This window comes from Rhizorhabdus sp. GW822-FHT03C02 (genome assembly GCF_058801765.1).
This window is the reverse complement of the sequence record NZ_JBXANN010000001.1, coordinates 281451-337971: the sequence shown is the minus strand read 5'-3', so window position 1 is coordinate 337971 and position 56521 is coordinate 281451. Positions and strand designations below refer to the sequence as shown.

Here is a 56521-nt window from a genome sequence, read left to right as displayed (position 1 = left end):
GGGGTTCATGGAGCGGCTGGGCGCCGGCGAGAGCAGGGAACTGCCGGCCAAGGAGGCGTTGCTCAAGGAGGTACCGACATGTCCGACCGTGCGCTGAAGATCGCCTCGGCGGCGACGATCCTCCTGCTTGCCGGCGTGGCGGCGGTGGCCGCGGCGCGGCTGCCGGCGGGGACGAGGCTGCCGGTCCACTGGAATGCCGGCGGTCAGGCCGACGGCTTCGCCGGCGCGCCGGTCGCGCTGTTCGCGCCGGTGATGCTGTGCGCCGGACTGTCGGGGCTGATGGTGATCCTGCCGCGGATCGAGGCGGCCCGCGATCGCATCGAACGCAGCGCGGGCCTGCTGCGCGCGGTCTGGGGCGGGCTGCTGGCGATGATGGTGCTGGTCGAGGCGATGGCGGCGGCCCCGGCGTTCGGCATCGCCCTGCCCGGCCATCTGCTGATCGCCGGCATGGGGATGCTGCTGATCATGATCGGCAATGCGCTGCCCAAATCGCGGCCCGGCCATTTCGTCGGCATCCGCACCCCGTGGACGATGGCCGACGAGGCGAACTGGATCGCGACCCACCGGTTCGGGGCGAAGACGATGATCGCCGCGGGCGCGGCGATCCTGCTCGCGGCGCTGCTGCCGATCGATCCGACGACGCGCAGCCTGTCGGTGCGGATCGCGATCGGCTGCGCGGTCGTGCCGCCGATCCTCTATTCCTGGCTGTTCCAGCGGCAGCGTCGCGCCGGCGGCTAACCCCCTCCCCCGATCCCGTCGAAACCCCCATGCATGAGAGGCTATGCCATGATCGCGCTTGCCTATGCCCTTGCCCTGACCGCGGCGATACCCGCCGCCCCTGCCCCCGCGCCGCTCGCCGCATCCTTCGAGACCGCACAGACGGTCGCCGGCGACTGGCATGGGACATTGTCCTCGAAAAGCGGACAGGCGATCCCGATCGTCCTGCATGTCGCCGGTGAGCCCGGCCACAGGACCGCGACCTGCGACAGCCCGAGCCAGAACGCGTTCGGCGTGCCGATCACCGCGGTCGCCGAGGACGGCGCGCATTACCGATTCGCGATCGCGCTGATCGACGCGAGCTTCGACGCGACCCTCGCCGCCGATGGCCGCAGCCTCGGCGGGACCTGGTCGCATGGCGAGGGCACGCAAGCGCTGAACCTCGCCCGATCGCAGCCCGGCGAGGCCGGGGTCCTGCCCCGGCCGCAGACGCCGCGGCCGCCCTTCCCCTATCGCGCCGAGGAGGTCGGCTATGACAATGTCGCGGGCAAGGCGCATCTCGCGGGGACGCTGACCCTGCCGATCGGCCACAGCCCCTTTCCCGCGGTGCTGCTGATCACCGGTTCGGGGCAGGAGGATCGCGACGAGACGATCTTCGGGCACAGGCCGTTCGCGATATGGGCCGATGTCCTGACCCGGCGCGGGATCGCGGTGCTGCGGGTCGACGACCGGCGGATGGGCGGATCGACCGGCGAGATCCGCAGCGCGACCAGCGCCGACTTTGCCGGCGACGTCGCGGCGGGCGTGGCGTTCCTGCGATCGCGCGGCGACATCGATCCGCGCCGGATCGGGCTGATGGGGCATAGCGAAGGCGGGCTGATCGCGCCCTTGGTCGCCAGCCGCGATCGGGCGATCGCCTTCGTCGTGCTGCTCGCCGGGCCGGGGCTGCCGGGCGAGGAGGTGATGCTCGACCAGAAAAGGCTGATGGAGCGCGCCGCCGGGGTGCCGGCGGCGACGGTCGAGCGCGCCAATGCGACGATGCGCGGGCTCTACGACGCGGTGAAGGATGCGCCCGACCAGGCCGCGGCCGACGGCGCGCTCGACACGGCCTGGCGGCGGATCGCGCCGACGCCCGACGCGCCGCTGCCCGATGGCCTGCAGGTGATCGCCAGCCCGTGGATGCGCTGGTTCGCGCGGACCGATCCGCGGCCGATCCTGGCGCAGGTCGATTGTCCGGTGCTGGCGGTCGGCGGATCGCTCGACCTCCAGGTGCCGGCGGCGAAAAATCTCGCGGCGATCAAGGCGGCGCTCCATGCCAATCGCGACGCGACCGTTGTCGAGTTGCCCGGGCTCAACCATCTGTTCCAGACCGCTAGGACCGGGCAGGTCGCCGAATATGCCCGGATCGAGGAGAGCATCGCGCCGTCGGCGATCGGAATCGTGCGCGACTGGATCGTCGCCCATGCGAAGCCCTAATCGGAGCTACGCCAGCCGGCCACCGCCGGATCGTTCGCAAGCGGCGCGAAGACCGGATCGTCGAGTTCGCGCCGCGCCCAGCCGGGGTTGAGGTGCATGAACGCGGCGAGTGCCTGGACTGCGGCATCGCGGGCGCCGAGCGCCATCTGCAGCCGGGCGGCGCGGCGCCAGATGCGGTCCCAGCCGAAGCCGAGTCGGACCGCCTCGGCCAGCGCCGCCTGTGCCTCGGCCGGCTTGCCGCGGCGCTGGGCGCGCTCGGCGCGGACGATCGCGTCATTGGCCTCATGCCACGACAGCAGTCGGCGCAGTTCGGGCAAAGGCTGGTCGGCGGCATCGACGCGCAGGTCGATGTCCTGGAAACCGCCATCGGGGGTGCGCACCAGCAGCGCCGCCGAGAGCCGGCCGCTGGTCTGGCCGCCCGCCGCCTGCCCCGCTTCGACCGCGGCGAGCAGCCGATCGGCGAGCGCACCTTTGGCGGCGAGGAAGGCCGCGCGCATCGCCGCGACCACCGCCTCGCCGGCGAGACCATTGCCCTGGATCGCGAAGCCGGGGCCGGCGACCGATCCCGCCCAGGGCGATGCCAGCGCCTCCCTGCCGGTGTAGCTGGCGCCATCGCCGGCGCGGCCGACGACGCCGACCTGGCGCCACGACGCGTCCTGCCCTTCGAAGCCGTCATCGGTGCGGACGAGCTGGTCGACCGTGGCGCGCGCGGTCGCGCCGCTCTGAAGCAGCGCGAGCCCCTTGGGGCCGTAGGACGGGTTGGTTTCGAACTGGGTGGCGACCGCGCCGACCCGGGCCTGCGCATAGATCACGGTCGCGCCGACCGCGAGATTGTTGGTCGCGACCGCAGCCCCGCACGCGCCGCCGGGATCGCAGGCGACGATCGAGAAGGTGGCGCAGGCGGGCGCCGCGAGCGACAAGGTCAGCGCGAAGAGGAGCGGTTTCAGTGACGTTCGCATGGTTGGCAGAGACCCCGATCGATGACCGGCGCGGCATAGCATCGGATGCCACATCGATCCCCGGTGAAAATGATCGATGCCGAGATGTGCGGCGGCAAATCATCCGATATGGAGCGATTTCCGTCGGTTATGCTTGCCTGCGCGACAAAAGTCTTCCCTTCTGCGGCCGCCGTCGCTTCCCTTCGGGAGTCGTTGCCGTCGATGCACTTGCCCAGCGCCCTTTACGGCCTTGCCTCGCGCGCGCTGATCCTGTGCGCGATGAGCCTCATGCTGTCTCCGACCGATCCCGCCCGCGCCCAGGATGAGAGAAACGGCGCGGCCGCGAGCGGCCGGAACGACATCGTCGTCGAGGGACGGATCGAAGCGAAGAAGAGCGCCTGGAAGCGCGCCGAGGCCGACCATGTCATCGTCGACAGCACCGGAAGCGAGGACATGCTGAAGCGGGTCGTCACCGACCTGGAAAGCCTCCACCGACTGATGTCCCGCCTCTATCTGCGCGGCAACGAACCCGACGATCCCCGCAAGATCCATATCACGCTGCTCGACGACGAGGCGCAGCTGCGTGCGATGGACCTGCACGATGTGCGGTCGCAGGAGGGGCCTTTCTCCAAGCCGTTTTCGACGCCGCGCTATTTCGATTTCGGGATCGAAGGCGATATATTGGCAATCGCCCGCACGAACCAGAACATCAAGCTCGACACCAGCCGCCGCTTCGCGCTCGACTGCGACGATTACCAGGCCGGCGGGGGAGCCGAGCTGTGCGGGGCCTCCCCCGCCCCGGGGCTGGCGGCCAGCGGCGGCGCGCATATCGGCGGCACCAATGCCGGCTATGTGGCCCCGGCGGTGCGATCGTGGGAATCCCGGCTCTATGCGAGCTATGCGCAGCATTTCATGCTGACCTACCTGCCGGCGGCCTATCCGCGCTGGTATCTCGACGCCATCGGCGCATTTTATTCGACCATCGCGATCGCGCCCGGCGGCGCGATCGATTATGGCCGGCCGCCGCCCAATTACCAGAGCGTGTTCCGTTCCTATGGATATCCCGACGTCGGCGACATCATGACCGGGCGTTATCTCGATGCCGGTGCCAGGGATGCGTCCTGGTCGCCCTATGCCGCCTGGCTGCTGGGCCATTATTTCATTTACGCCAATCTGAAGCCCGACCGGAAAGCGCAGTTCGAGCACTATATGGCGTCGATCCGGCAAGGCGTACCGATGGCCGATGCCGCCGCGCTGTTCGGGAATATGCGCCAATTGCAGCGCGAGATCCTTGCCTATGCCCGCCGTCCGATTGCCTTCGCCCATGCCGAGCCGCCACCGGTACCGATCGATACACCCCGCATTACCACGCTTTCCGCGGCGCAAGGCGCCCTTGTCGAGGCCAAGCTCGAAGTCGCGTCCCAGCTCGGAGCGGCGCCTGTCGCACCCGATCCCGGGGCGACGACGACGCCATCGATCGCGTGGGCCGGGCAACTGAGCGACAGGGTCGCCGCGCTCGCTCATGATCGCGATGCGCTGCTGCTCTTAGCCGAGGCCGCATGTCGCGGCGGCATGGCCGACGACTGCCTGGCCTCGGCCGAACGCATGCTGTCGCGGTCGGCCGACGACGCCGAAGCCCTGACCTGGAAAGGCGTCGCCCTGACCGCGCAGGCGATCGGCGGCCCGGTCGAGAGCCGGTCGCCGCGCCTCGCCGACGCGCGGGCATCGATCGCGCGGGCGATCCAGATCGATGGAGAAGCGCCCCTGCCCCGGATCGCCTATTTCCTGAGCTTCGCCCGGGCCGGCGAGCCGGTGCCGCAGGATGCGATGCGCGGGATCGCCCAGGTGATCCGCAGCGTCCCGGCCGCGCCGGCGCCGCGCCTGTACCTGGGACAGGAACTGATCCGCGAAGGCCAGGTCGACCTCGCCCGGCGGCTGCTCGCGCCCCTGCTCTACGGCGCCTATCAATCCCCCGAGAGACTGGCGGCGGAAAGCCTGTTTTCACCGCCTATCGCTGGACTTCCGAACTGAGCGGCGGCGTCACTTCGGATCGAATTCGAGGTGGAGGCTCTTGAGCGCGCGCAGGATGTAGGTCGGCTCATAATCGAAGCGACGGGCGCCTTCGGGGCCGTGATGCGCCTCCGACAGGCGGATATTGCCCATGCGGGCGAGCAGCCGTTCGATGCTGACCGCGACCTCCTTGCGGGCGAGCGGGGCGCCGATGCAGGTGTGGGCGCCGCGGCCGAAGGCGAGATGTTCCTTGGCCTTGGGGCGGTCCATGTCGAACGCGCCGGGATTGTCGAAGCGGCGCGGGTCGCGGTTGGCGGCCATGTGCGACATCAGGATGGTGGTGCCGGCCTTGATCTCGACCCCGCCCAGGGTCGTCGTCTTCTGGCACATGCGGCCGCCGCTCTTCACCGAACCGTCGAAGCGCAGCACCTCTTCGAGGAAATCGGGGATGCGTTTCGGGGTGTCGCGCAGTTGCTGCTGGATGTCGGGCCGGGTCGCGATCACGCGAAAGGCGTTGGCGAGCAGCCGGTTGGTGGTATCCTGCCCCGCCCCGAACAGGAAGGCGCCGAGCCCGGTGAGGTCGACCAGGGTCGGGGTCGAGCCGTCGGCGAATTTGGCGAGCGCGAGTTCGGTGAGGATGTCCCCGCTGCCGGCCTTCGCGCCGCCGAACAGCCGGCGAACCGCCTTGATCGCGGGCTGGTTGATCAGCCGGCGCTTGGCGATGTAACCGAACATCGTCTTGCCGAGATCGACCAGCGGGTTCTTCATCATGTCCTCGGGAGTCGCACCGATCTCGGCGGGAACCGCATCCTTGAGCAGTTCGCGGAACCGGCGCCGGCCGGCGGGCGGGATGTCGAGCAGGTCGGCGATCACCAGGGTCGCATAGGGCCCGCCATATTGGCGGACGAGGTCGCATTTGCCGTCGGCGACGAACTCGTCGATCAGCCCGTCGGCGGTCGCGGCGAGCCCGGCTTCGAGCTTCTTGAGCCGGCTGGGCGTGAACAGCCGCGCGAGCAGCGAGCGCAGCTTGAGATGGCGTTCGCCGCTTTCGGTGACGATCTGGTCGGCGAACGGCATCTTGGTGCGTGCCGCCTCGAGCTCGGCGGTGATGTCGTCGCCATGCACGGCAAAGGGGAGCCCCGGGATCGGGCCGGTGACCGCATTGATGCTCGAGAAATGCTCGGTGTCGAGCATCACCTGGATCGTTTCCTCATAGCCGGTGACCGCAACGACATTGTGCCTGGGCAGCCGCGTCACCGGCCCCTTGGCGCGGAGATGGTCGAAATAGGCGTGCGGATCGTCGACCAGCCAGCGGTCATTGTAGAAATCGGCGGTCTCATAATCGGCCACGCACAGCCTCCATCGGCTTTATGACATATAGTGTATCATAAAGCCGATGGCGTATGGGATTGTCAATCGCCGACCACGATGCCGAGCGCCCGCGCGCGTTCGACGAGATCGGCGACCTCGTCGGGCATCGCTCCCTCCCATTCGAGGCTGAGGGTCGCCCGGAACGAGGGCGGGCGCGGCAGCACCTGGACCGACTGGCCGAAGGCGTTTTCGAGCTTGTAGCCTGGAGTGCCGTCGCCGGTCCGGCGCAGTTGGAATTCGACGAGGCGCGCGGTGTCGGCCATTCAGCGCACCGGCGCGGGCGGGCCGGCCGGGGCGATCGCCGCCCGCAGGTCGCGGCGAAGACCGAGCGCGACGAGGATTTCGGCGACGACGAACAGCGGGCCGATCAGCAGGCCGACGATATCGTCGACAAAGGCGGGCTTGCGGCCCTCATAGACATGGCCGACGAGCTGGATGATCCAGCCGATCACGAAGCCGCCAAGCCCGGCAGCGAGCCACGCACCGGTCGGCAGACCCGCGATGGCCAACCCCGCCCAGGCGCCAAGGCCGAGCAGTAGCGCCATCAGCGCGCCGATCGCCAGGTCGAGGCGCAGATAGAAGGCGGCGGTCGCCACCGACAGCAGCATCGCCGGGGTGAGTGCGACCGGGCCGACGACGATGTGCGGGCGCGAGAGCAATATCTCGACCGCGACGACGATCAGCGGCACGCCGATCATATGGGTGGCGATGTTGCGGCGATCGCGATGATAGGCGGCGTAGCGCGCGAGCTGGTCGACCAGGGTCATATGCCGATCCTCCTGATGCAAGGATGATAGGCCGGGTCGACGGGTTAGGCCAGTTGCTTCGCGACCTCGCGCCGATCGGGCTGCGGCGGCGTCAGTGCGGCGTCGAAATCGGCGAGCAGGGTCGCGATCCGCGCCTCATAGGCGGCGACGCCGGCATGCTTGACCGGGCCATAGCCCGCAACCAGCGCTGCTGCGGCGGCGATCTCGGTGGCGATCGGCAGGGTCGCATCGGTGACCCGGTCGGTGAGCGACACCATCAACGCGCGGTACTCGCCGGCGAGGCGACGCTCCATGCGGCGTTCGGCGGTGTGGCCGAACGGATCGAGGAGCGTGCCGCGCAGCCGCTTCATCCGCGCCATCACCGCGAGCACCGGGAAGATCCAGGGGCCGAAGGCGATCTTGCGCGGCCGGCCGGTCTTGGCATCGCGGCGGAAGGCGAGCAGCGGCGGTGCGAGGTTGAGCGAGATCTTGAGATCGCCGTCGAACTGTTCGGCGAGCGAGGCGCGGAACCCCGGCAGGCTGTAGAGCCGCGCGACCTCATATTCGTCCTTATAGGCGATCAGCCGCGCGAGCTGGTCGGCGAAGACCATGAGCAGCGGATCGGGATCGACGATGCCCCGCGCGCGCAGCCGGCCGCCGAGATCGGCGACGGCGTCGCGATAGCCCTGGGCCAGCGCAGCGTCCTGCCACCCCGCCAGATGGCGCGAGCGGCTGTCGAGCATCGCACCGAGCGTCTTCGGCGCGGGCGACGCATCGCCGAGGTCGGCGAAATCGAGCAGTTGGGCGGGAAAGGCGGCGGCGAGCCGGCCGAGCGCGAAGGCCTGGAGATTGGCCTTCACCGCGGTGCCGTTGAGCCGGACCGCTTCCTCGATCGCCGGAATACCGACCGGAAGCAGCCCCTGTTGCGCGGCGAAGCCGACCATCATCAAATTGGCGAAGATGGTGTCGCCGAGCAATTTGGCGGCGAGTTCGTTGGCGCGCAGCAGCGCGATATTGTCCGTGTCCACCCGCCGTTCGATTGCGTCGAGGAAGCGCGCCGGGCGCAGATCGAGGTCGGCGCGGGTCTGGAACTCGCCGGTCGGCACGACATCTTCATTGGCGATCACCCGGCTATCGGCACGGATCGTGCGGACGACGTCGGGCCCCGAGGCGACGACCAGGTCGCAGGCGATCAGCAGATCGGCCTGGCCGGCACCGAGCCGGGCGCTGGGGATCGCATCGACATCGGCCGCGAAGCGGACATGACTCATCACCCCGCCGCCCTTCTGCGCCATGCCGGTCATGTCGAGGATCTTGGCGGCCTTGCCTTCGATATGCGCGGCCATGCCGAGGATCGCGCCGACGGTGAGCACCCCGGTGCCGCCGATCCCGGTCACCAGCATCGAATAGCTGCCCGCGACGTCGACGACCGCCGGGTGGCCGAGCAGCGCGATCAGCCCGTCGAGCGCAGCGAGATCGACCGCGCGCTTCGCCGGGGTGCCGCCGCGGATGCTGACGAAGGACGGGCAGAAGCCCTTGATGCAGCTATAATCCTTGTTGCAGTTCGACTGGTCGATCCGGCGCTTTCGGCCATATTCGGTCTCGAGCGGCTGGACGCTGACGCAGTTCGACTCGCGCGAGCAGTCGCCGCAGCCCTCGCAGACCGCCGGGTTGATCAGCAACCGCAGGTCGGGATCGGCATGGGTGCCGCGCTTGCGGCGGCGGCGCTTCTCGTTGGCGCAGGTCTGTTCATAGACGAGCGCCGAGGTGCCACGGACGTCGCGCAGCCGGCGCTGGACCGCGTCGAGATCGTCGCGGTGGTGGACCGCGACCGTCGCTGGGAAGCGGCCCGCGAATTTCTCGGGCTCGTCGCTGACCAGCACCACCGGATCGACCCGCTCGGCGAGCAGCTCGTGAACGATCAGATCGACGTCGACATTGCCTTCGAGCGGCTGGCCGCCGGTCATCGCCACCGCGTCGTTGTAGAGGATCTTGAAGGTGACATTGGCCTTGGCGGCGACCGCGGCGCGGATCGCGAGGATGCCCGAATGGGTGTAGGTGCCGTCGCCCATGTTCGCGAAGACATGGGGCGTCTCGACGAAATGCTGGGCACCGACCCAGGCGAGCCCCTCGGCGCCCATGCCGACGACGTTCATCGTCCGTCGTTCGGGCATGAAGGCCGCCAGGCCGTGGCAGCCGGTCGCCCCCATCGCGAAGCTGCCGTCGGGCACGACGGTGCTCGAGTTGTGCGGACAGCCCGAGCAGAAGAAGGCCGGACGGATCGCCGCGGCGGGGGCCGTCTCGGCGCGGTCGATCGCCTGCCAGCGTTCGGCATGGGCGGCGAGCACCGGATCGAAGATGCCGAGCGCACCAAGCCGGGCGACGAGCGCGCGACGGACGATACCCGCGTCGAGCACCCCGTCGAGCGCGAACAAGGGCCGCCCCTGCTCGTCGCGCTTGCCGACGATCGCGGGCCGCGCGCCCGGCAGCGGATAAAGCGCGGCCGCCAGTTGCTCCTCGATCACCGGGCGCTTCTCCTCGACCACCAGCAGTTCGCGACTGCCGGCGCAGGCGGTGCGGACGAAGTCGGGGTCGAGCGGCCAGGTCATGCCGAGCTTGACCAGGGCGATGCCGAGCGCGGCGCAGCGGGCGTCGTCGAGGCCGAGGTCGATCAGCGCCTGGCGGACGTCGAGCCAGGCCTTGCCAGCGGTGACGATGGTGAGCATGGGCCGCTCGGCGGCGATATCGACACGGTTGAGCCGGTTGGCGCGGGCGAAGGCGATCGCGGCGGGCAGCCGGACGTTCACCACCAGCGATTCCTGCGGCAGCGGCGGCAGGCCGCGCTGGAGGTTGCGCTGCGGGCCCGCGAGGTCGGGGCGAACCGGCGCGATCCCTGGCAACGTCACCGACGCGGTCAGGTCGAGCGTGTCGGTGACGGTCTTCATCCCGACATAGAGGCCGCTGAAGCGCGACAGCTCCCAGCCGAGCAGGCCATATTCGAGGATCTCGGCGGTCGTCGACGGCGCGAGGATCGGGATGAAGCTCGCGATCAGGACATGGTCGGACTGGTGCGCCGAGGCCGACGATTTGGCAGCATGATCGTCACCGGCGACGACGAGCACCCCGCCGGTGGCCGAGGCCCCCTCGAAATTGGCGAGCTTGAGCGCCTCGCAGGCGCGGTCGACGCCGAGCCCCTTGGCATACCACATAGCGAACACGCCATCGAAACGGGCGGGGCCGAACCAGCCGAGCTGCTGGGTGCCGCGCAGGCTGGTGGCGGCGAGTTCCTCGTTGAGGCCCGGTTCGAAATGGATGTGATGGGCGTCGAGCAGCGGCTTCGCCGCCCAGAGCTGGGCATCGAGGGTGGTGATCGGCGAGCCGCGATAGCCGGTGACATAGCCCGCGGTCTTCAGGCCGGCGGCGCGATCGAACCGGGCGCGGTCGACGCCGAGGCGGACGAGCGCCTGCATCGAGGACAGGAACACCCGGCCCGTGCGCTGGTCATAGCGATCCTGGAGCGTCACCACCGATTTCGTCACGCGCGTGTCATTCCCCTGCCCGGTCCGGTCGTCCTGGTTCGAGGGTTAGGAGCGGATGGCGGGTCGCGCGAGCCCAACCACGGCTGCGACCATCAAGGATAAGCCGGCGTTCCGGCCCAGTCATCCGGGCTGCGCGGTCGCCATTCATCGGTGAGCCGATGGATGCGGCCCCTGGCTTGCCGAGCGCGGCGCCCGCCCGCTACAGCCTGCCCGATGATCTGACATGGGGAGTGAGCGATGGCCTTCGAACCGGAACGCGTTGTCGATTATTCGGCCTATCGCGCGCTCAAGCTGTCGCTGGTCGACCGGATCATGACGGTCACCCTGTCCAACCCCGGCCGGCGCAACGCGGTGACCCCGGCGATGAGCGTCGAGCTCGCCAAGGTCTGGGACGATATCTGGGACGACCCCGAGGTTTCGGTGGTGATCCTGACCGGCGAAGGCGACAGTTTCTGCTCGGGCGCCGACCTGACCGCGCTCGCGGCCAGCGAGGATGGCGAAGAGAAGACCATCCCGCTCAACATCACCTCGCGGATCGCCCGCCGGCACGTGATGGGGATCATCGACTGCGAGAAGCCGGTGATCGCCAAGGTGCGCGGGCCGGCGTTCGGGCTCGGCGCCAATCTGGCGATCGCCTGCGACATGGTGTTCGCCGCGCCCAATGCGAAGATCTGCGACAGCCATGTCAAGGCGGGGCTGGTCGCGGGCGATGGCGGGGTGCTGCTGTGGCCGCTGGCGATCGGCTTCCACCGCGCCAAGGAATATCTGCTGACCGGCGATCCGGTGCCGGCCGAGGTCGCCGAGCGGATCGGCCTGATCAACCGGGTGCTGCCCGACGACGAGCTCGACGCGCATGTCCAGGCGCTCGCCGAAAAGCTGCGCGACCTGCCGCCGCATGCGGTCAATTACACCAAGTCGAGCATGAACGTCGCGCTCAAGCAGATGACCCAGTCGGGGTTCGAGGCTTCGCTCGCCTATGAGATCTACTCGATGCAGACCGAGGATCATCAGGAGGCGCTGGCGGCGTTCGGCGAGCGGCGGAAAGGCAAGTTCCGCGGGCGGTAGGCGCTGCCGACGAATGGCATTCCCTGTCGAGCCGAGCCGCTGACGGGCGGAGGCGAGCAACCCTGTGGAAATCCGCGCGTTGGTGCGGCGATCCTCAGGAGAATATCATGAAGAACGCGCTTCTTACCGCCGCGCTGGCGGCCGTTATCGCTGGTCCCATCGCCGTCTCACCGCCGGCATTCGCGGCCCGCGACCGCCATTACGACAATGATCGCCGCGACTATGACCGCCGCGACGACCGCGACCATCATCGCAAATGCGGCGGCGGCAGCGGCACGGTCGGGACCGTGGTCGGTGGCGTCGGCGGTGCGCTGGCGGGCGATGCGGTCGGCGGCGGGACCGTGGGCACGGTGGCCGGTGGTGTCGGCGGCGCGTTGCTCGGACGCCATATCGACAAGAAGCGGACCGCCGACAAGCGCGGCTGCTGATCGGGTTTTGACACTCGACCGGCATCGCTCGCCCGAACTGGCGACGATGCCGGTCGTACCGCCGCCCCCGGCGGTGAGCGATGCGAAAAATTCAGCGCGGCTGCGATTGGCGCCAGTCGGGCCGCTTGGCCGGCATCGCCATATATTTCTCGACCGCCTTCTCGAAATGGCGGACGCGGATTTCCTGATAATTGCCGAGCGTCAGGCCATGTTTGGCGCTGGCCTCGATCCCTTCCTGCTGGAGGAAGAGATTGTCGGTGTCCTGGTCGAGGATCGCACCGAAGCCGGGATCCATGCCCTCCGCCTCGCAGAAGGACTGGTCGGCGGTGAGCTGGACCTGTTCGGCGGGATCGGGACGCACGCCATCGGCACCGACCGGGCGCAGGAACATCACCTCGTAGAGCGTCTCGCGGTGATTGCGCGGATTGGGCCGGAAGCGATAGACCATCGGTAGCGAGATGCCCGGGAACAGGAAGGTGTTCGGGAAGATCGTGTAGGAGAAGCAGTCGAGGATCTCCGAATCCGACACGCCGCTGAGATCGGCGCTGGTCGCGGTCTCGAACATGCCGCGGAACATGTCGGCCATCACCTGGCGGGCGCTGCCGTCGCCGACGGTCGGCTTGCCGCCGTCGAGGAACGAGCTGTCGCCGACGGTGAACTGGTCGAGAATGTCCTGCTCGCTATATTGCCCCTCGAGATGCGGGCTGAGCACGCCGAGCGGCGAGATGAAGCGGTCGACATGCTCGCCATAGACATCATATTGCGAATTGGCGTCGGCGTTCGAGACCGCGACCTGCGGGTGGGTCTCGATGACATGATAGGCCTCCTGGAAAGCCTCGATCGTCAGCTTCCAGTTGGCCGGGATCGGCTTGGAGACATGGACCGCGATATAGCGATCCTCGAGCTTCCACGCGGTGATGTGCGCAAGCGCCTCCGCACCGAGATAGTCCGCCAGGGTCGGGGCGTCGGGGTCCATGTTGATCCACACGAAGCCGCCGAGCAGTTCGACCCGTGCCTCAGGCAGGGTCAGTTTCGCGCGGTCGACATGGGGGAAATCCCAGGGGCACACGACCTGCTTGTTGCTGCCGTCGATGTTCCAGCTCCAGCCGTGGAAGCTGCATTTGAACTCGCTCGCCCAGCCCTCGCTGCCCGAGGCGCGCAGCTTGGTGCCGCGGTGGAGGCAGGCGTTGAAATAGGCGCGGACCTCATTCTCGGCGACGCGGGTGACGATGAAGCTGTAGGGGCCGAGATCATAGACATGATAGTCGCCGACCTCGCGGATATGCTCCTCGCGACACGCGAACTGCCAGGTGCGCGTCCACAGCCGGTCGAACTCGGCCTTCGCATAATCGGCGTCGATATAGCGGTCGGTCGAGATATCCTCGTCGCCGAGAAATTCGTAGGATTCGGAGCGCACCCAGCCGGGGGCCGCGACCTTGTCGGCAGCGATGATCTCCTGGGTGCTGACCGCGGGGCAGCGCGCCTGGCCGGGGGCGATCTTGCCGCTTTCGATGTTCATGTCCGGTCTCCGATGATCGATGGTGTCAGGCGGCGACGCGGCGCTGGGCGGCGCCGGTCTCGTTCTTGTGGAGCAGGCCGTCCTTCATGATCATCACCAGTCGGTGGCGATCGGCGAGGATCGACACATCGTCGAGCGGATTGCCGTCGACGAGCAGCATGTCGGCCAGCGCCCCCTCGCGGATGGTGCCGAGATCGCCCTCGCCGCGCATCGCCAGCCCGCCATTGCGGGTCGCGCACAGCAGTGCGTCCGCGGGGCTGTAGCCATAATCGTCGACGAAGAATTTGAGGTCGCGGGCATTGTTGCCCTGCGGGCTCCACGCAAAGCCATAGTCGCCGCCGATCAGGTGGCGGATGCCGCGCTTGCGCAGCTCGCTGTGGGTCCGGATCGAGGCTTCGAGCAGCCCGGGGATGCCCATATAGCCGCCGACCTCGGCGGTCAGGCCGAAGCCCGCGGCGTCATTGTCGACGATCGAGTGGAACAGGCTGACGGTCGGGACGACGAAGATCCGGTCCCTTGCGTCCTCGAGCATGTCGAGGGTCGCCTCGTCGGTGAACTCGCAGTGGAACAGCACGTCGACCCCGGCCTTGAGGCAGGCCTGGATGCCGCCGGTCGAGCGGACATGGGCGTTGACCTTGCGCCCGAGGCTGTGCGCGGTCTCGACCGCCATGCGGATCTCGTCATAGGCCATCGGCGTCGAATGGGCCGGGGTGTTCGGGTAGAAAGGGTCGCCCGACACGTCGAGCTTGATATTGTCGCAGCCCTCGCGACAGCACAGCCGCACCGCCTTGCGCATCTCCTCGGGGCCGTCGATCACGATCGAGGGGCCGTTGCGTATATTGTGGAGCCTGCTCTCGTCGCCCATGCCGGCGGTGACGGTGATCTCGAGCGATCCGGCGCGGATGCGCGGCCCCGGCAGCCGGCCGGCATCGACCTCGTTGCGGACGGCGACCCCGAGCCGCAATTTGGCCTCGGACGCGCCATAGGCGCTGGTGAAGCCATGATCGAGCAAGGTCTTCGCACTGCGCGCGGTGAGCAATGTGTGCTCCTCGGGCGGCGGCGCGATCAGGTCCTCGGTCGCGGTCACCCCCTCGAACGACAGATGGGCATGGCCCTCGGTCATCCCCGGCATCAGAGTGAGACCGCCACCGTCGACGACAGTGCAGTCGGCAGCATTGGCGAGCGACGAAAGCTGGCCGGGCTGGCGCGAGACCGCGCGGATGCGGTTGCCCTCGACCAGCACGTCGCCGGGCGCGACCGCCGACCCGCAGGCGTCCCAGATCCTCGCCCCCGCGATCAGCACATTGCCCATCGGTCAAAACCCTCTCGTCGCCGGTCCTTGCGCCGGTCCCCGAGAATAGTCCTCCGCCCCCTGCCTTCCGAATGACCGGGTGCGCATCCCGGCTTGTCTGGCGCTGCCAGCGATGGACCGGGCGTTGCGTGGCCCGGTGGGGCGGGCCATTTTTGCGGGAGAAAATGGTCCGGGAGAGTCAGATGATCAGGGGCATCCACCACGTCGCGGTCCATGTCCGCGACCTCGAGCGCATGGTCCGCTTCTACAAGGATGCGTTCGGCTTCGAGCTGGTCGGCGAAGAGTTCAGCTGGAAGGAGGAGCCGGTGCTCGACCAGTTGCTCGACGTCCCCGGATCGGCGGCGCGCGGAGCGATGCTGCGGGCGGGGAGCTGCTATCTCGAGATGTTCGAATTCGTCTCGCCGGCGCCGGATTCGGACCGGCCGCTCAGCCCCTATGACAAGGGCTACACCCATTTCTGCGTCGACGTGACCGGAATCGAGGAGGAATATGTCCGGCTCAAGGGGCTCGGCATGACCTTCGGCCATTCGGCGCCGATCGACATGGGCCATGTCAAATCGATCTATGGCCGCGACCCCGAGGGGAATGTGATCGAGATCCAGCAGACCGCGGCGCATTGCGACTTCCGGCTGGATCGGTTGCCGGCGCTGGCGGAGTAGGCGACAACACATCGTCGCCCCGGCGGAGGCCGGGGCCGCCCAAGGCTAGAACGCCTCGGCTGACGTCGGCGCATTATTCATCGCGAAATTGTCGCGTAAGTTGAACCCTTTACATACTGTCTTGGGCGGCCCCGGCCTCCGCCGGGGCGACGCGGGGTAAGGGCTAGAGCGCAACCGACCCCAGTCCATAGCGCGCCGCGGCATGGTCGCGCGACAGGTCGGGCCGCAGCGCGGTGCGGGCGGCGATATAGGCGTCGTAGGCGGCCATGTCGGGCAGTGAGGGAATGGTGACCGCCTCGCCCAGGTTGAGCCCGGCGAGCGCAGCATCGACCATCTCGTCGACCTCCATGATCATCTGCGCGGGGATGTTGTCGAGGCTGGCCTCGTGCCAGATCGGGGTGCGGGTGATGCCCGGCAGCACCGCCTGGACGCGCACGTCCTTCGGCCCGAGTTCGGCCTGGAGCGCCTCGGAAAAGGCGAGGACGAAGGCCTTGGTCGCGGGATAGACCGCGGTGAAGGCCGCGGGCATCAGCGCGGTGACCGAGGTGATGTTGACGATCGTCCCCTGCCCCGCCGCCGCCAGCCGCGGCGCGACCGCGGCGGCGAGCCGGGTGACCGCGAGGATGTTGAGATCGATCATCGTGGTGAGCGTCGCCGGATCGGCGGTAAGGATCGCGCCCTCATTCGCGATACCGGCATTGTTGACGAGCATCGTGATCGCCGCATCGTCGCGCAGCCGCGCCTCGACGGTCGCCAACCCTTCGGGGTCGGCGAGGTCGGCGGGCACGATGTCGACCGCGACGCCGGTGTCGACGCGCAGCCGCTCGGCCAGCGTCGCGAGCTTCACGCGATCGCGCGCGACGAGGACGAGATCGTGTCCGCGCGCCGCGAGCTTTTCGGCATAGGTCGCGCCGATGCCGGTCGACGCGCCGGTGATGAGTGCGGTGCCCTGGGTCATGTCAGCCTCCTCGATAGTCGCCGGCCTTATCGCGCTGAACGCGACGAGGGTCGATCAGACGGAGTCATCGGCCGATAATATCTTGGTATGAGCCGGGACGGGATGGCGGAGCCGCGCGACGGAACCGGGCGGTAACACCAGCGTATGATTTCATGGCGATGGCCGCCATGCGAAAGCAGGGAGCGGCCGGATACGCGCCGCGTGTTCAGGACGAAGGTCGCACCATGTCGCAGGATCCGCTGATCGCCATCATCGACGACGATGCGTCGATGGTCGCGGCGCTGACCGGGCTGGTGCGGTCGCTCGGCTATCGAGCGGAGGGGCATCGATCGGCCGAAGCGTTCGTCGAGAGCCTCGGCCGGGAAAAGCCGCGTTGCATCGTCACCGATATCCAGATGCCGGGCATGGACGGAATCGCGCTCAAGCAATGGCTTGCCGCCCGCGGCTGCCCGATCCCGGTGATCATGATCACCGCGCGCACCGAGGAGAGCCTGTTCGCGCGGGCCCATGCCGCGGGTGCCATCTGCCTGTTGCACAAGCCGTTCACGGCCGACCGGCTGATCGACTGCCTCGACCGGGCGATGGCCTTGCCCGGGGCGACCGGGACACCTTGATCCCCGCAGCCCGCGATCGGAGCTGCGCGTCGATAGCCCGAATGGCGGGTTCCGACCTACCCTGACGGGTGTCTTACCCGGGTGCCCGCGCATGATAAGCTCCCGTCCCGTGGAGATCGAGCTTCCTTCCCCTGGCGAGCGCCGCATCGACCTGAACGCGGTCGTTCACGATGCGGTGATCCGGCGCGACCTGCGCGGGCAGGTGCTCGACTGGAATCCGGGGGCGGAGCGGCTCTATGGGTGGCGGCGGGCCGAGGCGATCGGACGCCATGTCCAGGAAATCCTCCACTGCCGGTTCGCGCGCGAGCCGGGACTGATCCGCAACGAACTGATCGCGCTGGGCCATTGGCATGGCGAGGTGAACCGCACCACCGGCGACGGGCGCGAACTGGTGGTCGACATGCGCTGCACGCTGCTGCGCGATGCCGATGGCCGCCCCGCCGAGATCATCGAGACGAGCTGGGACGTGACCGAACGCAACCGCGCCGCCGAGGCACGGCTGGTCCATGATCATCGCTATCGCAACATGTTCCATGCGATGGTGGCGTCGTTCTGGGAGCTCGACTTCTCGCTGGTGCGGGTCATGATCGGCGACGTGATGCGCGCCGGGCCGCGCAATATGCGCGCTTTCCTGATGAACAACCCCGACTTCATCGACAAGGCGATGCGCAGCACCTTCGTCGTCGACGTCAACGCGAAGACGCTCGCGCTGTTCGGTGCTAAGGATCGCGCCGACATGCTGGGCCGCGACGTGCGCGCCTTCTGGCCGAAGCAGAGCGAACATATCTATGCCGAGAGCCTGCTCGCGGCGATCGAGCGCCGCCCGCATCTGGTGTCCGAAGCGCAGTTCCTGACCCTCGACGGGCAAACGATCGACACGCTGTTCACGGTGTCGTGGCCGACCGGCAACGAGGGCCAGGGCACGGTGCTGGTCGCGGTGGTCGACCTGACCGAACAGGTCGCGCAGCGCCGCGCGATGCGCCGGATGGAGGACGAACTCGCCCATGCCGCGCGGGTCGCGGTGCTCGGCGAACTCGCCGCGTCGATCGCGCATGAGGTCAACCAGCCGCTGGCGGCGATCACGACCAATGGCGAGGCCGGATTGCGCTGGCTCGACCGGCCCGTTCCCGAGATCGACGAGGTGCGTGCGCTCACCGGGCGGATCGTCGCCGACGCCCGACGCGCCTCGGACATCATCGCCCGGATCAAGGCGATGTCGGCGAAGCGCGCCCCCGAGCGCGTGACGATCGACATCAACGAGTTGGTCCGCGAGGCGCTGTTGTTCGTCCGGCACGAGCAGCAGGCGCACCAGATCGACACGCGGCTCGACCTCGCCGACGGGCTGCCGCCGATCAGCGCCGACCGCACCCAGTTGCAGCAGGTGATCGTCAACCTGGCGGTCAACGCGATTCAGGCGATGACGACTGCCGGGGCCGCCGATCGCCGCCTCGACGTGACGACGCGGCGCGACGGCCGGTCGATCGTCATCGAGATCGCCGACAATGGCCCGGGCATCGCCGCCGACCATGTCGACCGGCTGTTCGAGAGCTTCTTCACCACCAAGGCGACCGGGGTCGGGCTGGGCCTGCCGATCTGCCGGTCGATCGTCGAGGCGCATGGCGGCGCGATCGAGGCCGAGAATCGCGCCGAAGGGGGTGCGGTGTTTCGGATGGCACTACCGTCCAACCTGTTGTCTTGATGACGTGAATCTAAACCCGTCCCCTGAAGGGAGCGGCTGATATCGGGCGAAATCGTGCTCTAAGCCAGCACCGTTTCCGCCCGCAGATCGAGGGCCTCGGCCATGCGCACGAAGTCGGCGAGGGTGCGCGCGCCCATCTTGCGCATCGCCGAGCCGCGGTGGATCTTGACGGTGATCTCGCTGAGATCGAGTTCGCCGGCGACCTGCTTGTTCATCCGCCCGGCGGTGACCAGCACCATCACCTGGCGCTCGCGCGGCGAGAGCGTGTCGAAGCGCGCGCGCAGCGCCTCGGCCTGGTCGTCGCCGATCCGGCGCGCGCGATCGCGGTCGATCGCGGCGCCGACCGCGTCGAGCATGTCCTGATCGCGGAACGGCTTGGCGAGGAAATCGACCGCCCCCGCCTTCATCGCCCGCACCGACATCGGGATATCGCCATGGCCGGTCATCAGCACCACCGGCAGGCGGATGCCGAAGGCCGCGAGTTGGTCCTGGAAATCGAGCCCGCTCATCCCGGGCATGCGCACGTCCAGCACCAGGCACCCCGGCGCATCGTCGCGCGCGGCATCGAGAAATTCGCGCGGCGAGCCGTGGAGACGGACCTTCAGCCCGACCGAGCGGAACAGGCTGTCGAGCGAGAGCCGGAGCGACTCGTCGTCGTCGACGATATGGACGATCGGATCGCTCATCATGCCCTTCCCCAATATTCATCGACGTCCGCGCCCAAAAACGGCCGGGAAACAATATCATCTTCGCAGGATCGTACCAACAGCGTGGCTACTCCATCGCCCGCGGCCAATGCACCCTTGGGATCATAGACCCCATATCTAGGTATGATGCACCTATCGGCCGGATCGGTGCATAAGCATTTCAACAGCCGGCCGCCCCCGCCGGTTGCCCGACATGTCCTCCCCCCGGACATGTCCCGAGCGGACCGGCCTGCCCCCGGCCGGTCCGCTCCCCCCTTCTTTCAGATCTTCACCGGCCCATGCGCCTTCAAAGCGAACAGACCGGCGGCGAGCGGATCGGTCGGCAGGCCGAGCAACCGGTCGGCGAGATATTCGCCGAGCACGGGCCCCATCTTGAAGGCGTGGCCCGAGCCGCCGCCCGCGACCAGCGCATTGGCGAAGTCGGGATGGGTATCGACCAGATAATGTTCGTTGTCGGTGAATTCGACCTGGCAGACCCGCGCCGCGACGATCGGCTGGCCGGCGAGTCCCGGCAGGCGCTTCGCGACATAATGCTTCACCTGGTCGGCCATGAACGGCGATGGCATGCGATCGCCGCTGTCGGGATCGATCGGAATGTCGGGGGTGCGCGCCGCGACCTTGATGCCATAGTCGACGTCGGCGGCGGTGTAGGATTCGCTGTCGGTGAGGTTGGGGCAATGCTCCCAGCGATAGCGCCGGTCCTTCTCCGGCGATCCGACATAATACATCTCGCGCCGGGGCACCTTGATGCGGTCGCCGAGCAGTTGCGGCATCAGCTTGGGCAGCCAGGGCCCCGCGGCGAACAGGAAGCGGCCGGCGGCGAGCGGATCGCCGTCGACGCGGACGGTGTCGAGCCTGCCCGCCGAAGCGTCGCCGGGTTCGGCAAGGCCGATGACGAGCTTGCCGCCCTTGCGCTGAAAGGCCTCGGCAACCGCGATCATGCTCTCGCGCGCTTTAACGATCCCCGATTTCTGCTCGTAGAAGATGTGGGGCGAGTCGTCATAGTTCACCTGCGGCCAGCGGTGGCGGACCTCGTCGGGGCCGAGCAGTTCATAACCGAGCCCGAGCCGGTCGAAGACCGCGCGCTGCGGGGCGATGTCCCTCGCCTTCATCTGGCGCAGGCTGCCGTTGAGGAAGATCAGCCGACGGCCGAACTCCTCCTGGCGCAGATGCCAGAGCGCCGACGCCTTGACCGCCATCCGAGAATAGATTTCGCGGTCGCCATAGGAGGCGCGGATCAGCCGACTCTCGTCGCCCGACGAGGCGCGGGCATTGCCGGGGCCATAGAGATCGACCAGCGTCACCTTCGCGCCGCGCTCGCGCAGCACCAGCGCCGCCCAGCCGCCAAAGGCGCCCGCGCCGACCACGACGATATCGGGCAGGTTGCGGCCGATCGCCGGCGCCTTCGCCCGCGCCGCCGTTGCCGCGAGCGCGGTGCCGGCCGCGCTGAGTCCGGTGATGATCGTTCGCCTGTCGATGCCTTCGGTCATGCCGATCCCCCGATCACGTCTTTACCGGTCCATGCGCACCGAGCGCGAACAGCGCCTTCTCCTCGGCCGGGTCGGCAAGGCCGAGCACACGATCGCCGATATAGTCGCCGAGCACCGGCCCCATCTTGAAGCCATGTCCCGATCCGCCGCCGGCGACCCAGACATTGGCGAGCCCGGGATGGGTGTCGATGATGAAATGGCCATTGTCCGAATTTTCGAGCGCGCAGACCCGGCTGGCGACGATCGGCTGGCCGACCAGCCCCGGCGTGCGGCGGGCGACGAAGCGGCGGGCGATGTCGAGCATGATCGGCGAGACGATCCGCTCGTCGCGGTCGGGATCGATCGGCATCGCCCCGCCCGCCATGCTCGGCGCGATCTTGTAGCCATAGTCGACGTCGCTGAGCGAATAGCCGCCGCCGCCATGCCAGATATTGGGGAAGCGTTCCCAATGATAGCTGAGGTCGCCGGGCGGCGACCCGACATAGAAGACCTCCGACCGGGTGCGCCGGACGAAGCCGGCGAGGATGTCGGGAAGCACCGTCGGCAACCAGGGGCCGCAAGCGAAGATCGCGAGCCCGGTCGACAGGCGGGTGCCGTCGCCCAGCCTGAGCTCGGTCATCCGCCCACCGGCCGCAGCGCCGGGCGTCGCGAGGCCGGTTCTGATCACCCCGCCCTTGGCGACGAACACCTCGCTCGCGGCGACGATCGCCTCGCGCGCCTTCACCGTGCCGGCACGCGGCTCGTAGAAAGCGCGCTCGTCGCCGTCGAAGCCGCCCTGCGGCCAGCGCCTGCGGCATTCGTCGGGCGACAGCACCTCGAACGGAATGCCGAGCCTGGTGAAGATCCGCTTCTCGGCCTCGAACTGGTCGACCGGCTCGTTGGGCGACAGCACGCCGTTGGGAAAGATCAGCCGGCGGCCGAATTCCTGCTGGCGCTCGGTCCAGCGGGCGAAGGCGCGGTCGGCCCAGCGCGTGTAGATCTCGCGATCGGCATAGGCCGAGCGGATCTGGCGGGTCTCGTCGCCCGAGGTCTGGCGGGCATTGCCGGGGCCATAGCTGTCGAGCAGGGTCACCCGCGCGCCGCGTTCGCGCAGGCGCAGCGCAGTCCAGGTCCCGAAGGCGCCGGCGCCGACGACGGTGATGTCGGGCAGGTTGCGACCGATCGCCGGGGCCTTCGCGCGGGCGGCGGGCGTCGCCAGAACCGCAGCGCCGGCGACACCGAGCCCCGTGATGATCGCGCGCCGGTTCACCCCTTCGTCCATGCGGTCCCCCTGCCGTCGGATCCCCCAGCCTTGCCGGAGAAATTCCAGAGTGCGCGGGCAGCACCTGCAATGCAACGGCTCCCGCGGATTTCCGCCGAAAACGCGCGCCGATTGACTCGAACCGGCAGGCCGCGATGATGGAGGCATGACCAACGAACCCTGGATCAGCAGCGCCGCGCTGACGGCGGACCTTGCCCGGCTGGGGGTCGTAGCCGGCGATATCGTCATGGTCCACAGCGCCTGCAGCACGGTCGGACCGGTGCTCGGCGGGCCCGACATGATCATCGCCGCCTTGCGCGACGCGGTCGGCGCATCGGGCACGATCATGGCCTATCTCGACTGGGACGCGCCGTGGGAGGACCTGATCGACGAGGACGGCGTGACGCTCGCCGAATGGCAGGCGCATGTCCGCCCGTTCGATCCGGCAGCGACCCGCGCCGCGCGGGACAACGGCATCCTGCCCGAATATCTGCGGACGACACCGGGCGCGCTGCGCAGCGGCAATCCCGGGGCGTCGATGGCGGCGATCGGTGCGCGCGCCGAATGGCTGACCGCCGATCACCCGCTCGATTATGGCTATGGCCCGGACAGCCCGCTCGCCCGGCTGGTCGAGGCCGGCGGCAAGGTGCTGATGCTCGGCGCGCCGCGCGACACGATGACGCTGATGCACCATGCCGAGCATCTCGCCCGGCTGCCCGACAAGCATGTCGTGCGCAAGCATGTGCCGTTCGCGGCGCCCACCGGCACCGTCTGGCGCTGGATCGAGGAATATGACACCGCCGATCCGGTGACCGATGCGCTGCCCGAGAATTTCATCGAGCGGATCGTCACCGATTATCTGGCGAGCGGCGCCGGCCGGCAGGGCAAGGTCGGCGAGGCGGACGCGGTGCTGGTCGAGGCGCCGGCGATGCTGCGCTTCGGCATCGACTGGCTCGAGCGGGTCGCGGGCTGACGCCCATATTCCATGCTCCGCGTCGTCCATCATCCCGGCTACACCTTCGCCGGCAGCAGCGAAGCCGGCCCGCGCTTCGACAAATATGGGCTGGTGATGGAGTTGTTGCGCGCGAGCGGAGCCGCGTTCGAGGACTATGTTCCCGAACCGATCGACCGGCGGTGGATCGAGGCGGTCCACGATCCCGCCTATGTCGAGGAGGTGCTGACCCAGACGGTGCCGCGCGACAAGGAGCGGCGGATCGGCTTTCCGGTGACCGAGTGGGTGGCGCGGCGGTCGCGCCTGTCGTCGGGCGGGACCTGGCTGGCGGCGCGGCTCGCGCTCGAAAATGGTTTTGCCGCCAACAGCGCGGGCGGCAGCCATCATGCCGGCCATGACAGCGGCGCGGGCTATTGCGTGTTCAACGACCTGGCGATCGTCGCCAGCCGGCTGATCGCCGAGGGCGATGCCGACCGCGTACTGATCGTCGATCTCGACGTCCACCAGGGCGACGGCACCGCCGCGCTGACCGCCGGACGCGGCGATATCTTCACCCTCTCGCTCCACGCCGAACGCAATTATCCGGTGCGCAAGATGACCTCGTCACGCGACGTCCCGCTGCCCGATGCGATCGGCGACGATGACTATCTCGATCATCTCGCGTCGGTATTGCCCGAGATCATCGACGGGTTCGCACCCGATCTGATCCTCTACCAGGCCGGGGTCGACGTGCATGCCGACGACAAGCTCGGACGGCTGGCGCTGAGCGATGCCGGGATCGCGGCGCGCGATCGGTTCGTCATGCGCAGCGCGCGCGATCGCGGGGTGCCGGTCGCGAGCACATTGGGGGGCGGCTATGGCGAGGACCTGCGCCTGGTCGCGGCGCGGCATGTCGCATCGCTGCTGGCGCTGGCCGACGAGGCGGCGAAGCCGGCGATCGAACGGTAAAAACGCAAGGCAACCAACACAAACCGCCGGCCCCTTGCGGGACCGGCGGCCTGTCACGATCAGAAGTTGAAATTCACGCGGACATAATAATAGCCGCCGTTGATGCCGTAGGGGCTGAACGACAGCGGAGCGTCGTAGACGGCGCCGCCGTCGACGATCGTGCCGTCGGAGAGCACCTGGATCTTAGGCGCCTTCTTGTCGAACAGGTTGTTGGCACCGACGCTCAGTTCGAACTCGGGGGTCAGCTTGTAGTTGACCTCGAGATCGGTGATCGCCGCGGTCCCGATCTTCTGGCGATAATAGGTACCGCCATCGGGGCTGAGATCCTGCGAGCTCTTGCCATAGAGGGTCTCGCGCAGGGTCAGCGAGAAGTCGCCCAGCGTCCAGAAGGCGCTGCCGACGATCTTCACCTTCGGCGAGGCGTTCTCGATGTTGCTGATCGTCGTCTGGTCGAACAGCGCGATCGCCCCGGTGACGCCGGCGGTGTCGGTGAGCACCGGCCCGAGGCCGACCTTGGTGATCTTGGTCTTGTTGTAGTTGCCCGACAGCGTCCAGTTGACCCGGCCATAATCGTCGAAGTCGCTGGTGTAGCTGGCGGTCAGGTCGATGCCGCGGGTGCGGGTATCGGCACCGTTGGTGAACAGGCTGACGCCGGTCTGGGTCACGGTGTTGTCGAGGATGTTGCCGTTGGCGATCACCGCGTTGCGGACCGCGGTGAAGTTGCGCGCACCGCCGCTGCTGTAGATCGATCCGGTGCCGAGGATGCGATCGGTGATCTTCACCTGATAGGCGTCGAGGGTGACGACCACCGAAGGCGCCGGACGGAAGACCGCGCCGCCGCTGAAGTTGGTCGATTTCTCGGGCTTCAGATTCTGGAAGCCGAGCAGCTTGGCCGCCGCCGAATTGGCCGGCAGCTGCACGAAGGCGGTCGTCGGACCGACATTGGTCGCCGAATAGAAGCTCTCGGCCAGGGTCGGGGCACGGAAGCCGGTCGACACCGTACCGCGGAGCGCGAATTCGGGAGTAAAGTCGTAGCGGCCGCTGCCCTTGAAGATCACCTTGCTGCCAAAGTCCGAATAATGCTCGTAGCGGACCGCGCCATCGACCTTGAGGTCTTCGACCGGGGTCAAGGCGATATCGAGATAGGCGGATTCGGCCTTGCGGGTATGCGCACCGGCATCCGACGGACGGAAGCCCGGATAGGAGGAGGCGCCGGCCTTGTAATAGGAGGTCGGATCGCCCGCGCCGATCGTGTAACGGTTCCAGCGATATTCGGCGCCGAAAGCGACGTTGATCGGCTCGGGCATGCCCGCTTCGATCGGATAGGTGAAGTCGGCGTTCGAGGTCCATTCTTCCGACTTGAAATAACCGTCGTAGAAATCGACCGGGCTGCTGTGGGTGTCGATGAACAGATCGGGGTTGACCGAGTCGACCGTGTAGATCTGGTTCTTGTCGACGCCATAGGTGCTGCTGACGTCGTAATGGAGGCCGCCGGCATCGCCCTTGAAGCCGCCGGTGACCGAATAATCATCCTCGCGGATCTTCTCGCGCGGATTGAAACCGCTCGGCGCCCAGATCAGCGCACCGGGGGTGGTGAGGCCGGCGGTGGTGCCGAGCACCGGGCCGGCGACGACACGCGTCGGCGGGCGCAGATTCTCGTACGCGCTGGCGATGCGCTTGCTGTACGAACCGAAGCCGTAGAGCTGGACGCTGCCGATATTGTAGCCGGCATTATACTGGGCGTTGGTCAGGTGCGATTCGGCGTCGCCATTGATGCGGTTGACGTAGGGAAAGCCTGGGATCGTCGCGTTGGCAGCCTTGATCGCGGCGCTTTCGGCGGCGTTGCTCGAATAGCTGCTGAGCAGATTGCCCTGCTGATCGGTGACGCGCGCGTCGAGGCCCCCGAGCTGGGTGAAGTCGTGATAGCGGTGGAACAGGGTGACGTTGACGAAGCCGTTTTCGCCGAGCTTGGTGCCGAAATTGACGGTGGCCGCATAGGTCATGCCACCGACATTATAGGTGTCGCCATAGGTGCCGTAGCCGCTCACGCCATCATCATTGTCCTTGAGGATGATGTTGATGACGCCCGCGATCGCATCCGAACCATATTGGGCGGCGGCGCCGTCCTCGAGCACTTCGATGCGCTTGATCGATGACGGCGAGATCAGGTCGAGATCGGGGGCGGCGGCACCCTGATAAGGTCCGCCGAGGACCGCGAGATTGGCGGTGCCGTGCCGGCGCTTGCCGTTGACGAGCACGAGCGTGTGGTTTGGGCTGAGCCCGCGCAACCGGGCCGACAAAGTGAGGTTGGCGGTATCGCCGCCAAAGGCCTGGGCGGTGAAGGAGGGAACGAGCTGGGTCAGGACCTGGTTGAGATTGGGCTGGCCGATATGCTCGATCGCCTCGGCGCCGACCAGCTTGATCGGGGTCGAGCTTTCGGCCGCGGTAATGCCGGTCGATCGGGTGCCGGTGACGATGATCTCGTCGCCGGGCGCAGGCGCCGCAGCAGCCTCATCGGCGGCAGGCGGCGCGGTCTGCGCCAGCACGGGCGCGCACCAGGTCGCGGCGACGAGCGCAATGATAGAAGTATTCCGGGACAGAAACATGAGATCCCCCCAATCGGGTTGGCAGAACGCCTTTCGGGATCCTCTCGACCTTATATGCGAGCTGTGTCGCTTCTAGTTCGCGCAAACAACTAAGCCGGATCAACAATGTCGGTGAGATAATTCCATCACTACATCAAGGCACAAGCATATCGGTCGCGCTGCACTGCACGATCGGCCAGATATATGGCCAGCACAGGATTTCAGACGCGACTCTACTTTACCGAAATCGGTGTTTTTCGACTCCCTTTGGATTTGCCTTGGATCGCAGTCTTGCGAAAGCCGGTGCATCTGCCAAGGGGCAGGCGCGATCTTTCCACGCTTACATGAAAGAAAGCAAAAACTGTTGCGGTTTTGTCACAATCCGTACGGATGTCCGGCATTGCGCCACGGCGTTAACCCAAGCGCAATAATCACCGCATTGCAGCATTTTACCGGCCAGATTCCTGGCTGCGCGGCCCGGAAAAACGATCGAGCCAGGCGCAATACATGTCGCCCATCGCCGCGGCGACGGCTGCGATCGCCTCGTCCGAACGGCCATCCTCCGAGACCCGCTTGCCGACCGCGCCGAGCGACATCGACAGGATATCGGCGACCAGATCGCGCTGATCGTCGTTCGCATCGGGCAGCGCCTCGCGGAGGAACAGCGCCATCGTGCGGGTGCCCGAGACCCGGGGCTCCTGTGCCTCTGGGGCGTCGCGGTAGAGCGGCGCGGCGTCGCCGAGCGCGACGCGCACCGCGGCTTCCTCGCATTCAGAGCGGATGAAGGCGTCGACCATATGCCGCAACCGCGCCTGCGGTGGTCGGCTGGCGTCGGTGAGGATCGCCTCGATCATCGCGCTGGTCTCTCGCCATTCGTCGGTCTGCAGCCGGAACAGGATCGCCTCCTTGTTCGGGAAATATTGGTAGAGCGACCCGACGCTGACCCCGGCGCGTTCGGCGACTCGCGCGGTGGTGAATCGCCGCGCGCCGACCTCGGTCAAAACCTGAACAGCGGCCTCGAGAATCGCCGCGACGAGCTGGGTGCTGCGTTCCTGCCGGGGCTGTTTGCGCGAGGAAATCCGGGGAGTCTGGCGAACGACCATGGCGCGTTCCGGTTATGCGAATAGAAGATGCGACTATTTATTCGTATTTTCCGGATCGGCGCAAGGACGCGCCTGACCCGCATATCGAGGCCGACATGACCACCCTCTCCACCCTTCCCCTCGCTCCATTGCTCGACCGCCTGTTCGCCGAGGCCGACGCCTCGTCGGCGGCGCTCGGGCCGGTCTTCGAAACGATGTCCGCCGAGGATCGCGCCGCGGCAATGGCGAGCAAGACCGACTATCGCGCCTTCTATGCGCAGATGAAGGATGCGCATCTGGCGGTGTCGCGCGAGACCGGCGCGTTGCTCTACATGCTCGCCGATCGACCGGGGCACGCACGATCGTCGAATTCGGCACGTCGTTCGGGCTGTCGACGCTGCACCTAGCGGCGGCGCTGCGCGACAATGGAGGCGGACGGCTGATCGGCAGCGAGTTCGAACCCGGCAAGGTCGCCGCCGCGCGTGCCGCGATCGACGAGGCCGGGCTGTCCGACCTGGTCGAGATCCGCGAGGGCGACGCGTTGGTGACGCTGGCCGGCGACCTGCCCGAGGCAATCGACCTGCTGCTGCTCGACGGCGCCAAGGGTCTCTACCCCGCGGTGCTCGATCTGGTCGAAGCGCGGCTACGCGCCGGCGCACTGATCGTCGCCGACAATGCCGGATGGAGCCCGGATTATCTGGCGCGGGTGCGGGCGCCGGACGGCCTCTATATGTCGATGCCGTTCGGCGGCGAGGTCGAACTGTCGATGCGGATTCGCTAAATTCGGTCGAGATTCGGCCACCCGAGCCGAATCCCGACCGAATCTGGCGTGGAGGAACATCCGACATGGGCGAAATCGACATCGACGAAGACCTGATCGACGAGGCAGTGCTCGCCCTGTTCTATCTGACGTTGCATGGCCGCAGCCCGGTCTTTGGCAGCGCCCGCGCATGGAAGTCGTTCGATTGGAAGGCGATGAACCGGCTCTACGAGCGGGATCTCATCTGCGATCCCGTCGGCAAGGCAAAGTCGGTCGTCCTGACCGAGGAAGGCGTACGGCGATCGGAGGAGCTGTTCCACAAGCTGTTCGCCAGGAAGAAGTGACCCGTTAGCGCAGTCGCTATTCCGCCGCGACTGCGACCACCGGCTTGAGCTTCCGCCCGAATTCGCGCCGCAGCAAAGCGAGGCTGATCAGCGCCTGGACCGCGACCGAGATATTGGACAGCCGCCAAACATCGTGAAGCGTCGCATGGGTTCGGGTCGACAGATAGATCACCGGGAGCACGAAGGTGAGGATCCGGCTGGTGCTGCTGATCAGCGAAGGGGTGGTGTCACCCAATGCCTGGAACATGCCCGAGCAGCAGAAGACCAGCCCGGTGGCGACGAAGTTCCAAGAGATCACCCGCAGATAATCGGCCGCGACCATGACCACGCCCTCGTCATGGGTGAAGATGTGGATCAGCATCTCGGGCCGCCACTGGCAGAACAGGGTCAACACCGCCATGATCGCGCTGCCGATCAGCATCGCATGCTTGACGGTCGCGCGCACCCGATCCGAACGGCCGGCGCCATGGTTCTGGCCGGCGATCGGCGAGGCGGCGAAGGCGACCGCCATCGCCGGCAGGAAAATCGACTGCATCACCCGCGAGCCGATGCCGAAGCCGGCCTGCGCCTCGGGCCCGAAGCGGCGGATCGACCAGTAGATCACCCCCGAGACGAGGAACATCAGCAGGAATTCGGTCGACGACGGCAGTCCGATCGCGGTGATCCGTTTCCAGATCGCGAAGCGCGGGATGAGCGCCTGGCGTTCGAGCCGCAGATGCTGCTGCATGCGGCCGAACAGGACGATCAGCGTGAGCGAGCCGCAGGCGGTCGCGATCGAACTGGCCAGCCCGGCGCCACCGACCCCGAGTGGTACCCCCGTGCCCCAGCCGGCGATCAGCACCGGCGCGAGCAGGATGTTGAGCGCGACGGTGCCCGACTGGATCCCCATCGGCGCGCCGACCACCCCGGTCGCGCGCAGCCCCGATCCGATCGACCCGTTGACGAACATTAGGGCGAGGCTGGGCAGGAAGGCGAACAGATAGTCGCGCCCGGCCGCCGCGGTCAGCGGATCGGCCGCGAGCAGCCCGACAAAGGCGGTGCCGAGCAGATAGCCGAGCAGCAGCGTGACGATCGCAGCGAACACCGCCATCGACACCGACTGGTCGAACACCGCCTGCGCCATCGCCATGTCCTTGGCACCGGTCGCGCGCGCGATCAGCGACAGCGATCCGACCCCGATCAGCTGGCTGGCGGCCATGACTATCATCATCGCGCTGCCGCCGGTGGCGACCCCGGCGACCGCATGCTCGCCGAGCCGCGCCACGAAGAACAGGTCGACGAGCAGCAGCATCGTCTGGACGATCAGCCCGAAACCGATGAAGCCGGCCATCGACAGGAGGTGGCGGGGAATCGAGCCCTGGGTCAGATCGCGCATGGATCGATCCTGTCATGGGGATCGCCGGCTTGGCAATCGCCCGCGCGAAGATCGCACTGGCAGTTGACGGTATGCGATCTCGAAGATGCTGGCGCATCCGAGATCGATGCTCAAGCGTCGCTCGGGCTTAGGCGATCCACTGCCCGATCAGCCAGAGATTGGCGGCGACGATCAGCGCGAACAGGCCCCACGCGACCAGGCGGACGGCGACGCCATTGGCATGGCCGCCCATGATCGTGCGGTCGCTGGTGAAGCGGATCAGCGGATAGATCGCGAACGGCAGCTGGAGCGACAGCACCACCTGGGTGAAGACCAGCAGGCGGCCGACCGCATGTTCGCCCATCAGCAGCACCCCGGCCAGCGCCGGCACCAGCGCGAGGCCGCGGGTGATCACCCGCCGCTGCCAGCACGGGATCTTCAGATCGAGAAAGCCTTCGAGGATCACCTGGCCGGCGATCGTGCCGGTGAAGGTCGCGCTCTGGCCCGAGGCAAACAGCGCGACCGCGAACAATGCCGCGGCGGCAGCCGCCCCGGTGATCGGTTCGAGCAGCCGATAGGCATCCTCGATCCCGGCGACGTCGGCATGGCCGCCGGCATGGAAGGTTGCCGCCGCCAGCGTCAGGATCGCGCCGTTGACGAGCGTCGCGAGCAGCAGCGCGACGACGATGTCGGCGGTCGCGAAGCGCAGCGCGCTGCGCCGGCCGGCGTCGCCGGGTTCGGCCGCGCGGGTCTGCACGATCGACGAGTGGAGATAGAGATTGTGTGGCATCACCGTCGCGCCGAGGATACCGACCGCCAGATAGAGCGCGTGCGGATCGGACAGGATCGCGAGCCTGGGCACCGCGCCATGAAGGATGCCCGCCATGCTGGGACCGGCGATCGCGAGCTGGACCGCGAAACACAGCCCGATCGTCGCCACCAGCCCGAGGATGATCGCCTCGATCTGGCGGAAACCGTTGCCCTTGAGGCTGAGCACGATCACCGTGTCGAGCCCGGTCAGCAGCACGCCGATCCACAAGGGCACGCCGAGCAGCAGGTTGAAGGCGAGCGCGCTGCCGAGCACCTCGGCGATATCGGTCGCGACGATCGCGATCTCGGCGAGGATCCACAGGAACCGCACCGCTTCCGGGCTGTACCGGTCGCGCGCCATCCGCGCGAGATCGCGCTGCGCGACGATCCCCAGCCGCATCGCCAGCGCCTGGAGCAGCATCGCCGCGAGCCCGCACAGGATGACGACGAACAGCAGATCATAGCCGAAGCGCGATCCCGCCTCGATGTCGGTCGCCCAGTTGCCCGGATCCATATAGCCGACCGCGACGAGCAGACCGGGCCCCGCCGAGCGCAGCGCCTTGCGCCAGAGCGGCAGCCCCGGCGGCACCGCGACGCTGCCGCGCACCTCGGCAGGACAGAAAGGCGCCGTCGCGCGGCGGGGAAGCTGGAAGCGCATCGACCCGGCATAACCGAGCGATCGGTGGCGCACCATCATCCGAACGGGTGATTGTCGCGCTGTGGCGCAAGACGAAGCGGGCCCCGGCCAAAGCCGGGTCCCGCCTCAAATGACGGTCATTGCCGTACGATCAGCCTTGGAAGGCGGGCCTCAGGCCGCGCGGCGGGCGGGCGGTCGGCTGCTGGCGCGCCGGCCGGACGACGATATGGTCGCTGGTCCGGGCCGCCATCGCCGGCGCGGGTTCAGGACGCGTCGCCCGGGGCTCGACCGGGGCCATGACCGGCTGCATCCCGGCCATACGTTCGCGCTGGTCGTAGAAGCTGGCGCGGCTGAGGCGCTTCTTGAGCGACAGCGACGGATTGTCGGGGGTCGGCCCGCGATAGGCGGCCTGGGCATGGCGGCCGAAGCGCGAAATGTCGAAGCCATTGGGCAGCACGGTCGGTTCGCGCGGATTGGACGCGATGACGGGCGCCGCGACCGGTCGATCGGCGACCATCGTCGCCGCAACCGGTTCGGCAGGGACGTCGGTCATCAGCGGCGGCGCGTCGTAATCCTCCTCGCGGCGACGACGGCGGCCGAGTGCGATGAAGCCGCCACCGAGGACGAGCAGGGCGACACCCGCCGCGCCCGCCACCGGCAGGATCGCATCGCCGGCCACCAGTTCGTCACCGGGCGCGGTGCGGGTCAGCGGCTGGCGCTCGGGCACGGGGGCCGGCGCGACGGCGGGGGCCGGAGCCGGCGCAGGCGCCGTTTCGGTGGCCGGAGCCGCGGTCCGGGTCGCGGTCGACCGCTCGACCGATCGCGTCGCGGTCGTACTGCGCACGCTGCGAACCGGCACGGCCGCGGTGGGAGCCTCGCTGCGGGTGACGACAGGCGACGGGGCCGGCGCGGCGGCCGGTTCGGGCGTTGCGGTCGTCGGCGGGGCGGCATTGACGACCGGCACCGACGCGGCAGGAGCCGCAGTCGTCGGAGCAGCGGTCGACAGGCTTGTCGAAGGCGCGGCCAGAGGCTGCAGGGTCGAGCTGGCGTCGGTCGACGGTGCCGCCGACTGGACGCTCATCGGCTGCGGTGCAGCGGCCGCGGGTGCCGGTGCGCTGGGCGCGGCGATCGGCGCGGTCACCACCGAAGGTGGCGTGGTCGGCGCAGCATCGACGCTCTGCGCGAGCAGCGGGGTGGAGGACAGGGCAAGGACGGCGGCGATCGCGGTCATGCCGGGGCGGAGCGGGGATCGTTCGTATCTCATGCAGGATCAACCCGGCGAAACGCGATCCGGGTTCATGTTTTGGGGCAAAGCGCTGGAATCGTACGACGAGCGGAGCCGCGACTCGGACTCGCGGCCATGCGCCGGTATCGAAATCGCTATTTCACGACCTGATCGGGATATTCCCAGTGCCATGGCATGCCGGTTTCTCCGAGCAGCAGGCGGACCAGATCGGGAATCAGCGGTTCGACCCGCACATCGTTGCCGAGGATCACCGCGCAGCGCCCGCCGCGTTCGATACAGACCATCATATTGGCGGTCTGGTCGTCATGCCCGCCCTTGAAGAAGCCCGGCCCCTGAAGCCCTGCGAAGGTTACGACGCCGAGCCCCGCCGCCAAGTCGGACCGACGATCGGTGGCTGGCAGTTCGGGCTGGATCGTCGGAAATTGCGAGGCGGTGGTGATCGGCAGGATCGGCCGCAGCATCTCGCGGTGCGATGCCGCACGAAGGCCGGTGCCGCGCACCAGCGCGGCAGCGAACCGAGCGATGTCGGCGATCGTCGTGTCCATCGAGCCGGCGACACGAACCCGGCTGCGCTGGTCATGCGCGACCGGCTGTCCATCCGCCTGCCAGCCATCGGCGAGGTGCGGCGCGAAATCGGGCCGCCAGATCAGGCTGCTGTCCTTCATGCCAAGCGGCCCGAACGCCAACCGATCGGCCTGAGCGCCGAAATCGATGCCGAGTTTCCGCTCGATCGCGAACTGCATTAGGATCAGGCCTTCGCCCGAATAAGCATAGCGCGTGCCCGGATCGAAATGGAATTTGAGCCTGCCATCGGGCTCGAGGAAGGCGAAGTTGGCAAAGCCGGTGCTGTGGGTGAGCGCGATCCGCGGGGTGATGCGCTGCCAGCGCGCGTCGCCCGCGAGATCGCCCCAATTCCCATAGGCATCGAGATTGCCATAATCGGGCAATGGCTTGGGCAGCATATCCGCAATCGGCTCGTCGAGACCGATCCGGCCCTCATCGACCAGCCGCATGACCGTGTAGCCGAACACCGCCTTGGTCAGTGAAGCGCCATACATGATGCTATCGGTCGCCAGTGGTTGGCCCGCGGCATTGCGCACGCCATAAGCGCGGACCAGCGCCACCGTGCCGTCCTCGACGAGCGCCAGCGCGATGCCCTTCGCGCCGGTGCGGGCGAGCCCCGCCTCGACAGCCGCATCGATCGCGGCGATCCGCCGTGGCGTGACCGCAGCCGTCACCGGCGCCCCCGCGAGGATGGCGGCGAACGCCGCGAGCGCCACGCCAGCACGAGTCACCCTTCGCGATCCACTGTCATATCGCCACCCTGGAGCTGTTCAACTGGCCGGTTCTCGCGCGGTGCGCGGCGCGGATCAAGGTGCACAGGGCCGTCCCCCGGTGTCGAAGATATCGCGATCCTCGACGATCCGGCCATCGCGGATTGTCAGAAAATTCGCGATCGCGATCGTGAAGGGCTTGCCGTCGAGGGTCGCACGCGATGTGAAGCGGACGACGACATGATCACCGTCGACGAGCATCGTTTCGAGGTCGTCGTGGAGATCGGGGAAGGCCGCGAACAAAGCCGTATAGGTCCGCTCGACATCGGCGCGGCCGCGCGGCGCACAGAAATCGGGCGAGATCAGCCGGACATCGTCATGATAGAGTTCCGCCATCGCGGCGACATCATGCGCATTGAAGGCCCGGTAGAGACGCTCGGCGGTATCGCGGGGGCGCGCGACGGCGGCAGCCAGCGCGAAGAGCGGAGCGAACATCATCGGCCGGCGCCTTCGGGCATCAGCGGCAGCAGGATATCGGTCCGCAGATCGGCCTCGGCAATCTGTTCGGGATCGTCGAGAAAATGGTGGACGAGCGGCGCATCGGCGGGCTCGCGACCGGAGCGCGGCAGCCAGCCCCCGAGCAGATATTGGTCGACCGCCTCGAGCCCGTCATACCCGCCCACGTGGCGCACGCAGACATATTCACCGGCTGCGAGCATGACCGTCGCGAAGGGCGGCGGCGGGGTCGCCGATCCGACATCGAGCGCAGCGTCGTAGCGAAGCCGTTCGACCGGGACGCTCGCGGGATCGTCGAGCGGCAGACCGTAGATGCCGCCCAGCCGATCGATCAGCCCGGCCTGTTCCGCCCATTGCCAGACCGCGCCGAAGGTCGCGTTCAGCTTCTCATAGGGCCAGCCTTCGCGGCGCAGGGCGACGAGCGTCGTGGCATCGCGCAGCACCAGCCTGACCGGCGCTGTCGCCCGGTCATCGGCGGCTACGCGCGCGGGCTCGCCGGTGCGAAAGGCCGAAGGCGTCACTCCAGTCTCGCGGCGGAAGGCGCGCGCGAAGCTTTGCGGGGTGCCGTACCCCGCTGCCATCGCGACCTCGGTGATCGGTGTCGCTGTCGCGAGCGCCTGACCGGCGCGCTCGATCCGCAGTCGCGTCACCGTCCCGGCGACCGTCTCGCCGGTCAGCCCGCGCCAGATGCGATGGAAATGAAAGGGCGAGACGGCGGCCGCAGCCGCCAGTTCACCGAGCGAAGGCGGGTCGTCGAGCCTGCTTGCCAGAAGGTCGACCGCGCGGCCGATCCGACTCATCCATCGATCGAGACTGTCTTCGCGCATCGCCGGGATCTCCTCACCGCCCCGTATAGGGCGATTGGGGAGTCGGCGCGGTCCCGATCTTGCGGTTTTGGCACTGTCTGCAATGCGGGCCGACGATCGGCGCCGCCGTGTTTACCCTCAGCCGGCGACGACGATCGGATGTTCGAGGCGGACGCTGTCGAGCATCGCCTCGATCTCGGCGACCTGGCGGGTGCCGCCCGAGGGCGCGACCGACCAGTTGCAGTGCGGGTGGGTCTCGCGGTCGTGGAGGCGGACCGGGCCGATCGCCAGTCGCCAGCCGCGCTGGCTGCCGCCGGCCTTGCGGATCAACCGGCTGACCATGAGTTCCTGCAACTGGGTGACGTACATGCGCGCTCTTTCAGCTCGACCGGGTGGCATCGGTCATCGGTTCGGCCATTTCACGCGAATCGGGGGCGCGGGTGAACGGGATCGACCCGGTCTGGCGCTCGATCCGGCGATGGACCACCGGCTCGCTCTCGTGCAGCCCGTGGATCATCTCGCTGTTGGCGGCATCGGCGCGGGTGCGCCGCTGGTTGTGACGGATATAGTCGAGCCAGGTCGGCACATGATAGCGCTCGATCCACAGATCGGGCTCGCCCAGATCGCGCAGCAGCCGCCAGCCGCGCGCGCCGTCGCGGCGGCGGATGCGGCGGCGCTCGCCCATCGCCGCGAGGAAGGCGACGATATTGGCCTGGAGCACGCGATGTTCGATCGTGATCACGATCGGCCCGCTGCGGGGCTCGACCGGCACCGCGGTGTCGGGCTCGCGCCACAGGTCCTGCGGATCGAGATTGGCATCGCTGATGCTGGGAAAGGGCCAGAACAGGCCGGCAAGTGCACCGACGAACTGGAGCGCGGCGGCGATGTAGAGCGCGTCGACCGGGCCATGATGGTCGGCGATGACGCCGAAGATCCAGCTGCCGACCGCCAGCCCGCCGAACGCGGTCATCTGATAGACCGCGAGCGCGCGGGCGACGACCCAGCGCGGCGATGCCATCTGGACGCTGACGTTGAAGGTCGCAAGGGCGAGCACCCAACCCGCCCCGGCGAGCATCAGCGCGAAGATCGTCAGCGGCAGCAGCCGGCTGGCGGCGGTGCCGGCAGCCCCCAGGGTCATCGCCAGGGTCGCCAGCCGGACGATCGCCTCGGTCGAGAGGCGCTGCCGCAGCTTGCCGCTGATCAGCGCGCCGCCGACCGCGCCGATGCCGAAGCCGCCGAGCAATATGCCATAGGTGAGCGGCCCACCGGCGATCACGTCGCGCGCAACCAGCGGCATCAGCGCGGGGACCGCGCTGGCGGCGAGGCCGAACAGCATCGCGCGGAACAGCACGACGACGATCTGCGGCGACATCGCGACATAGCGTAGCCCCGCCACCATCGCGACGCCGAGCCGCTCGCGCGGCAGCAGCCGCGGCGGACGATCCGGCCGCCAGCGCGCGAGCACGACGATGAGGCCGACATAGCTGATCGCGTTGGTGAGGAAGGCCGCTGCCGCGCCTGCCACCGCGACGATCACCCCGCCGATCGCCGGCCCGGCGCTGCGGGCAATGTTGAACCCCATCGAGTTGAGCGCGACCGCGCTGGGCAGCGCCGAGCGCGGCACCATGTCGCCGACCGAGGCCTGCCAGGCCGGACCGTTGAACGCGGTGCCGCAGCCGATCAGGAAGGTGAAACCGAGCAGCGCCCAGGGGGTGAGCAGCCCTGCCCAGGCGCCGATCGCGAGGGTCACCGACACCAGCAGCATGAAGGCCTGCGCGGCGAGCATCACCTTGCGGCGATCGAGATTGTCGGCGACCGCCCCCGCCCACAGCGACAGCAGCATGATCGGCAGGCTGGTCGACGCCTGGACCAGCGCGATCATCTGCGGCGACCCGCCGAGCGAGGTCATCATCCACGACGCGCCGACCGACTGGATCAGCCCGCCGAAGTTCGACGCCATGCTCGAGAACCAGACCGCGCGGAAGATCGGCAGCGCGAAGGGCGAACTCGGTGGCGGGGAATCGTCCATGGCGGCTCAATGCCGCAGGCGGAGGAGAACGCCTAGCCCGTCAGCCATGAAATTTGCCAATCAGTGATCGGTGGCCCCGGTCGCACCGATCCCGGTTTCGGCGCGGATGCGCTGCGCGCGGAAGCCGGCGCGGTCGATCGCGGCGCGCGGCGAGCGATCGAGGGTCGAGATCAGCCAGATCGCCAGGAAGCCCAGCGGGATCGAGACGATCGCCGGCGAACTATAGGGAAAGGGCGCCGCCGGCAGATCCAGTATCTTTTCCCAGATCGACGGCGACAGCACGGTGAGAACGAAGGCGGTGCCCAGCCCGATGAAGCCGCCCCAGGTCGCACCGCGGGTCGTGCAGCCCTTCCACAGCAGCGACAGCAACAGCACCGGGAAATTGCCCGAGGCGGCGAGCGCGAAGGCGAGGCTGACCATGAAGGCGACATTCTGCTTTTCGAAGGCGATGCCAAGCAGGATCGCGACCGCGCCGAGCGCGACGGTGGTGATCCGCGATACGCGCAGTTCGTCGGCCGAACTCGCCAGCCCTTTTTTGAACACGGTCGCGTAGAGATCATGGCTGACCGCCGACGCGCCCGACAGGGTCAGCCCGGCGACCACCGCGACGATCGTCGCGAACGCCACCGCCGAGATGAAGCCGAGAAAGGCGTTGCCGCCGATCGCATGGGCGAGGTGGATCGCCGCCATATTGCCGCCGCCGCGCAGCGCGCCGTCGGCATCGAGATAGACGGGATCGGTCGCCACCAGCACGATCGCGCCGAAGCCGATGATGAAGGTGAGGATGTAGAAATAGCCGATCCAGGTCGTCGCCCACAGCACCGACTTGCGCGCCTCGCGGGCGTCGGGGACGGTGAAGAAGCGCATGAGGATATGCGGCAATCCGGCAGTGCCGAACATCAGCGCCATGCCGAACGAGATCGCCGATACCGGATCCTTGATGAACTGGCCCGGGCCCATGATCGCGCGGCCCTGGATCGCCGCCTCGGCGGCGCCATCGGCCTTGGCCAGCGCGATCGCGGTCTTGACCTCGACCGCCCGGGCGAACAGCGCCTCGGGCGAGAAGCCGAATTTCGCCAGCACCATGATCGCGATGAAGCTGGCGCCGGCGAGCAGCATCACCGCCTTGATGATCTGTACCCAGGTGGTCGCGAGCATGCCGCCGAACAGGACATAGGCCATCATCAGCACCCCGACGATCACCACCGCATAACCATAAGGCAGCCCGAACAGCAGCTTGATCAACTGGCCGGCACCGACCATCTGCGCGATCAGGTAGAAGAGCACGACCAGCATCGTGCTGAGCGCGGCGAAGCTGCGCACAGGCGGCTGGGCGAAGCGGTGGGAGGCGACGTCGGCGAAGGTGTAGCGGCCGAGATTGCGCAGCTTTTCCGCCATCAGGAACAGGATGATCGGCCAGCCGACGATGAAGCCGGTCGAATAGATCAGCCCGTCATAGCCGTCGGTGTAGATCTGCGCCGAGATGCCGAGGAACGACGCCGCCGACATATAGTCGCCGGCCATGGCGAGCCCGTTGCGAAAGCCGCTGATGCCGCCGCCCGCGGTGTAGAAATCGGCGGCGTTGCGGGTGCGCCGCGCCGCCCGCGCGGTGATCCACAGAGTGAAGCCGACGAACAGCGCGAACATCGCGATCGCGGTCCAGTTGACCGGCTGCTGCTGGCTCTGCCCCTCGATCGCCGCCGCGAGCAGGGGCGCCGGGGCGGCGGCGAGCAGGAGCGTGCAGAGGAAGCGCATCATAGCCCCGTCCGCTCCCGGATGCCGGCGAGCAGCCGATCATATTCGCGGTTGGCGCGCACGACATAGGCCGCGGTCAGCAGGATCGCGAGCAGGATCAGACCAAGCCCGACCGGGATGCCGACCGTGGTCACCCCGTCGCCGATCGGGGTCGCCAGCGCCGCCTTGTCGAAGGCGATCAGGGCGATGAAGGCGAAGAAGGCGGCGGCGACGATGCCCGCGAGCAGCCAGCCGAACCGGGTGCGCCGGGCAACGAGCAGCCGGTAATCGGGATCCTGCTCGATCGCCGCGAGAATAGCCTCGTCCATGCCGCCTCCCCTGTTTGGCCGGCAGTCTACAGCCGATCGGCGGGACGGCAAGCATCGGCTGGACGGAGATTTTTGTCGCAACCCCCGCGATAATGGGTGCGGAAAATTCGGCCCCATCCGTCTCCATCGACATTGCGTCGCCTTCGACCGCCGCATAACAATGTTGCACCGCAGCGGGGAGAATGGCGTGAACCATCTGGACAAGTTCAAACGCAGGGACCTGCTCAAGGGATCGCTCGCGGTCGGCGGACTGGTCGGTCTGCAGGGCTGCGGTACCGGGTCCGGCGGCGCGGTGGGCAGCGCGGGCAGCCGCTTCGCGACCCCGGCGGTGCTGCCGCTGCGGATGAGCGTCGACGATATCATCGACGTCAAATGCTGCATCCGTCCGTTCCGGCCGGAGGGACCGCGGCTCGACGCCGAGCAGATCGGCGACACGCTGGTCATCCATAACTACGGCCATGGCGGCAGCGGCTGGTCGCTGTCGTGGGGATCGGCCGAGATCGCGGTCGGCAAGGCGCTGAGCGTGGTACCCAAGGAGATCGCGGTGGTTGGCTGCGGCATCGTCGGGCTGACCGCGGCGGTGGCGGCGCAGCGCGCGGGCCTGAAGGTGACGATCTATGCCCGCGAGATGTTCCCGCGCACCCGATCGGTCCGCGCCAACGGGTCGTGGACCCCGGATTCGCGGATCGCGCTGACTGAACCCGCCGGCACCGCCTTCGGCGCGCTGTGGGAACAGATGGCGCGGATCTCGTGGAAGGCGTTTCGCGCCTATGTCGGCATGCCCGGCAATCCGGTCGACTTCAGCGACCAGTACAACCTGTCCGACACGCCGATCGAGCGGCATGGCGAAAAGGTCGATCCCGCCAAGGGCACCTACAAGCCCGGCGGGCTGCCCCAACAGAGCGGCGAGTTCGCGCATTATTCGGATCGAATCCGCGACATCATCCCGCAGGGGCAGGATGTCGCCCCCGAGGACAATCCGTTCGGCACCCGCTATGCCCGGCGCGCGTCGCAGATGTATTTCAACTTCTCGAGCTATGGCCATTTGCTGCTGTCCGAATTCTTCGAGGCGGGCGGCCGGTTCGAGATGCGCGATTTCCACTCGCCCGCGGACATGACGACGCTGCGCGAGAAGGTGGTGATCAACAGCACCGGCTTCGCCGCGCGCGACCTGTGGAAGGACAAGTCGATGATCCCGGTGCGCGGCCAGACCGGCTGGCTGGTGCCGCAGCCCGAGGCCAAATATGGCCTGCGCTATCGCGACGCCTCGATCCTGTCGAAGAGCGACGGGGTGATGGTGATGCATTTTCCGGGCGATCTCGGCGACATGCTGGGGGTCGGCGACAGCAGCGAGATCCCCGACCGCGCCGATGTCGAGGCCGCGATCAAGTCGGTCGCCCCGCTGTTCGCGCGGCGCGCCTGATGCCGTCCCCTCTCCTCTCCGCCCTGAAGGTCAAGCCGATGCGCAGCAAGATCGTCCTCGCCCTTTCGGTCGCCGCCGCCGGCATCGCGGTCGCCGCAGCCCCCGGCCGTTCGGCGACCACCGAACAGGGCGTCTATACCGAGGCACAAGCCGCCGAGGGCGCCACGCTCTACCAGGGCGCCTGCGCGATGTGCCATGGCGAGAAGCTTGCCGGCAGCTATGAGGTGCCCGCGCTCGAGGGCCGTTTCGTCGCGGCCTGGTCCGGCGGATCGGTCGAGCGGCTCTACACCTATGTCAGCGAGTCGATGCCGCTCTACGCACCGGGATCGCTGAGCCCCGAAGATAATGCGAAGATCGTCGCCTATATGCTCAAGGCGAACGGGATGCCGTCAGGTTCGAAGCCGCTGCCGACGGACGGGGCGGCGCTGAAATCGATCATGTTCGTGCCGCGGCCGCCGAGCGCGGTGCGGTAGCTCTATCCGTCATCCCGGGCTCGACCCGGATGACGGCAGGGGCGAAGCACGCCTATGACGTCGCCGGGCATTTCCCGAACCCCGGCCCGTGCACGAACTGCCCCGGCGTCGCGCCGGTATGCTCGCCATCCTTAAGAACCTGGACGCCGTTGACGAAGACGTGGCGCATGCCGGTCGCATAGACCTGCGGCCTGGCGAAGGTGCCGCGGTCGGCGATCGTTACGGGATCGAAGATGGCGAGATCGGCGCGGTTGCCGGTCCTCAGCATGCCGCGATCGTGGAGGCCGAGGTTCGACGCGGGGAGCGCGCTCAGGCGGCGGATCGCATCGGGCAGGGTCACGCGCTTCTCGTCGCGGACATATTTGCCGAGCAGCCGCGCGAAATTGCCATAAGCGCGCGGGTGGGTGCTCGACTTGAGGAAGACTCCCTCGGGCGCCTGGCTCGATGCGTCGGAGCCAAAGCTCATCCACGGCAGCGTCACCAGCCGGGCGACATTGGCCTCGTCCATCAGGAAATAGACCGCGTCGACCCGGCTCTGGTCCTCGACGACGAGGTCCATCGCGACCTCCTCAGCGGGCTTGCCGCGCATCGCCGCGACCTCGGCGAGGGTCTTGCCGGTCAGCGGCTTGAGCGCGGGGTTGCGGAAGCCAACCAGCAGGATGCCCTCTGGACCGGCGCCGAGAAAGTTGTTTTCCCAGCCCTTGCCCGGCGCCTTCATCTCGGCGGCGATCCGCGCGCGGGTCGCCGGATCCTGCAGCCGCGCGAACCAGGCCTCGCGGCCCCCGGCCTGGACCCAGGTCGGCATCGACGCGTCGAGCCCGGTCGAGGCGGCGGGATAGGTGTACATGTCGGCGGTAATGCGCAGGCCGGCCTTGCGCGCGGTCTCGACCCGGGCGATCGCCGCGCCCATCTTCGACCAGTTGGGCTTGGCCGCCGCCTTCATATGGTAGATTTCGGCGGGGGCGCCGGTGGCGCGAGCGATGCCGATCAGCTCGTCGATCGATTCGAGCAGGCGATCGCCCTCCGAGCGCATATGGCTGATATACATGCCGCCGCAGCCATGCGCGGCGGCGACCAAGGCGGTCAGCTCGGGGGTTTCGGCATAGGTGCCGGGGGCATAGATCAGCGCCGAGGCCACCCCCATCGCGCCTTCGTCCATCGCCTTGCGGACGAGCGTCTGCATCGCCGCGAGTTGCGCCGGGGTCGGATCGACATCGCCCTCGCCCAGCTCATGGACCCGCGCGGTGGTCGCGCCGACGAAGCTGGCGATATTGGTCGAAATGCCGCGCGCGGCGAGCATGTCCATATAGCCGCCGAAGCTGGTCCAACTCACCGGGAAGCGGATGTCGCCCTGGCGCTCCGCGACGAGCCTGGCCATCTCGGGGCTGAGCGGTCCACCCGAATTGCCCTCGCCCATCACCTCGAGGGTCACGCCCTGGCGGATGTCGCTCTGCGACCGGCCATCGGCGATCAAAGGCGTGCCCGCCCAGCTCAGCATGTTGATGAAGCCGGGCGCGACCGCGAGCCCCTTCGCGTCGATCTCATGCGCGCCCTTCCCCGTCACGGTGCCGAGCGCGACGATGCGATCGCCCTTGATCGCGAGATCGCCGATCATACCGGGCGAACCCGATCCGTCGTAGAGGGTGCCGCCACGGACGACGATGTCATAGGCTGGCGGCGGTGCGGCGCCGAGACCGAACAGCACGACCCCGACAAGGATAAGAGCGCTGGAGGGCGAGGATTTGCACAGCTTTTCCATTGTCGAGATGCTGGCACGCGCCGAAACCTACGGCAATGGGCGCAGCATATCTCAAACCATCAACTGGCCCCACCGCCAGGCATATGCTACGGCCTATGCCGAGGAGGCGATATGGGCAACGAACGTCATGTGAAGCTATTCAAAAATGGCCGCAGCCAGGCCGTTCGCATTCCGCGCGAGTTCGAACTGCCGGGCGAAGACGCAATCATGCGGATGGAGGACGGGCGGTTGATCATCGAACCCGCGCCACCGCAATCATTGCTCGCACTGCTCGCCACACTTCAGCCGATTGACGACGAATTCGCGCCGATCGACGATCCGCATCCCGACCCGGTCGATTTGTGAGCCGATATCTCCTCGATACCAACATCCTGTCGGATCTCGTTCGCCATCCCAGCGGCACGATCGCGCATCGGATCGCAGCTGTCGGCGAAGCCAACGTTCTGACAAGCATCGTCGTCGCCGCGGAATTGCGGTTCGGTGCCGAGAAAAAGGGGTCGTCGAGGCTTTCGCTTCAACTCGAAGCCATACTCCGGATCTTGCCGATCATGGCGTTATCAGAAGGAGCCGATCGGCATTACGCTCGGCTACGCATAAAGCTCGAACGTGGCGGAACGCCTATCGGCGGCAACGATATGTTGATTGCCGCTCACGCCCTGTCGCTCGATTGTACGCTGGTGACCGACAATATGCGGGAGTTCTCGCGAATAACCGGCCTCAGCGTCGAGAACTGGCTGCGCTAGAGCATTTTCAAGTCAGGTGGAATCATCTGACGGCTCGGAAAATACGGAAAACAAAGACAATTTAGAAGATGTCCCGATCAATCCGATCAGGACATGCTCTACTCGCCAAGCGGCCTTATCGCGTCTCGCGCTCGCGCCGCATGATCACGTAGAGCGCGCCGGTGCCGCCATGGCGCGGATGGGCGTTGCGGACCGCGGCGATGCGGGCGGCATGGCGCGAGCTGCCGAGCCAGTCGCCCATTGCCGCGCGGATCGCGCCGCGCTTCGGGCGGCCGTCGGCACCGAAATCCTGCTCGCGCGGCGGCTTGCCGGTGACGACCAGCAGCACCCGCACGCCATCGGCGACCGCGCGTTCGAGTTCGCGGTCGAGCGCATTATGCGCGCTGAGCAGGGTGTGGCCGTGGAGATCGATGGTGCGATCGGGGTCGGTCATGCCGCGGCGGATCCGCCGGTCCCAACCGCCGTCGAGCGTGTCGGACGGCGGATGCTTCGCCTTGACCGGCGGGGTGACCGGGGTCGGTCGCGGCGCGCTGGACGCTCGCAGCCGCTTGCTCGGCTCAGGCGTGCCGGGAGCGGGATCGATCAGATCGGTTTTCGACAGGGGCACGCGGCCATGGTCGGGCCGCAGCGGCCGGACGGTGGCGGTCACGCGCTTCCAGAGCGCGCGCCCTTCCGCATCGAGATCAGGACGCCGCGGTCCCGCCACGTGCCGCCCCCGGCGCTCCCGACATGAACCGCGCAGCCGCGACCTTGGGGATCAGCAGCCATGCCTTGCCGCGCCCGCTCATCCCGCCGGCGATCGTGCGGGCGTCGGCGCCCGCGCCCCAGAAGGTGTCGAAGCGGTTGGCACCCTTGATCGCGCCGCCGGTGTCCTGCGCGACCCACAGGCCGCTCGCCTCGGCGCGGTCGAGCTGCAGGATCAGCGGCGCGCCCAGCGGCACGAACGCCGGATCGGCCGCGACCGAGATCCGGCCGGCGACCGCGACGCCCATCGCCCCGATCGGGCCGGCGCCGGTCAGTTCGCGGAAGAAGACGAAGCTCTTGTTCTCGCGCATGATCGCGTCGCCCTCGGCGGGGTTGGCGCGCAGCCACGCCATCACCCCCTGCATCGACAGCTGACCCGGGCCGAGCAGCCCGCGGTCGCGCATCAGCTTGCCGATGCCGACATATTCGCGACCGTTCTGGCCGTCATAGCCGATCCGCATGACCTGGCCGTCGGGCAGCCGCAGCCGTCCCGACCCCTGGACCTGGAGGAAGAAGAATTCGATCGGATCGGCAGCCCAGCCGATTTCGAGGCTGCGCCCCTTGAGCGCGCCGTCTTCGATCTGGCCGCGATCGGGATAGGGCGTGAGCTTGCCGTTCTCGACCTTGCCGCGCAGCTTGCGCCCCTTGAGATCGGGATAGAAATCGCCGAGATCGCCTTCGACCAGATCGGGCGGCCGCTTGTAGACCGGGGTGTCATAGCCCGGCTGGCGGGTACGCGAGCCGGCGATTTCCGGCTCGTAATAGCCGGTCGCGAACGCCTGGCCGTCACCGACCTGGACCGCCGCAAGCTGGGTCGCGAAGAAATTGCCGGCATCATTGTCTGCCCAGACCTTCGCCGCAGCGCAGGCACCGGTCCAGTCGCCGCTCTGGGTGAGGCCGCTCTGATCGGTCCGCTTGAGCAGCGCCGGGCAGGACAGCCGGAAAGCGGTCAGCGCCGCGGTCGCCGACAGCGGCGGCACCGAGAAGGTCGCCAGATCAGGCCCGGGGCGCACGCCGCTGGTCGCCGCGGTCGTCGGCTTGGCCGGCACGACCGGGGTCGCCTCGACGGGCTTGGGCGTATGATGGGTGGTGGGCGGAGCGACATGACCGCCCGGCGTGCCGGGGGTCGGCACCACCGAACAGGCGGACAGGGCGACGGCGACCGCAAGGGTCGCCGCACCCGGCAATAGGCGGCGGATCACGCGGCCTCGTCGGTTTCGATCAGGATCCAGTTGGGATCGGCCGAGCGCACCTGCCGGCCGAAGGTCCAGACGTCATGGGTCGGCACCGCATCGGTCAGCGAGCCGGCGATGACGTCGCCATCGGTGTTGCGGGTGACCGCGGCGATATCGGCCTCGAAGCGGACGGTGACCTGCGCGGCCTGGCCGCTGAGCACCGCCTGGTCGATCACTGCATTCTCGATCGTGACCAGCCGGTTGTCGAGCACCTGGCCCGCGGCCTTGCGCGACTCGATCGCGCCGGCGAACGCGTCATAGACATCGTCGTCGGTCAGTTCGCGCAGCGTGTCGAGATCGCCGCGCCAATAGGCTTCGAGGATCATCCGATAGGCCGAACGCGCGCCTTCGAGGAAATGCGCGGCATCGAAGGCGCCATCGGCCGAGGCGATCTGGCGGATACCGGTTTCGGCCCGCGGTTCGACCAGCGCGGCACGCGCGGGAAGCTGCGGTGCGCCGGCATCGGGGAGCGAGCGGCCGGCACCGACGGTGGCGGGAGCGGGCTCGGCGGGACGTGCGATGGTCTGTTCGTGACCGGTGCGACGGCCCAGCACGCTCCACAGCCGGAACGCGACGAAAAGAAACACCATCGCTAGAACGACAATCGTGGTCACCGGGCCTCCAATATGCCTGATCAACCCCCAACATAGGAGCATGTCGCCGGATATTCAAATAGTGACGCATAATATCGGCGACGTTCAATGCCGGACCATGATTGACGCGAACCGAACGCTTCGACACCAGACGGTATCGCAGCGAAAAATCCCCCGGACAGGACAAGACAGATGATCAGGTTTTCGGCGGGCACGCTCGCCCTCGCGGCTCTTTGCGCCACGTCGGCCCCGGCCGGAACGGCCGGACCGCCTCCTGCCCCCCTCGTCATCGGCCCCGACCAGATCGTGGCAGGCAGTGTCGGCGGCCGGCCGGTGAGGTTCCAGATGCTCGCCAACGGGGTCTCGCTGCCGATTCTCAATCCCGACACCGCGCGGACGATCGGGCTGAAGCCCGGCTGGTTCGGCGCGCACGCAATGGTCGGACCGGTGATGGTGCCCGGATCGAATGCGGTGATCGACTATGCGGTTGCAGGCGCGAAGGCGAAACGGCGCGCGCTGTGGTTCGAGCGGCCGATCGCGACCGCCGCCGACGGCGCGCTGAGCCCGGCATCGGTTCCCCAGCCGGTCGTCATCTTCCAGCTGCGCCCCGCCCGACCCGGCGAGCAGCGCTATATGCTGCCGATGACCCCGCCGGCGGGTTGGGGCGGCCTCGGCACGACGATCGCGATCGGCGGACAGAAGCTGCTCGTTCAATGGGACTTCAGCCACGCCGCCTCGATCGCCACCGCAGCCGCCGGCGCGGACATCGCCGCGGGCACCGGCGCGCAGTTCAAGGGCGCCGCCCGCCCCGAACCGATCCGTCTCGGCATCGAGCGGCCGGTCCGCCCGCTGATGCTGCCCGCACCGCTGGCGATCGGACCGCTCCGGCTCGCCACGATCCTCACGCGGGTGCGCGACAGCGGCGACGCCAGCGCGATCGGCGACGCCGATCTGGCCGATGGCGATCCGGGGGAAATCGTCGTGACGGGCAAGAATGCCAAGAAGAGCAAGGCCCAGCACTGGCTGATGATCGGCCGCGACGCGACCGCCGGCTGTTCGAGCATCGTCTTCGACAAGCCCGCCGCCCAGATCATCCTCAATTGCCTGCCGCCCGGATGATCTGGGCGGCTCGACTTGCCCCGCCTGCGCCTGCCTGCTAGGCGCGGGCGGCTTTGCCGGGCGCCAGTAGCCCCGGCCTCACCAGACAACAGGATTTGACCATAATGGCCGAAGATCAGGGCGCCCCCGAAACGCTGACCAATGGCGAGGACAATCTGCCGCAGGTCGCGATGATCGCCCAATATGTGAAGGACCTGTCCTTCGAGAATCCCAACTCGCCGATGATCTTCCAGGCGCCCGAGCAGCCCAAGATTGACGTCCAGTTCAACATCGGTTCGCAGCCGGTGGGCGAGGACATGTACGAGGTCGCGCTCAAGATCGAGGTCGCCGCGACCTTCGGCGACCAGACGGGCTACGCGGTCGAGCTGCTCTATGCCGGCCTGTTCGGCATCCGCAACGTGCCCGAGGAGCATATCCCGCCGTTCCTGCTCGCCGAAGCGCCGCGCCTGCTGTTCCCGTTCGCGCGCCGGATCGTCTCCGACGCGATCCGCGACGGCAATTTCGCGCCGTTGCTGCTCGAGCCGATCGATTTCGCGCAGCTGTTCATGCAGCAGTCCGAACAAGCGGATCAGCTGGCGAACGTCGAACCGGCCGGCGAGGCCTGAGGTTCGGCGAAGGCCTTTCCATGCCTTCTCTTCTCCGTCGCCTCAGCGCAGGCTGGGGTCCATGGCTGTTTCCACTTTCGGTGTCATCGCCTGCCGGGAAAGACATGGACCCCAGCCGCAGCCTGTCCTCGGACGGGGCGAAGCCCCGATCCGGGGGCTGGGGCGACGGAAAGTTTCGTAGATGAACCTCTTGCGCGCATCGGCGACGATCGGCGGGCTGACCCTGGTCAGCCGGGTGCTGGGTTTTGTCCGCGACATGCTGATGGCGCGGTTCGTTGGCGCGGGCTTCGCGTCGGACGCCTTCCTGATCGCATGGCGGCTGCCCAATCTGTTCCGCGCATTGTTTGCCGAGGGCGCCTTTTCGGCTGCGTTCGTGCCGATGTTCAACCGCACCGTCGCCGAGGGCGACAAGGCGCGCCCCGATAGCGGGCTGACTGCAGGCATCGCATTCGCCGAAGATGTTTTGTCAGTGCTGCTGCCGATCCTGATCGTCTTCACCGTGGTGATGATGCTCGCGGCCGGGCCGATCGTCTGGACGATGACCGGCGGCTTCCCCGACGGCGGACCCGAAAAACTCGCACTCGCGACCCAATATACGCGGATCACCTTTCCCTATCTGATGCTGATCTCGCTGGTGTCGCTGCTCGGCGGCATCCTCAATTCGCTCAACCGTTTCTGGGTCAATGCGGCGGCGCCGATCCTGCTCAACATCTGCCTGATCGTCGGCCTGGTCTTCTTCCGCGGACATAGCGACGTCGAGACCGCGCGCACCCAGGCGATCGCGGTGACGGTGTCGGGGGCGATGCAACTCGCCTGGCTGGTGCTGGCCTGCTGGCAGGCCGGGGTTCGCCTCAGGGTCCGGCTGCCGCGGATGAGCCCCGAGGTGAAGAAGCTGCTCAAGCTGATCGGCCCGGCCGCGCTCGGCGCCGGCGCGGTCCAGTTCAACCTGCTGATCTCGACCACGCTCGCCGCGCGTTTCCTGCCCCAGGGATCGGTCTCCTATCTTTATTATGCCGACCGGCTCAACCAGCTTCCGCTCGGGCTGATCGGGATCGGCGTCGGCACCGCGATGCTGCCCGGCCTGTCGCGCCAGCTTGGCGGCGGCGACCACAAGGCCGCGCTCGATACCCAGAACCGCGCGATCGAGCTGGTGCTGCTGCTCACCTTGCCCGCCACTGCGGCGCTGATGGTGTCGGCGACTCCGCTGATCCGCGCGCTGCTCCAGCATGGCGTGTTCGACGCCGCCGACACGATCGCCAGCGCGCAGGCGCTCGCCGCCTTCTCGCTCGGCCTGCCCGCCTATGTGCTGATCAAGGTGCTGACCCCGGGCTTCTATGCGCGCGCCGACACCAGGACGCCGGTGCGGATCGCGCTGGTGGCGATGCTGGTCAATCTGGTGCTCAACCTCGCGCTGATCTGGCCGATGGCGCATGTCGGCCTCGCGCTGTCGACCGCGATCTCGGCCTGGGTCAATGCGATCCTGCTCTATGCAACGCTGCGTCGGCGCGACCATTTCGCGATCGACGATCGGCTGCGCCGCACCAGCGTGCGGCTGATCGCGGCGACCCTGATTCTCGCCGCACTGCTGCTCGCGATGAACCCGTGGATCGATCCGTGGACCGGCCGCTCGCTGGTCGAACGGGTGGCGGCGCTGTCGGTGATGATCAGCGCGGCGATGATCGTCTATTTCGGCGCGGTGTTCGGGCTGGGCGCGTACAAGCTCAGCACGCTGAAGGGGCAGTTGCGGCGGCGGCGATAGATGCCGGGGCCCCATAGGCGATCTCGAAGATGCTGACGCATCCTCGATCGATTTGCTCAAGCGCCTTCGAACAGCCGCGCGAAGAAACGCGCCTCTTCCTGCCAGTCATGGGCTTCGGCCGGCGGCGCCTCATCGAAATAATGCGACCGGCGTTCGGCGCCGAGCTGATCGACGAAGGAGAAGCCGAAGAAGGATGCGCGATCGAGGCGCCGAAACCGCCGCATCATGTTGGTGACGAGGAGCCCGGTGCTCGGCCGCGAACCCAATGCCTGCATCAGGTCGACACGCTCGGCGTGGCGGATATAGCCGATCGGACGGCCTGCCCGCGCGGCTTGTTGGATATTGGCCCATAAGCGGTTGCGATAGAGCCATTGCGGCCGCCAGTAGACCAGCATCACATGCGGTGGCAGCGTCTCGAACAGCTGTTGCACCGCCTCGTCGGCGGCGACCGTCACGACGATATCGGTCTTCGCGCCATAATCGCGCTGGAAAGCCTCTCCGGTGCTGAAATTGTTGAACCGGATGACGATGTCGTGCGCGTCGATCGACGCACCGGCGCCGCGGCCCAGTTCGCAAGGCGAATTCCCGACCACCGCGATACGCAGCCCCGGATCGGCGAGCAGCGCCTGGAAACGCTCCGCTCCCTCCTCCAGCCGGCGATGAAGCCAGGCATTCTCCTTCGCTGCGGCCGAAACCGTGTCGTCGTCCGTCGCGACGATCATCGTCGCCAGCGGCGGAGAATGTTCTTCGCCCACCCGCTTGCAGGCCGGAACGGCGAGCGCATCCCTGGCCAGCGGCAGATCGCCGCGATCGGCGGCGATGCAGCCGGCGACCAGGGCAAGCCGGCCATGACGCGGATGCATCGAGAGCGAGTCGCGGACGAGATCGACGAGCGGATCGTTCGCGCCCTCGATCTCCCAGCGAAAATCGATCACATCGGCGCGAACGTCGGGGCAGGCCCAGGCCGGGCTCGCGATCAGCCGCGCCGCGAATCCGCCATCGTCCTTCTCGCCGATCCAGCAGTCGCCGAGCAGCAGGATGGCGTCATGATCGTCGATCCAGCCCGGCCGCTCGATGCCGAGGTCGAGACCGACCACCGCCACCCCCAACCGGTGACGGTTCACCCGCAACAGGCGCCGCGCAATGAGCAGGCGTGCGGCCACGGCGCCCGCCCGGCCATGCTGAGCAAGCGCCGCGGCGATCAGCGCCCGGGCGCGATCGAGCAGCACCGCGTCGTCCTGCGGCTCGACCGCGTCGAGCACGAAAAGGCGGAGCGGCTCCCACCAGTCGTCACCGGCTTCGGGCGGAATGATCGGCGCCCAGATATCGTCCCAGCCGTCGGAACGCGCCAGCGCCTGTGCGAAACGCCCGCTCTGCTCTGGATGGTCCAGCCGCATGGCCATCAGCCGGGTCGCCGCCTCGGCGATCCGCCCGCCCCGAAGCGCACAGGTCGCCGATTTGAAGCGTGCCTCGTCATTGCCGTCATCGCTGTCGGCAGCCGCTTGCCAGAGGTCGGCGGCCTCGATCAGCGCGCGGCGCGCCTCCGCCATGCGCGCGAGATTGCGCAGTGGCACCAGCGCGGGCGGACGGGTTGCCGGCCGCCGCCCCCGCCGCGCCAGATCGGGAAGGTCCCATGCCGGCTGCCGCTCCATCCAGTCGAACAGATGCTCGAAACTGCCGCCGTTCTTGCGTGCCCAGGCGATCACCGGCGACATTTCGCCGACATTCCGGCAAACCGGGATGATCGACCGTGCCGACCGCAGCAGATCCTCGAACTTATGGGTGTTGCCGCGAAAGGCGACGAAGGGTGTCCGCGCCCGGCAAGCCGCATACATGGCGTGATGCCGGCCCGTCACCAGCAAGCTCGCGGTTCGCAAGGTCAGGACCGCGGAAGACCAGGACATCGTGCGCAGATCGAGCTTGTGGAAACCTTCGTAGCGATCGTGTGAAAGCCACGCGAAACCGCCGAGATCGCCGGCCCACATGTCGGTGATCGCGACGCCGCCGTCGAGATCGACGAAAGGCGCGGTCTCGTCGATCTCGTCGAAATAGGACAGGTCCAGGGCCTGGCGCGCCGGAATGCCGTGTTTCTCCGACAGTTCGGCATTGCTCATCGCACCGCGCACGGTGAGATCGGCGAGCGCATTCAGTGTGTCGTCGTAGAAGCGAGGCGTTTCCTGCCATACGCTGTTGATCAGGAGCGTCTTCTTCTCCCGTGCCTGGGCCTGGACCAGCGCGCGCATCTTAAGATGAAAATCGCGCGAGCCATGGTGCATCGATCCCTCGCCATTGACGACGAGCGCGTCATAATCCTCGCCTTCGCCGGTGATCGTGCCCGCCTTTTCCAGACAGGCGCGGATGACCCGCGAGACTGCCGCCGAGCCGCAATGATAATCGGCATGATCGCCCAGAAATCTGAAACGCATTACCCGGCGCACTCCGCGGATGCCCATCGGCTTGCGCGCGAGGCTAGGGCCTGGCCGCGCAAAATGCGAGATGGTGACGAGCCATGTTCGGGCCATTGCCCGTTTCCCCGTGGAAAACGGCGAAAAACTGCGGCCCGGACCGTGCCGATGCGCGCTCTTCCGGTTGCGATGTCCGGTTCAGGCGATATTCTCGACGCAATCGCGCGGATCCGCCGCGCGTAAAGGGGGTCATCGTGCGTTTCCGGTTGATCGACGAAGCCGACACGGTCATCGGCCAGGCTGCGGGCGCCGTTCTGCGCGCGAGATTGTCAGGTACGGGCAGCATCGTCGGGGCCACCAGCGAATATGACGCGCTGGTCGTCAATGGCGGCGAGATGATGGCCAACGGCGATCGCGCCTTCACCGAACGCATGGCGGCGATCGCGCTTGCCCAGCGCGAGGGCAGATCGACCTATCTGGTCAACAGCCTGTGGCATGCCAATCCGCGCCTTTACGACCCGATTCTCGGCCGGCTCGACCGGCTGGTGGTGCGCGGTCCGGCCAGCCGGGCCGAACTCAAGGCCCGGCACGGCCAGAACAGCGAGCAATATCTCGATCTCGCCTATTTCGCGCCGATCGACGACAAGGCGCCGTTCGTCGACCTGAACGGCGCGGTCGTGCATGATCGCGCATGGTCGGCCGAACTGGGCGGCCTGGTCGCCATCCCCGCCGAGCCGCACGGATCGGTCGCGCTCGATCTTGCCGGCATGAGCTGGTCGTCGCTGGTCAGGACGTTGGCCACCGCATCGATCCTGATCAGCGGGCGGATCGAGACGATATACGCCGCCTGCAAGGCAGGGATTCCGTTCGTGCCGATGCCGACCCGTCGCCCCCAGGCGCTCGCCGACCTGCTGCAGATCACGCGCAGCCCGATCCCGCTCTGCTCGCGGATCGATCAGCTCGGCGATATGCTGCGCTGGGTGCGCGGTACCCGCCCCGCCTTCGACCGCATGTTCGACCGGATGCGCAAGGCGCCGGCCTGGCCGGGAATCGACCCCGCCAAGCCGCGCAAGGCCATCCGGTCCCAGCCGGTGACCGAAACATTGCCGACCGAAAGCCAGGCCCAGCTCGCGACCGCCGAAGGCCGCCCGGAGGACGCCGCCCGGCTATGGCTGGTGCGCGCCGCGGAGGCACCCGACAATCCCGACTTCCTCATCCGGCATCTGCGCGAGAGGATCAGGCTCGACCAGATCGAAGCCGCGGTCGCGATCATCGGCGAACAACGCACGATCCCGGGCCATTTTCGCCGATATAGCGATCTGCTCGCGGCGCTGGCGCGCAACGACGCCGCCTGGCTGCCGTCCGATCCCACGCCTGGCGAAAGCTGGTGGCCGACGGCCCGGCAGGCGCTGTTCGCGGCGGACATGCACGCGTTCCAGGATGCGCTTGCACTCGCCCGCGACGCGATCATGCTCGCCCGTTCCGCGAGCGGACCGGCCGCGTGGACGGTCGGCTATCTGCTGACCCTGCGCTTCCTGCATCGCGGCCATTTCGACCATGCGAGCGCGCTGCCGTCGATCGTGCCGACCGACGATATGCCCGCCTGGCTGCTCGACCATGACCGGATGGAGATATGCCGCCAGGCCCGCACCGTGCACGACGACGAGGCCGGGCTCTCCGACCGGTTACGCGCCAGCCCGATCGGCGACGATCCGGCGACCTTGATCGCGCTCAACCTCTATCATTGGGAACGGGTCGGCGCTTCGCGCCCGCTCGCCCAGGCCGCCTGGCAGGACGCCGGACGACATCCCGACCATCATGGACTGGCAACCCAGGCGGCGCAGTTGCTGGTGGCGACCGGACAGCCGGATCGGGCGCGAACCGCGTTTCGCATCCGGCCGGCGGTGCTCGAGGAGGCCGCGACCTGCCCGCCGCTGGCGGCGGCCCTGGCCGGCGCCGGCCCCGCTTCGCCGGCGCGCGATGCGATGGCCTGGCTCGAGACGCAGCTCCAGGAGGGACGCAACCGGTTCGAGTCCCTGCTCGCCGATCCGGCGCTGCGGATCGCCACGGTCGGCAATTCGGCGTGCGAGCTCGGCCGGGGCCAGGGTCGCGCGATCGACGCGCACGATCTGGTGATCCGGTTCAACCGCCACGACCTGTCGGGCGCCTATGCCGCCGACTATGGCAAGCGCACCGATATCCTGGTCTTCGTGCAGATCGGCGACGTCGCGACGATGCTGCCCAACGATCTGCCATCCGAGACGATGATCGTGCTGTGGCATCCGCGCTTCCGCTGGAAGCATCGCCAGTGGAACGATATTCTCGCCGCGGCGCGAGGCGGGCGCAGCTTCGGCTATATCGAGGACCAGCCGGCGATCGATCTGGCGCGACGGCTCGGCCGGGTTCCGAGCGCCGGGCTGCTGGTCGCATCGATGATCAAGCAGGCGCGGGGTACGCTGTCGCGCGAGAATATCTTCGGCTTCTCGATGATCGACCAGATCGCGACCCCAGCCGCCTCCTCGCATTATTTCGAAGCGGCGCGCCCGTCGTCGATCCACGACTGGGCCACCGAGCGGCGTCATTTCGATGGGCTGTTCGATGACGGCTGAAGGCCCGGCGATCGCCGACCATCCTTGACCCGCCTCCCCGCGTGCAGCAAAAGCCGCGGCACCATGACCAAGCGCACAGTCTCGGGCATCCAGCCCACCGGAAACCTGCACCTCGGCAACTATCTGGGGGCGATCCGGCGTTGGGTGGCGATGCAGGACGAAGGCGAGTGCCTGTTCTTCCTCGCCGATCTCCACGCGATCACCGTCCACAACGATCCGGCGGCGCTGCGCGCGAACATCCGCGAGATGGCGGCGGCGCTGATCGCCTGCGGGATCGACAGCGACAAGGCGACGCTGTTCCGCCAGCGCCAGGTGCCGCAGCATGCCGAGCTGTGCTGGCTTCTCAACGGCACCGCACGGATCGGCTGGCTCAACCGCATGACCCAGTTCAAGGAGAAGTCGGGCAAGAATCGCGAGGGCGCCTCGATCGGCCTCTATGCCTATCCGGTGCTCCAGGCCGCCGACGTGCTGCTCTACAACGCGACGCATGTGCCGGTGGGCGAGGACCAGAAGCAGCATCTCGAACTGGCGCGCGACATCGCGACCAAGTTCAACACCGATTTCGGGGTCGAGCTGTTCACCTTGCCCGAGCCGATCATCGGCGGCCCGGCGGCACGGGTGATGTCGCTGCGCGAGGGTACCGCGAAGATGTCGAAGTCCGATCCGTCGGACATGAGCCGGATCAACCTGACCGACGATGTCGACACGATCATGTCGAAGGTCCGCAAGGCCAAGACCGATCCCGAACCGCTGCCCGAGACGATCGAGGGGCTCGAGGGCCGGCCCGAGGCGCGCAACCTCGTCGGCATCTATGCGGCGATGACCGACGTCACCCCGGCCGAGGTGCTGGCGACGTTCGGCGGCCAGGGCTTCGGGTCGTTCAAGCCGGCGCTCGGCGAGCTGCTCGCGGAGAAGCTCGGGCCGATCGCGGCGCGGCTAACCGAACTCAAGGCGAATCCGGACGAGATCGACGCGATCCTGCTCAAGGGCGCCGAGAAGGCGCAGGCGCTGGCGAAGCCGACGCTGGCCAGGGCCTATGAGGCGATGGGGCTTTAATCAGTCGTCCCGCCCCCCGGATCGGGGCTTTGCCCCGTTCGAGGACGGGCATCATCCGGGACCGCCTAAGATCGAAAGTCGCGCTCCGACCTTGCGCGGCCCCG

The 56521-nt window shown here is 67.8% G+C and carries 51 protein-coding genes (1 of these 51 running past the window's edge); 23 read left to right on the top strand and 28 right to left on the bottom strand.

The window, feature by feature from the left end; genetic code table 11:
- The 3 genes in view from AC1RM6_RS01570 to AC1RM6_RS01560 are tightly spaced (at most 48 nt apart) and all read left to right on the top strand, a layout consistent with a single transcriptional unit that may run on beyond the window.
- On the top strand, window positions 1–97 hold the end of the coding sequence (locus AC1RM6_RS01570; RefSeq protein ID WP_493097831.1) for a metalloregulator ArsR/SmtB family transcription factor. 230 nt of this gene lie to the left of the window's left edge; 97 of the gene's 327 nt are visible here — the last part of the coding sequence; its start codon lies off the left edge, out of view; the stop codon is at window positions 95–97.
- The gene (locus tag AC1RM6_RS01565; RefSeq protein ID WP_493097830.1) at window positions 79–738 is read left to right on the top strand and encodes an SdpI family protein; all 660 of its coding nucleotides are present in this window, start codon (window positions 79–81) and stop codon (window positions 736–738) included. Before AC1RM6_RS01570 ends, AC1RM6_RS01565 begins: the two co-directional genes overlap by 19 nt.
- Before the next feature lie 48 nt (window positions 739–786).
- A complete protein-coding gene (locus AC1RM6_RS01560; protein ID WP_493097829.1) occupies window positions 787–2193 on the top strand; it encodes an alpha/beta hydrolase family protein in 1407 nt (468 codons plus the stop codon).
- Here AC1RM6_RS01560 and AC1RM6_RS01555 read toward each other — a convergent pair.
- Window positions 2190–3152 (bottom strand): DUF1028 domain-containing protein, encoded by a 963-nt coding sequence (locus tag AC1RM6_RS01555; protein ID WP_493097828.1) that lies wholly within the window; start codon window positions 3150–3152, stop codon window positions 2190–2192. The two genes, AC1RM6_RS01560 and AC1RM6_RS01555, sit on opposite strands and share 4 nt — an antisense overlap.
- A 201-nt stretch (window positions 3153–3353) precedes the next feature.
- Between AC1RM6_RS01555 and AC1RM6_RS01550 the strand changes: the two genes are divergently transcribed.
- Window positions 3354–5162 carry a hypothetical protein gene (locus tag AC1RM6_RS01550; RefSeq protein WP_493097827.1) on the top strand — a complete coding sequence of 603 codons (1809 nt, stop codon included), beginning with the start codon at window positions 3354–3356 and terminating at the stop codon, window positions 5160–5162.
- A gap of 9 nt (window positions 5163–5171) precedes the next feature.
- On the opposite strand, the gene AC1RM6_RS01545 is transcribed toward AC1RM6_RS01550, so the two are convergent.
- The 4 genes from AC1RM6_RS01545 to AC1RM6_RS01530 all read right to left on the bottom strand — a co-directional run bounded on the left by AC1RM6_RS01545 (window position 5172) and on the right by AC1RM6_RS01530 (window position 10797).
- A complete protein-coding gene (locus AC1RM6_RS01545; protein WP_493097826.1) occupies window positions 5172–6491 on the bottom strand; it encodes a cytochrome P450 in 1320 nt (439 codons plus the stop codon).
- A gap of 62 nt (window positions 6492–6553) precedes the next feature.
- The gene (locus AC1RM6_RS01540) at window positions 6554–6775 is read right to left on the bottom strand and encodes a hypothetical protein (RefSeq protein WP_493097825.1); all 222 of its coding nucleotides are present in this window, start codon (window positions 6773–6775) and stop codon (window positions 6554–6556) included.
- Window positions 6776–7279 (bottom strand): Mpo1 family 2-hydroxy fatty acid dioxygenase, encoded by a 504-nt coding sequence (locus AC1RM6_RS01535; protein WP_493097824.1) that lies wholly within the window; start codon window positions 7277–7279, stop codon window positions 6776–6778. It abuts the gene before it with no gap.
- 44 nt (window positions 7280–7323) lie between these two features.
- Entirely contained in the window at window positions 7324–10797 is a 3474-nt protein-coding gene (locus AC1RM6_RS01530; protein ID WP_493097823.1) for an indolepyruvate ferredoxin oxidoreductase family protein, read from the bottom strand.
- Window positions 10798–11034: 237 nt separating this feature from the next.
- Between AC1RM6_RS01530 and AC1RM6_RS01525 the strand changes: the two genes are divergently transcribed.
- Together AC1RM6_RS01525 and AC1RM6_RS01520 are read left to right on the top strand one after the other, a co-directional pair.
- Entirely contained in the window at window positions 11035–11862 is an 828-nt protein-coding gene (locus AC1RM6_RS01525) for an enoyl-CoA hydratase/isomerase family protein (protein WP_493097822.1), read from the top strand.
- Window positions 11863–11969: 107 nt separating this feature from the next.
- On the top strand, window positions 11970–12290 hold the full coding sequence (locus AC1RM6_RS01520; RefSeq protein ID WP_493097821.1) for a hypothetical protein: 321 nt from the start codon (window positions 11970–11972) through the stop codon (window positions 12288–12290).
- A 91-nt stretch (window positions 12291–12381) separates the two neighbouring features.
- Here AC1RM6_RS01520 and AC1RM6_RS01515 read toward each other — a convergent pair whose 3' ends face one another.
- On the bottom strand, window positions 12382–13809 hold the full coding sequence (locus AC1RM6_RS01515) for an aromatic ring-hydroxylating oxygenase subunit alpha (protein ID WP_493097820.1): 1428 nt from the start codon (window positions 13807–13809) through the stop codon (window positions 12382–12384).
- 25 nt (window positions 13810–13834) lie between these two features.
- Entirely contained in the window at window positions 13835–15121 is a 1287-nt protein-coding gene (locus AC1RM6_RS01510) for a metal-dependent hydrolase family protein (RefSeq protein WP_493097819.1), read from the bottom strand.
- A 182-nt stretch (window positions 15122–15303) separates the two neighbouring features.
- Here AC1RM6_RS01510 and AC1RM6_RS01505 point away from each other — a divergent pair, with 182 nt between their 5' ends.
- Window positions 15304–15780 (top strand): VOC family protein, encoded by a 477-nt coding sequence (locus AC1RM6_RS01505; RefSeq protein ID WP_493097818.1) that lies wholly within the window; start codon window positions 15304–15306, stop codon window positions 15778–15780.
- Between the two features lie 163 nt (window positions 15781–15943).
- On the opposite strand, the gene AC1RM6_RS01500 is transcribed toward AC1RM6_RS01505, so the two are convergent.
- Window positions 15944–16738, bottom strand: a complete 795-nt coding sequence (locus AC1RM6_RS01500; protein WP_493097817.1) for an SDR family NAD(P)-dependent oxidoreductase — start codon at window positions 16736–16738, stop codon at window positions 15944–15946.
- A 152-nt stretch (window positions 16739–16890) separates the two neighbouring features.
- Between AC1RM6_RS01500 and AC1RM6_RS01495 the strand changes: the two genes are divergently transcribed.
- Complete coding sequence (locus AC1RM6_RS01495; RefSeq protein WP_493097816.1) at window positions 16891–17352, top strand: response regulator transcription factor; 462 nt, start codon at window positions 16891–16893, stop codon at window positions 17350–17352.
- A gap of 109 nt (window positions 17353–17461) precedes the next feature.
- The gene (locus AC1RM6_RS01490) at window positions 17462–19051 is read left to right on the top strand and encodes a PAS domain-containing sensor histidine kinase (protein WP_493097815.1); all 1590 of its coding nucleotides are present in this window, start codon (window positions 17462–17464) and stop codon (window positions 19049–19051) included.
- Between the two features lie 59 nt (window positions 19052–19110).
- Here the strand turns inward: AC1RM6_RS01490 and AC1RM6_RS01485 are convergent, their stop codons facing one another.
- The 3 genes from AC1RM6_RS01485 to AC1RM6_RS01475 all read right to left on the bottom strand — a co-directional run bounded on the left by AC1RM6_RS01485 (window position 19111) and on the right by AC1RM6_RS01475 (window position 22509).
- On the bottom strand, window positions 19111–19737 hold the full coding sequence (locus tag AC1RM6_RS01485; RefSeq protein WP_493097814.1) for a response regulator transcription factor: 627 nt from the start codon (window positions 19735–19737) through the stop codon (window positions 19111–19113).
- Between the two features lie 281 nt (window positions 19738–20018).
- Complete coding sequence (locus AC1RM6_RS01480; protein ID WP_493097813.1) at window positions 20019–21248, bottom strand: NAD(P)/FAD-dependent oxidoreductase; 1230 nt, start codon at window positions 21246–21248, stop codon at window positions 20019–20021.
- 13 nt (window positions 21249–21261) lie between these two features.
- Window positions 21262–22509: an FAD-dependent oxidoreductase gene (locus AC1RM6_RS01475; RefSeq protein ID WP_493097812.1), complete on the bottom strand. Its 1248-nt coding sequence runs from the start codon at window positions 22507–22509 to the stop codon at window positions 21262–21264.
- 145 nt (window positions 22510–22654) lie between these two features.
- Between AC1RM6_RS01475 and aac(3) the strand changes: the two genes are divergently transcribed.
- Entirely contained in the window at window positions 22655–23461 is an 807-nt protein-coding gene (gene aac(3) / locus AC1RM6_RS01470; protein ID WP_493097811.1) for an aminoglycoside 3-N-acetyltransferase, read from the top strand.
- Between the two features lie 12 nt (window positions 23462–23473).
- Window positions 23474–24388, top strand: coding sequence for a histone deacetylase family protein (locus AC1RM6_RS01465; RefSeq protein WP_493097810.1), 915 nt, complete (start codon window positions 23474–23476; stop codon window positions 24386–24388).
- Between the two features lie 59 nt (window positions 24389–24447).
- On the opposite strand, the gene AC1RM6_RS01460 is transcribed toward AC1RM6_RS01465, so the two are convergent.
- A complete protein-coding gene (locus tag AC1RM6_RS01460; RefSeq protein WP_493097809.1) occupies window positions 24448–26994 on the bottom strand; it encodes a TonB-dependent receptor plug domain-containing protein in 2547 nt (848 codons plus the stop codon).
- Between the two features lie 428 nt (window positions 26995–27422).
- Complete coding sequence (locus AC1RM6_RS01455) at window positions 27423–28076, bottom strand: TetR/AcrR family transcriptional regulator (RefSeq protein ID WP_493097808.1); 654 nt, start codon at window positions 28074–28076, stop codon at window positions 27423–27425.
- A 95-nt stretch (window positions 28077–28171) separates the two neighbouring features.
- Between AC1RM6_RS01455 and AC1RM6_RS01450 the strand changes: the two genes are divergently transcribed.
- The 3 genes from AC1RM6_RS01450 to AC1RM6_RS01440 all read left to right on the top strand — a co-directional run bounded on the left by AC1RM6_RS01450 (window position 28172) and on the right by AC1RM6_RS01440 (window position 29159).
- On the top strand, window positions 28172–28462 hold the full coding sequence (locus AC1RM6_RS01450) for a hypothetical protein (protein WP_493097807.1): 291 nt from the start codon (window positions 28172–28174) through the stop codon (window positions 28460–28462).
- Window positions 28417–28836 carry an O-methyltransferase gene (locus AC1RM6_RS01445; RefSeq protein WP_493099498.1) on the top strand — a complete coding sequence of 140 codons (420 nt, stop codon included), beginning with the start codon at window positions 28417–28419 and terminating at the stop codon, window positions 28834–28836. Before AC1RM6_RS01450 ends, AC1RM6_RS01445 begins: the two co-directional genes overlap by 46 nt.
- Before the next feature lie 65 nt (window positions 28837–28901).
- Entirely contained in the window at window positions 28902–29159 is a 258-nt protein-coding gene (locus AC1RM6_RS01440) for a DUF6429 family protein (protein WP_493097806.1), read from the top strand.
- A 16-nt stretch (window positions 29160–29175) separates the two neighbouring features.
- Here the strand turns inward: AC1RM6_RS01440 and AC1RM6_RS01435 are convergent, their stop codons facing one another.
- From AC1RM6_RS01435 to AC1RM6_RS01390, 10 genes are all read right to left on the bottom strand, one after another.
- Window positions 29176–30534, bottom strand: a complete 1359-nt coding sequence (locus AC1RM6_RS01435) for an MATE family efflux transporter (protein ID WP_493097805.1) — start codon at window positions 30532–30534, stop codon at window positions 29176–29178.
- A 127-nt stretch (window positions 30535–30661) separates the two neighbouring features.
- Window positions 30662–32020 carry an Nramp family divalent metal transporter gene (locus AC1RM6_RS01430; RefSeq protein WP_493097804.1) on the bottom strand — a complete coding sequence of 453 codons (1359 nt, stop codon included), beginning with the start codon at window positions 32018–32020 and terminating at the stop codon, window positions 30662–30664.
- 91 nt (window positions 32021–32111) lie between these two features.
- Window positions 32112–33224 (bottom strand): hypothetical protein, encoded by a 1113-nt coding sequence (locus AC1RM6_RS01425; RefSeq protein ID WP_493097803.1) that lies wholly within the window; start codon window positions 33222–33224, stop codon window positions 32112–32114.
- Window positions 33225–33340: 116 nt separating this feature from the next.
- Window positions 33341–34501, bottom strand: a complete 1161-nt coding sequence (locus AC1RM6_RS01420) for a serine hydrolase domain-containing protein (RefSeq protein ID WP_493097802.1) — start codon at window positions 34499–34501, stop codon at window positions 33341–33343.
- 75 nt (window positions 34502–34576) lie between these two features.
- Window positions 34577–34978, bottom strand: coding sequence for a nuclear transport factor 2 family protein (locus tag AC1RM6_RS01415; RefSeq protein ID WP_493097801.1), 402 nt, complete (start codon window positions 34976–34978; stop codon window positions 34577–34579).
- Complete coding sequence (locus tag AC1RM6_RS01410; protein WP_493097800.1) at window positions 34975–35823, bottom strand: AraC family transcriptional regulator; 849 nt, start codon at window positions 35821–35823, stop codon at window positions 34975–34977. The genes AC1RM6_RS01415 and AC1RM6_RS01410 overlap by 4 nt, the downstream gene beginning before the upstream one ends.
- Window positions 35824–35940: 117 nt before the next feature.
- Window positions 35941–36171 carry a hypothetical protein gene (locus AC1RM6_RS01405; RefSeq protein ID WP_493097799.1) on the bottom strand — a complete coding sequence of 77 codons (231 nt, stop codon included), beginning with the start codon at window positions 36169–36171 and terminating at the stop codon, window positions 35941–35943.
- A gap of 10 nt (window positions 36172–36181) precedes the next feature.
- On the bottom strand, window positions 36182–37831 hold the full coding sequence (locus tag AC1RM6_RS01400; RefSeq protein WP_493097798.1) for an MFS transporter: 1650 nt from the start codon (window positions 37829–37831) through the stop codon (window positions 36182–36184).
- A 60-nt stretch (window positions 37832–37891) separates the two neighbouring features.
- Entirely contained in the window at window positions 37892–39589 is a 1698-nt protein-coding gene (locus AC1RM6_RS01395; RefSeq protein ID WP_493097797.1) for a cation acetate symporter, read from the bottom strand.
- Window positions 39586–39894: a DUF485 domain-containing protein gene (locus tag AC1RM6_RS01390; RefSeq protein WP_493097796.1), complete on the bottom strand. Its 309-nt coding sequence runs from the start codon at window positions 39892–39894 to the stop codon at window positions 39586–39588. Before AC1RM6_RS01390 ends, AC1RM6_RS01395 begins: the two co-directional genes overlap by 4 nt.
- A 187-nt stretch (window positions 39895–40081) precedes the next feature.
- Here AC1RM6_RS01390 and AC1RM6_RS01385 point away from each other — a divergent pair, with 187 nt between their 5' ends.
- The gene (locus AC1RM6_RS01385) at window positions 40082–41317 is read left to right on the top strand and encodes an FAD-dependent oxidoreductase (protein WP_493097795.1); all 1236 of its coding nucleotides are present in this window, start codon (window positions 40082–40084) and stop codon (window positions 41315–41317) included.
- Window positions 41317–41790, top strand: a complete 474-nt coding sequence (locus AC1RM6_RS01380) for a c-type cytochrome (protein WP_493097794.1) — start codon at window positions 41317–41319, stop codon at window positions 41788–41790. Before AC1RM6_RS01385 ends, AC1RM6_RS01380 begins: the two co-directional genes overlap by 1 nt.
- A 52-nt stretch (window positions 41791–41842) precedes the next feature.
- Here the strand turns inward: AC1RM6_RS01380 and AC1RM6_RS01375 are convergent, their stop codons facing one another.
- A complete protein-coding gene (locus AC1RM6_RS01375) occupies window positions 41843–43549 on the bottom strand; it encodes an N-acyl-D-amino-acid deacylase family protein (protein WP_493097793.1) in 1707 nt (568 codons plus the stop codon).
- 111 nt (window positions 43550–43660) lie between these two features.
- Here AC1RM6_RS01375 and AC1RM6_RS01370 point away from each other — a divergent pair, with 111 nt between their 5' ends.
- Together AC1RM6_RS01370 and AC1RM6_RS01365 are read left to right on the top strand one after the other, a co-directional pair.
- Window positions 43661–43894, top strand: coding sequence for an antitoxin (locus AC1RM6_RS01370; protein WP_493097792.1), 234 nt, complete (start codon window positions 43661–43663; stop codon window positions 43892–43894).
- Complete coding sequence (locus tag AC1RM6_RS01365; protein ID WP_493097791.1) at window positions 43891–44292, top strand: type II toxin-antitoxin system VapC family toxin; 402 nt, start codon at window positions 43891–43893, stop codon at window positions 44290–44292. Before AC1RM6_RS01370 ends, AC1RM6_RS01365 begins: the two co-directional genes overlap by 4 nt.
- Before the next feature lie 115 nt (window positions 44293–44407).
- Here the strand turns inward: AC1RM6_RS01365 and AC1RM6_RS01360 are convergent, their stop codons facing one another.
- The 3 genes from AC1RM6_RS01360 to AC1RM6_RS01350 are packed head-to-tail and all read right to left on the bottom strand — an operon-like array spanning window position 44408 to window position 46885.
- Complete coding sequence (locus AC1RM6_RS01360) at window positions 44408–44941, bottom strand: Smr/MutS family protein (RefSeq protein WP_493097790.1); 534 nt, start codon at window positions 44939–44941, stop codon at window positions 44408–44410.
- 34 nt (window positions 44942–44975) lie between these two features.
- Window positions 44976–46238: a murein transglycosylase A gene (gene mltA, locus AC1RM6_RS01355; RefSeq protein WP_493097789.1), complete on the bottom strand. Its 1263-nt coding sequence runs from the start codon at window positions 46236–46238 to the stop codon at window positions 44976–44978.
- Window positions 46235–46885: a Tim44/TimA family putative adaptor protein gene (locus AC1RM6_RS01350; protein WP_493097788.1), complete on the bottom strand. Its 651-nt coding sequence runs from the start codon at window positions 46883–46885 to the stop codon at window positions 46235–46237. The genes mltA and AC1RM6_RS01350 overlap by 4 nt, the downstream gene beginning before the upstream one ends.
- 171 nt (window positions 46886–47056) lie before the next feature.
- On the opposite strand from AC1RM6_RS01350, the gene AC1RM6_RS01345 reads away from it, so the two are divergent.
- From AC1RM6_RS01345 to murJ, 3 genes are all read left to right on the top strand, one after another.
- Window positions 47057–47983, top strand: coding sequence for a hypothetical protein (locus AC1RM6_RS01345; protein WP_493097787.1), 927 nt, complete (start codon window positions 47057–47059; stop codon window positions 47981–47983).
- A 104-nt stretch (window positions 47984–48087) separates the two neighbouring features.
- Window positions 48088–48588, top strand: a complete 501-nt coding sequence (gene secB / locus AC1RM6_RS01340) for a protein-export chaperone SecB (RefSeq protein WP_493097786.1) — start codon at window positions 48088–48090, stop codon at window positions 48586–48588.
- A 181-nt stretch (window positions 48589–48769) separates the two neighbouring features.
- Complete coding sequence (murJ, locus tag AC1RM6_RS01335) at window positions 48770–50347, top strand: murein biosynthesis integral membrane protein MurJ (RefSeq protein WP_493097785.1); 1578 nt, start codon at window positions 48770–48772, stop codon at window positions 50345–50347.
- A gap of 56 nt (window positions 50348–50403) precedes the next feature.
- Here murJ and AC1RM6_RS01330 read toward each other — a convergent pair whose 3' ends face one another.
- Window positions 50404–52773: a glycosyltransferase family 29 protein gene (locus tag AC1RM6_RS01330; RefSeq protein WP_493097784.1), complete on the bottom strand. Its 2370-nt coding sequence runs from the start codon at window positions 52771–52773 to the stop codon at window positions 50404–50406.
- A 233-nt stretch (window positions 52774–53006) separates the two neighbouring features.
- Here AC1RM6_RS01330 and AC1RM6_RS01325 point away from each other — a divergent pair, with 233 nt between their 5' ends.
- Together AC1RM6_RS01325 and trpS are read left to right on the top strand one after the other, a co-directional pair.
- The gene (locus AC1RM6_RS01325) at window positions 53007–55361 is read left to right on the top strand and encodes a glycosyltransferase family 29 protein (RefSeq protein ID WP_493097783.1); all 2355 of its coding nucleotides are present in this window, start codon (window positions 53007–53009) and stop codon (window positions 55359–55361) included.
- 63 nt (window positions 55362–55424) lie between these two features.
- Window positions 55425–56417, top strand: a complete 993-nt coding sequence (trpS, locus tag AC1RM6_RS01320) for a tryptophan--tRNA ligase (protein ID WP_493097782.1) — start codon at window positions 55425–55427, stop codon at window positions 56415–56417.
- The last annotated feature ends 104 nt before the right edge of the window (window positions 56418–56521 follow it).

Excerpts from the sequence above, each read along its gene's own strand:
- AC1RM6_RS01565 (WP_493097830.1), top strand. The coding sequence starts at position 79 with ATGTCCGACCGTGCGCTGAAGATCGCCTCGGCGGCGACGATCCTCCTG.
- AC1RM6_RS01560 (WP_493097829.1), top strand. The coding sequence starts at position 787 with ATGATCGCGCTTGCCTATGCCCTTGCCCTGACCGCGGCGATACCCGCC.
- AC1RM6_RS01555 (WP_493097828.1), bottom strand. The coding sequence starts at position 3,152 with ATGCGAACGTCACTGAAACCGCTCCTCTTCGCGCTGACCTTGTCGCTC.
- AC1RM6_RS01550 (WP_493097827.1), top strand. The coding sequence starts at position 3,354 with ATGCACTTGCCCAGCGCCCTTTACGGCCTTGCCTCGCGCGCGCTGATC.
- AC1RM6_RS01540 (WP_493097825.1), bottom strand. The coding sequence starts at position 6,775 with ATGGCCGACACCGCGCGCCTCGTCGAATTCCAACTGCGCCGGACCGGC.
- AC1RM6_RS01535 (WP_493097824.1), bottom strand. The coding sequence starts at position 7,279 with ATGACCCTGGTCGACCAGCTCGCGCGCTACGCCGCCTATCATCGCGAT.
- AC1RM6_RS01525 (WP_493097822.1), top strand. The coding sequence starts at position 11,035 with ATGGCCTTCGAACCGGAACGCGTTGTCGATTATTCGGCCTATCGCGCG.
- AC1RM6_RS01520 (WP_493097821.1), top strand. The coding sequence starts at position 11,970 with ATGAAGAACGCGCTTCTTACCGCCGCGCTGGCGGCCGTTATCGCTGGT.
- AC1RM6_RS01515 (WP_493097820.1), bottom strand. The coding sequence starts at position 13,809 with ATGAACATCGAAAGCGGCAAGATCGCCCCCGGCCAGGCGCGCTGCCCC.
- AC1RM6_RS01510 (WP_493097819.1), bottom strand. The coding sequence starts at position 15,121 with ATGGGCAATGTGCTGATCGCGGGGGCGAGGATCTGGGACGCCTGCGGG.
- AC1RM6_RS01505 (WP_493097818.1), top strand. The coding sequence starts at position 15,304 with ATGATCAGGGGCATCCACCACGTCGCGGTCCATGTCCGCGACCTCGAG.
- AC1RM6_RS01500 (WP_493097817.1), bottom strand. The coding sequence starts at position 16,738 with ATGACCCAGGGCACCGCACTCATCACCGGCGCGTCGACCGGCATCGGC.
- AC1RM6_RS01495 (WP_493097816.1), top strand. The coding sequence starts at position 16,891 with ATGGCGATGGCCGCCATGCGAAAGCAGGGAGCGGCCGGATACGCGCCG.
- AC1RM6_RS01485 (WP_493097814.1), bottom strand. The coding sequence starts at position 19,737 with ATGAGCGATCCGATCGTCCATATCGTCGACGACGACGAGTCGCTCCGG.
- AC1RM6_RS01480 (WP_493097813.1), bottom strand. The coding sequence starts at position 21,248 with ATGACCGAAGGCATCGACAGGCGAACGATCATCACCGGACTCAGCGCG.
- AC1RM6_RS01475 (WP_493097812.1), bottom strand. The coding sequence starts at position 22,509 with ATGGACGAAGGGGTGAACCGGCGCGCGATCATCACGGGGCTCGGTGTC.
- AC1RM6_RS01465 (WP_493097810.1), top strand. The coding sequence starts at position 23,474 with ATGCTCCGCGTCGTCCATCATCCCGGCTACACCTTCGCCGGCAGCAGC.
- AC1RM6_RS01460 (WP_493097809.1), bottom strand. The coding sequence starts at position 26,994 with ATGTTTCTGTCCCGGAATACTTCTATCATTGCGCTCGTCGCCGCGACC.
- AC1RM6_RS01455 (WP_493097808.1), bottom strand. The coding sequence starts at position 28,076 with ATGGTCGTTCGCCAGACTCCCCGGATTTCCTCGCGCAAACAGCCCCGG.
- AC1RM6_RS01450 (WP_493097807.1), top strand. The coding sequence starts at position 28,172 with ATGACCACCCTCTCCACCCTTCCCCTCGCTCCATTGCTCGACCGCCTG.
- AC1RM6_RS01440 (WP_493097806.1), top strand. The coding sequence starts at position 28,902 with ATGGGCGAAATCGACATCGACGAAGACCTGATCGACGAGGCAGTGCTC.
- AC1RM6_RS01435 (WP_493097805.1), bottom strand. The coding sequence starts at position 30,534 with ATGCGCGATCTGACCCAGGGCTCGATTCCCCGCCACCTCCTGTCGATG.
- AC1RM6_RS01430 (WP_493097804.1), bottom strand. The coding sequence starts at position 32,020 with ATGATGGTGCGCCACCGATCGCTCGGTTATGCCGGGTCGATGCGCTTC.
- AC1RM6_RS01425 (WP_493097803.1), bottom strand. The coding sequence starts at position 33,224 with ATGAGATACGAACGATCCCCGCTCCGCCCCGGCATGACCGCGATCGCC.
- AC1RM6_RS01415 (WP_493097801.1), bottom strand. The coding sequence starts at position 34,978 with ATGATGTTCGCTCCGCTCTTCGCGCTGGCTGCCGCCGTCGCGCGCCCC.
- AC1RM6_RS01410 (WP_493097800.1), bottom strand. The coding sequence starts at position 35,823 with ATGCGCGAAGACAGTCTCGATCGATGGATGAGTCGGATCGGCCGCGCG.
- AC1RM6_RS01405 (WP_493097799.1), bottom strand. The coding sequence starts at position 36,171 with ATGTACGTCACCCAGTTGCAGGAACTCATGGTCAGCCGGTTGATCCGC.
- AC1RM6_RS01400 (WP_493097798.1), bottom strand. The coding sequence starts at position 37,831 with ATGGACGATTCCCCGCCACCGAGTTCGCCCTTCGCGCTGCCGATCTTC.
- AC1RM6_RS01395 (WP_493097797.1), bottom strand. The coding sequence starts at position 39,589 with ATGATGCGCTTCCTCTGCACGCTCCTGCTCGCCGCCGCCCCGGCGCCC.
- AC1RM6_RS01390 (WP_493097796.1), bottom strand. The coding sequence starts at position 39,894 with ATGGACGAGGCTATTCTCGCGGCGATCGAGCAGGATCCCGATTACCGG.
- AC1RM6_RS01380 (WP_493097794.1), top strand. The coding sequence starts at position 41,317 with ATGCCGTCCCCTCTCCTCTCCGCCCTGAAGGTCAAGCCGATGCGCAGC.
- AC1RM6_RS01375 (WP_493097793.1), bottom strand. The coding sequence starts at position 43,549 with ATGGAAAAGCTGTGCAAATCCTCGCCCTCCAGCGCTCTTATCCTTGTC.
- AC1RM6_RS01370 (WP_493097792.1), top strand. The coding sequence starts at position 43,661 with ATGGGCAACGAACGTCATGTGAAGCTATTCAAAAATGGCCGCAGCCAG.
- AC1RM6_RS01345 (WP_493097787.1), top strand. The coding sequence starts at position 47,057 with ATGATCAGGTTTTCGGCGGGCACGCTCGCCCTCGCGGCTCTTTGCGCC.
- secB (WP_493097786.1), top strand. The coding sequence starts at position 48,088 with ATGGCCGAAGATCAGGGCGCCCCCGAAACGCTGACCAATGGCGAGGAC.
- murJ (WP_493097785.1), top strand. The coding sequence starts at position 48,770 with ATGAACCTCTTGCGCGCATCGGCGACGATCGGCGGGCTGACCCTGGTC.
- AC1RM6_RS01330 (WP_493097784.1), bottom strand. The coding sequence starts at position 52,773 with ATGCGTTTCAGATTTCTGGGCGATCATGCCGATTATCATTGCGGCTCG.
- trpS (WP_493097782.1), top strand. The coding sequence starts at position 55,425 with ATGACCAAGCGCACAGTCTCGGGCATCCAGCCCACCGGAAACCTGCAC.